Origin of the sequence: Nonomuraea sp. C10 (genome assembly GCF_008017515.1) — a bacterium.
Taxonomy (GTDB): domain Bacteria; phylum Actinomycetota; class Actinomycetes; order Streptosporangiales; family Streptosporangiaceae; genus Nonomuraea; species Nonomuraea ferruginea.
This window is the reverse complement of sequence record NZ_VPFF01000003.1, coordinates 1,916,295-1,970,508: the sequence shown is the minus strand read 5'-3', so window position 1 is coordinate 1,970,508 and position 54,214 is coordinate 1,916,295. Positions and strand designations below refer to the sequence as shown.

The 54,214-nt window shown below is 70.7% G+C and carries 61 protein-coding genes, 1 tRNA gene and 1 pseudogene (2 of these 63 only partly in view); 31 read left to right on the top strand and 32 right to left on the bottom strand.

Features of this window, described 5'->3' with window-relative positions:
• On the top strand, positions 1-436 hold the 3' portion of the coding sequence (locus tag FR742_RS41235) for a helix-turn-helix domain-containing protein (RefSeq protein WP_148036605.1). Its footprint begins 242 nt before the window's first position; 436 of the gene's 678 nt are visible here — the last part of the coding sequence; its start codon lies beyond the left edge, outside the window; it ends in the stop codon at positions 434-436.
• A gap of 19 nt (positions 437-455) precedes the next feature.
• Here FR742_RS41235 and FR742_RS41230 read toward each other — a convergent pair whose 3' ends face one another.
• The gene (locus tag FR742_RS41230; protein ID WP_148036604.1) at positions 456-704 is read right to left on the bottom strand and encodes an SHOCT domain-containing protein; all 249 of its coding nucleotides are present in this window, start codon (positions 702-704) and stop codon (positions 456-458) included.
• A 178-nt stretch (positions 705-882) separates the two neighbouring features.
• On the opposite strand from FR742_RS41230, the gene FR742_RS41225 reads away from it, so the two are divergent.
• Positions 883-1,068: a hypothetical protein gene (locus tag FR742_RS41225; RefSeq protein ID WP_187281603.1), complete on the top strand. Its 186-nt coding sequence runs from the start codon at positions 883-885 to the stop codon at positions 1,066-1,068.
• The gene (locus tag FR742_RS41220; RefSeq protein ID WP_187281602.1) at positions 1,056-1,349 is read left to right on the top strand and encodes a DUF6204 family protein; all 294 of its coding nucleotides are present in this window, start codon (positions 1,056-1,058) and stop codon (positions 1,347-1,349) included. The genes FR742_RS41225 and FR742_RS41220 overlap by 13 nt, the downstream gene beginning before the upstream one ends.
• 194 nt (positions 1,350-1,543) lie before the next feature.
• Here the strand turns inward: FR742_RS41220 and FR742_RS41215 are convergent, their stop codons facing one another.
• Entirely contained in the window at positions 1,544-1,936 is a 393-nt protein-coding gene (locus FR742_RS41215) for a type II toxin-antitoxin system VapC family toxin (protein WP_148036603.1), read from the bottom strand.
• Entirely contained in the window at positions 1,933-2,169 is a 237-nt protein-coding gene (locus FR742_RS41210) for a hypothetical protein (protein WP_148036602.1), read from the bottom strand. Before FR742_RS41210 ends, FR742_RS41215 begins: the two co-directional genes overlap by 4 nt.
• A 270-nt stretch (positions 2,170-2,439) precedes the next feature.
• On the opposite strand from FR742_RS41210, the gene FR742_RS41205 reads away from it, so the two are divergent.
• The gene (locus FR742_RS41205; RefSeq protein ID WP_148036601.1) at positions 2,440-2,913 is read left to right on the top strand and encodes a hypothetical protein; all 474 of its coding nucleotides are present in this window, start codon (positions 2,440-2,442) and stop codon (positions 2,911-2,913) included.
• On the opposite strand, the gene FR742_RS41200 is transcribed toward FR742_RS41205, so the two are convergent.
• The 3 genes from FR742_RS41200 to FR742_RS41190 all read right to left on the bottom strand — a co-directional run bounded on the left by FR742_RS41200 (position 2,894) and on the right by FR742_RS41190 (position 4,305).
• Entirely contained in the window at positions 2,894-3,427 is a 534-nt protein-coding gene (locus FR742_RS41200; protein ID WP_148036600.1) for a hypothetical protein, read from the bottom strand. The two genes, FR742_RS41205 and FR742_RS41200, sit on opposite strands and share 20 nt — an antisense overlap.
• Before the next feature lie 175 nt (positions 3,428-3,602).
• Positions 3,603-3,905 (bottom strand): DUF6980 family protein, encoded by a 303-nt coding sequence (locus tag FR742_RS41195; RefSeq protein ID WP_148036599.1) that lies wholly within the window; start codon positions 3,903-3,905, stop codon positions 3,603-3,605.
• A gap of 196 nt (positions 3,906-4,101) precedes the next feature.
• Positions 4,102-4,305 carry a hypothetical protein gene (locus tag FR742_RS41190; protein ID WP_148036598.1) on the bottom strand — a complete coding sequence of 68 codons (204 nt, stop codon included), beginning with the start codon at positions 4,303-4,305 and terminating at the stop codon, positions 4,102-4,104.
• Between the two features lie 327 nt (positions 4,306-4,632).
• On the opposite strand from FR742_RS41190, the gene FR742_RS41185 reads away from it, so the two are divergent.
• On the top strand, positions 4,633-5,238 hold the full coding sequence (locus FR742_RS41185; protein ID WP_222709282.1) for a hypothetical protein: 606 nt from the start codon (positions 4,633-4,635) through the stop codon (positions 5,236-5,238).
• A 1,180-nt stretch (positions 5,239-6,418) separates the two neighbouring features.
• Here FR742_RS41185 and FR742_RS41175 read toward each other — a convergent pair.
• Positions 6,419-6,814 carry an SCO4402 family protein gene (locus FR742_RS41175; RefSeq protein WP_148036596.1) on the bottom strand — a complete coding sequence of 132 codons (396 nt, stop codon included), beginning with the start codon at positions 6,812-6,814 and terminating at the stop codon, positions 6,419-6,421.
• Between the two features lie 202 nt (positions 6,815-7,016).
• On the opposite strand from FR742_RS41175, the gene FR742_RS41170 reads away from it, so the two are divergent.
• Positions 7,017-7,430 (top strand): GNAT family N-acetyltransferase, encoded by a 414-nt coding sequence (locus FR742_RS41170; RefSeq protein ID WP_148036595.1) that lies wholly within the window; start codon positions 7,017-7,019, stop codon positions 7,428-7,430.
• 188 nt (positions 7,431-7,618) lie between these two features.
• Here FR742_RS41170 and FR742_RS41165 read toward each other — a convergent pair.
• Positions 7,619-7,689 (bottom strand) — tRNA-Gly (locus tag FR742_RS41165).
• 103 nt (positions 7,690-7,792) lie between these two features.
• Between FR742_RS41165 and dcd the strand changes: the two genes are divergently transcribed.
• The 3 genes from dcd to FR742_RS41150 all read left to right on the top strand — a co-directional run bounded on the left by dcd (position 7,793) and on the right by FR742_RS41150 (position 10,154).
• Complete coding sequence (dcd, locus tag FR742_RS41160; protein WP_148037269.1) at positions 7,793-8,368, top strand: dCTP deaminase; 576 nt, start codon at positions 7,793-7,795, stop codon at positions 8,366-8,368.
• Positions 8,369-8,526: 158 nt separating this feature from the next.
• The gene (locus FR742_RS41155) at positions 8,527-9,144 is read left to right on the top strand and encodes a DUF47 domain-containing protein (RefSeq protein ID WP_148036594.1); all 618 of its coding nucleotides are present in this window, start codon (positions 8,527-8,529) and stop codon (positions 9,142-9,144) included.
• 5 nt (positions 9,145-9,149) lie between these two features.
• Positions 9,150-10,154 carry an inorganic phosphate transporter gene (locus FR742_RS41150; RefSeq protein ID WP_148036593.1) on the top strand — a complete coding sequence of 335 codons (1,005 nt, stop codon included), beginning with the start codon at positions 9,150-9,152 and terminating at the stop codon, positions 10,152-10,154.
• Here the strand turns inward: FR742_RS41150 and mshD are convergent.
• Positions 10,087-11,049: a mycothiol synthase gene (gene mshD, locus FR742_RS41145; protein ID WP_261809058.1), complete on the bottom strand. Its 963-nt coding sequence runs from the start codon at positions 11,047-11,049 to the stop codon at positions 10,087-10,089. The two genes, FR742_RS41150 and mshD, sit on opposite strands and share 68 nt — an antisense overlap.
• A gap of 108 nt (positions 11,050-11,157) precedes the next feature.
• On the opposite strand from mshD, the gene FR742_RS41140 reads away from it, so the two are divergent.
• Positions 11,158-12,945: a bifunctional UDP-sugar hydrolase/5'-nucleotidase gene (locus FR742_RS41140; protein WP_148036592.1), complete on the top strand. Its 1,788-nt coding sequence runs from the start codon at positions 11,158-11,160 to the stop codon at positions 12,943-12,945.
• Between the two features lie 202 nt (positions 12,946-13,147).
• Positions 13,148-14,125 (top strand): NAD-dependent epimerase/dehydratase family protein, encoded by a 978-nt coding sequence (locus FR742_RS41135; RefSeq protein ID WP_148036591.1) that lies wholly within the window; start codon positions 13,148-13,150, stop codon positions 14,123-14,125.
• On the opposite strand, the gene FR742_RS41130 is transcribed toward FR742_RS41135, so the two are convergent.
• Both FR742_RS41130 and FR742_RS41125 read right to left on the bottom strand, forming a co-directional pair.
• Positions 14,120-15,553 carry an MFS transporter gene (locus FR742_RS41130; protein WP_261809057.1) on the bottom strand — a complete coding sequence of 478 codons (1,434 nt, stop codon included), beginning with the start codon at positions 15,551-15,553 and terminating at the stop codon, positions 14,120-14,122. The two genes, FR742_RS41135 and FR742_RS41130, sit on opposite strands and share 6 nt — an antisense overlap.
• Entirely contained in the window at positions 15,508-16,137 is a 630-nt protein-coding gene (locus FR742_RS41125) for a TetR/AcrR family transcriptional regulator (protein WP_148036590.1), read from the bottom strand. The genes FR742_RS41130 and FR742_RS41125 overlap by 46 nt, the downstream gene beginning before the upstream one ends.
• A 118-nt stretch (positions 16,138-16,255) precedes the next feature.
• On the opposite strand from FR742_RS41125, the gene FR742_RS41120 reads away from it, so the two are divergent.
• Complete coding sequence (locus FR742_RS41120) at positions 16,256-16,594, top strand: hypothetical protein (protein ID WP_148036589.1); 339 nt, start codon at positions 16,256-16,258, stop codon at positions 16,592-16,594.
• On the opposite strand, the gene FR742_RS41115 is transcribed toward FR742_RS41120, so the two are convergent.
• On the bottom strand, positions 16,533-18,251 hold the full coding sequence (locus tag FR742_RS41115) for an alkyl/aryl-sulfatase (protein WP_148036588.1): 1,719 nt from the start codon (positions 18,249-18,251) through the stop codon (positions 16,533-16,535). The genes FR742_RS41120 and FR742_RS41115 overlap by 62 nt on opposite strands.
• Before the next feature lie 124 nt (positions 18,252-18,375).
• Here FR742_RS41115 and FR742_RS41110 point away from each other — a divergent pair, with 124 nt between their 5' ends.
• The 3 genes and pseudogenes from FR742_RS41110 to FR742_RS41100 form a co-directional block, all read left to right on the top strand.
• Positions 18,376-19,017: an HAD family phosphatase gene (locus FR742_RS41110; protein ID WP_261809056.1), complete on the top strand. Its 642-nt coding sequence runs from the start codon at positions 18,376-18,378 to the stop codon at positions 19,015-19,017.
• Positions 19,018-19,037: 20 nt separating this feature from the next.
• On the top strand, positions 19,038-19,976 hold the full coding sequence (locus FR742_RS41105; protein WP_148036586.1) for a ribose-phosphate pyrophosphokinase: 939 nt from the start codon (positions 19,038-19,040) through the stop codon (positions 19,974-19,976).
• Positions 19,977-20,024: 48 nt separating this feature from the next.
• A pseudogene (locus tag FR742_RS41100) lies at positions 20,025-20,603 on the top strand (SDR family NAD(P)-dependent oxidoreductase); the annotation flags it as partial.
• 6 nt (positions 20,604-20,609) lie between these two features.
• Here the strand turns inward: FR742_RS41100 and FR742_RS41095 are convergent.
• Positions 20,610-21,380, bottom strand: coding sequence for an SDR family oxidoreductase (locus tag FR742_RS41095; protein WP_148036584.1), 771 nt, complete (start codon positions 21,378-21,380; stop codon positions 20,610-20,612).
• An 84-nt stretch (positions 21,381-21,464) separates the two neighbouring features.
• Here FR742_RS41095 and FR742_RS41090 point away from each other — a divergent pair, with 84 nt between their 5' ends.
• The gene (locus FR742_RS41090; protein ID WP_148036583.1) at positions 21,465-22,193 is read left to right on the top strand and encodes a nucleotidyltransferase domain-containing protein; all 729 of its coding nucleotides are present in this window, start codon (positions 21,465-21,467) and stop codon (positions 22,191-22,193) included.
• Here FR742_RS41090 and FR742_RS41085 read toward each other — a convergent pair.
• Positions 22,177-22,740: a TetR/AcrR family transcriptional regulator gene (locus FR742_RS41085; RefSeq protein WP_261809055.1), complete on the bottom strand. Its 564-nt coding sequence runs from the start codon at positions 22,738-22,740 to the stop codon at positions 22,177-22,179. The two genes, FR742_RS41090 and FR742_RS41085, sit on opposite strands and share 17 nt — an antisense overlap.
• 78 nt (positions 22,741-22,818) lie before the next feature.
• On the opposite strand from FR742_RS41085, the gene FR742_RS41080 reads away from it, so the two are divergent.
• Entirely contained in the window at positions 22,819-23,226 is a 408-nt protein-coding gene (locus FR742_RS41080; protein WP_148036582.1) for a hypothetical protein, read from the top strand.
• Between the two features lie 53 nt (positions 23,227-23,279).
• Here the strand turns inward: FR742_RS41080 and FR742_RS41075 are convergent, their stop codons facing one another.
• From FR742_RS41075 to FR742_RS41050, 6 genes are all read right to left on the bottom strand, one after another.
• Complete coding sequence (locus FR742_RS41075; protein WP_148036581.1) at positions 23,280-24,284, bottom strand: ABC transporter ATP-binding protein; 1,005 nt, start codon at positions 24,282-24,284, stop codon at positions 23,280-23,282.
• The gene (locus FR742_RS41070; protein ID WP_148036580.1) at positions 24,281-25,258 is read right to left on the bottom strand and encodes an ABC transporter ATP-binding protein; all 978 of its coding nucleotides are present in this window, start codon (positions 25,256-25,258) and stop codon (positions 24,281-24,283) included. Before FR742_RS41070 ends, FR742_RS41075 begins: the two co-directional genes overlap by 4 nt.
• Positions 25,255-26,139: an ABC transporter permease gene (locus FR742_RS41065; protein ID WP_148036579.1), complete on the bottom strand. Its 885-nt coding sequence runs from the start codon at positions 26,137-26,139 to the stop codon at positions 25,255-25,257. The genes FR742_RS41070 and FR742_RS41065 overlap by 4 nt, the downstream gene beginning before the upstream one ends.
• The gene (locus tag FR742_RS41060) at positions 26,136-27,182 is read right to left on the bottom strand and encodes an ABC transporter permease (protein WP_148036578.1); all 1,047 of its coding nucleotides are present in this window, start codon (positions 27,180-27,182) and stop codon (positions 26,136-26,138) included. Before FR742_RS41060 ends, FR742_RS41065 begins: the two co-directional genes overlap by 4 nt.
• Positions 27,179-28,984 carry an ABC transporter substrate-binding protein gene (locus tag FR742_RS41055; RefSeq protein WP_148036577.1) on the bottom strand — a complete coding sequence of 602 codons (1,806 nt, stop codon included), beginning with the start codon at positions 28,982-28,984 and terminating at the stop codon, positions 27,179-27,181. The genes FR742_RS41060 and FR742_RS41055 overlap by 4 nt, the downstream gene beginning before the upstream one ends.
• A gap of 120 nt (positions 28,985-29,104) precedes the next feature.
• Entirely contained in the window at positions 29,105-30,730 is a 1,626-nt protein-coding gene (locus tag FR742_RS41050; protein WP_148036576.1) for an ABC-F family ATP-binding cassette domain-containing protein, read from the bottom strand.
• Positions 30,731-31,060: 330 nt separating this feature from the next.
• Between FR742_RS41050 and FR742_RS41040 the strand changes: the two genes are divergently transcribed.
• Positions 31,061-31,606: a type 1 glutamine amidotransferase domain-containing protein gene (locus FR742_RS41040; RefSeq protein ID WP_148036575.1), complete on the top strand. Its 546-nt coding sequence runs from the start codon at positions 31,061-31,063 to the stop codon at positions 31,604-31,606.
• Positions 31,607-31,747: 141 nt separating this feature from the next.
• A complete protein-coding gene (locus FR742_RS41035) occupies positions 31,748-33,280 on the top strand; it encodes an amino acid permease (RefSeq protein WP_222709281.1) in 1,533 nt (510 codons plus the stop codon).
• A gap of 25 nt (positions 33,281-33,305) precedes the next feature.
• Here the strand turns inward: FR742_RS41035 and FR742_RS41030 are convergent, their stop codons facing one another.
• The gene (locus tag FR742_RS41030) at positions 33,306-33,758 is read right to left on the bottom strand and encodes a VOC family protein (RefSeq protein WP_148036573.1); all 453 of its coding nucleotides are present in this window, start codon (positions 33,756-33,758) and stop codon (positions 33,306-33,308) included.
• A 174-nt stretch (positions 33,759-33,932) separates the two neighbouring features.
• Between FR742_RS41030 and FR742_RS41025 the strand changes: the two genes are divergently transcribed.
• Both FR742_RS41025 and FR742_RS41020 read left to right on the top strand, forming a co-directional pair.
• Positions 33,933-34,160, top strand: coding sequence for a FitA-like ribbon-helix-helix domain-containing protein (locus FR742_RS41025; protein WP_148036572.1), 228 nt, complete (start codon positions 33,933-33,935; stop codon positions 34,158-34,160).
• Positions 34,157-34,546, top strand: a complete 390-nt coding sequence (locus FR742_RS41020; protein WP_148036571.1) for a type II toxin-antitoxin system VapC family toxin — start codon at positions 34,157-34,159, stop codon at positions 34,544-34,546. Before FR742_RS41025 ends, FR742_RS41020 begins: the two co-directional genes overlap by 4 nt.
• A 1-nt stretch (position 34,547) precedes the next feature.
• Here FR742_RS41020 and lipB read toward each other — a convergent pair whose 3' ends face one another.
• The 4 genes from lipB to FR742_RS41000 all read right to left on the bottom strand — a co-directional run bounded on the left by lipB (position 34,548) and on the right by FR742_RS41000 (position 36,867).
• Positions 34,548-35,183 carry a lipoyl(octanoyl) transferase LipB gene (gene lipB, locus FR742_RS41015; protein ID WP_148036570.1) on the bottom strand — a complete coding sequence of 212 codons (636 nt, stop codon included), beginning with the start codon at positions 35,181-35,183 and terminating at the stop codon, positions 34,548-34,550.
• Positions 35,184-35,200: 17 nt separating this feature from the next.
• Positions 35,201-35,383, bottom strand: a complete 183-nt coding sequence (locus tag FR742_RS41010; protein WP_148036569.1) for a PspC domain-containing protein — start codon at positions 35,381-35,383, stop codon at positions 35,201-35,203.
• A gap of 63 nt (positions 35,384-35,446) precedes the next feature.
• Positions 35,447-35,956, bottom strand: a complete 510-nt coding sequence (locus FR742_RS41005) for an HAD domain-containing protein (RefSeq protein ID WP_148036568.1) — start codon at positions 35,954-35,956, stop codon at positions 35,447-35,449.
• Positions 35,953-36,867, bottom strand: a complete 915-nt coding sequence (locus FR742_RS41000; RefSeq protein WP_148036567.1) for an AraC family transcriptional regulator — start codon at positions 36,865-36,867, stop codon at positions 35,953-35,955. Before FR742_RS41000 ends, FR742_RS41005 begins: the two co-directional genes overlap by 4 nt.
• Positions 36,868-36,941: 74 nt before the next feature.
• Between FR742_RS41000 and FR742_RS40995 the strand changes: the two genes are divergently transcribed.
• Positions 36,942-37,757: an NmrA family NAD(P)-binding protein gene (locus FR742_RS40995; protein WP_148036566.1), complete on the top strand. Its 816-nt coding sequence runs from the start codon at positions 36,942-36,944 to the stop codon at positions 37,755-37,757.
• A 100-nt stretch (positions 37,758-37,857) separates the two neighbouring features.
• Entirely contained in the window at positions 37,858-38,688 is an 831-nt protein-coding gene (locus FR742_RS40990; protein ID WP_261809054.1) for an undecaprenyl-diphosphate phosphatase, read from the top strand.
• On the opposite strand, the gene FR742_RS40985 is transcribed toward FR742_RS40990, so the two are convergent.
• Complete coding sequence (locus tag FR742_RS40985) at positions 38,619-39,809, bottom strand: MFS transporter (RefSeq protein ID WP_148036565.1); 1,191 nt, start codon at positions 39,807-39,809, stop codon at positions 38,619-38,621. The two genes, FR742_RS40990 and FR742_RS40985, sit on opposite strands and share 70 nt — an antisense overlap.
• An 88-nt stretch (positions 39,810-39,897) precedes the next feature.
• Between FR742_RS40985 and FR742_RS40980 the strand changes: the two genes are divergently transcribed.
• Genes FR742_RS40980 through FR742_RS40970 form a run of 3 tightly spaced genes read left to right on the top strand, consistent with a single transcriptional unit; the run spans position 39,898 to position 43,661 of the window.
• The gene (locus FR742_RS40980) at positions 39,898-40,215 is read left to right on the top strand and encodes a helix-turn-helix transcriptional regulator (protein WP_148036564.1); all 318 of its coding nucleotides are present in this window, start codon (positions 39,898-39,900) and stop codon (positions 40,213-40,215) included.
• A complete protein-coding gene (locus FR742_RS40975; protein WP_148036563.1) occupies positions 40,202-42,991 on the top strand; it encodes an ATP-dependent RNA helicase in 2,790 nt (929 codons plus the stop codon). Before FR742_RS40980 ends, FR742_RS40975 begins: the two co-directional genes overlap by 14 nt.
• A 19-nt stretch (positions 42,992-43,010) precedes the next feature.
• Positions 43,011-43,661: a hypothetical protein gene (locus FR742_RS40970; protein ID WP_148036562.1), complete on the top strand. Its 651-nt coding sequence runs from the start codon at positions 43,011-43,013 to the stop codon at positions 43,659-43,661.
• 46 nt (positions 43,662-43,707) lie between these two features.
• Here FR742_RS40970 and FR742_RS40965 read toward each other — a convergent pair whose 3' ends face one another.
• Positions 43,708-44,904, bottom strand: coding sequence for a pyridoxal-phosphate dependent enzyme (locus tag FR742_RS40965; RefSeq protein ID WP_261809053.1), 1,197 nt, complete (start codon positions 44,902-44,904; stop codon positions 43,708-43,710).
• Between the two features lie 56 nt (positions 44,905-44,960).
• Between FR742_RS40965 and FR742_RS40960 the strand changes: the two genes are divergently transcribed.
• The 3 genes from FR742_RS40960 to FR742_RS40950 are packed head-to-tail and all read left to right on the top strand — an operon-like array spanning position 44,961 to position 47,440.
• Positions 44,961-45,806, top strand: a complete 846-nt coding sequence (locus FR742_RS40960) for an SPFH domain-containing protein (RefSeq protein WP_148036560.1) — start codon at positions 44,961-44,963, stop codon at positions 45,804-45,806.
• Positions 45,799-45,978 (top strand): hypothetical protein, encoded by a 180-nt coding sequence (locus tag FR742_RS40955; protein WP_148036559.1) that lies wholly within the window; start codon positions 45,799-45,801, stop codon positions 45,976-45,978. The genes FR742_RS40960 and FR742_RS40955 overlap by 8 nt, the downstream gene beginning before the upstream one ends.
• A gap of 19 nt (positions 45,979-45,997) precedes the next feature.
• Positions 45,998-47,440: an amidase gene (locus tag FR742_RS40950; protein ID WP_148036558.1), complete on the top strand. Its 1,443-nt coding sequence runs from the start codon at positions 45,998-46,000 to the stop codon at positions 47,438-47,440.
• On the opposite strand, the gene FR742_RS40945 is transcribed toward FR742_RS40950, so the two are convergent.
• From FR742_RS40945 to deoC, 5 genes are read right to left on the bottom strand one after another with little or no spacing between them, the layout of a single operon-like run.
• A complete protein-coding gene (locus tag FR742_RS40945; RefSeq protein WP_148036557.1) occupies positions 47,393-48,751 on the bottom strand; it encodes a VCBS repeat-containing protein in 1,359 nt (452 codons plus the stop codon). The genes FR742_RS40950 and FR742_RS40945 overlap by 48 nt on opposite strands.
• Positions 48,752-48,770: 19 nt before the next feature.
• A complete protein-coding gene (locus FR742_RS40940) occupies positions 48,771-49,616 on the bottom strand; it encodes an aldehyde dehydrogenase (protein WP_148036556.1) in 846 nt (281 codons plus the stop codon).
• Complete coding sequence (locus tag FR742_RS40935; RefSeq protein ID WP_148036555.1) at positions 49,609-49,806, bottom strand: hypothetical protein; 198 nt, start codon at positions 49,804-49,806, stop codon at positions 49,609-49,611. Before FR742_RS40935 ends, FR742_RS40940 begins: the two co-directional genes overlap by 8 nt.
• Positions 49,796-51,226, bottom strand: a complete 1,431-nt coding sequence (locus tag FR742_RS40930) for an aldehyde dehydrogenase family protein (protein WP_372452479.1) — start codon at positions 51,224-51,226, stop codon at positions 49,796-49,798. Before FR742_RS40930 ends, FR742_RS40935 begins: the two co-directional genes overlap by 11 nt.
• A gap of 5 nt (positions 51,227-51,231) precedes the next feature.
• Positions 51,232-52,161 (bottom strand): deoxyribose-phosphate aldolase, encoded by a 930-nt coding sequence (deoC, locus tag FR742_RS40925; protein WP_148036554.1) that lies wholly within the window; start codon positions 52,159-52,161, stop codon positions 51,232-51,234.
• Between the two features lie 174 nt (positions 52,162-52,335).
• Between deoC and FR742_RS44940 the strand changes: the two genes are divergently transcribed.
• Entirely contained in the window at positions 52,336-52,482 is a 147-nt protein-coding gene (locus tag FR742_RS44940) for a hypothetical protein (protein ID WP_187281601.1), read from the top strand.
• Positions 52,483-52,583: 101 nt separating this feature from the next.
• Positions 52,584-54,214: the 5' portion of an AAA family ATPase gene (locus FR742_RS46465; RefSeq protein ID WP_315970665.1), read on the top strand. It continues 1,225 nt past the right edge of the window; 1,631 of the gene's 2,856 nt are visible here — the first part of the coding sequence; its start codon is at positions 52,584-52,586; its stop codon lies off the right edge, out of view.

Here is a 54,214-nt window from a genome sequence, read left to right as displayed (position 1 = left end):
CGGCCACGAGCTGCGCCCCGTGGTCGAGGCACTCGCCGCCTGGGGCATCCGCTGGATCGGAGAGCTGGGCGACGAGGACCTGGACCCGAAGCTGCTGCTGTGGGACATGCACCGCAACGTCGACCGAACCGCCGTTCCGGACGGGCGGACGGTCATCGAGTTCCGGTTCCCGGACGTGCCGTCCAACAGTCGCCGCTGGTGGCTCGTGATCACCAGTGACGAGGTCGACGTCTGCGACACGGACCCCGGCCACGCCGTGACGGTGACGGTGACCGCCGGTGTGCGCAGCATGGTCGAGGTCTGGCGCGGCAACCTGAGCTGGCCGGACGCCCTGCGCCTCCAGGCGGTCGAGGTGCAGGGTCCCGAGGCGCTACGCCGCGCCGTGCCCCGGTGGTTCACCCTCCCCGAGTGGGCCTCCGTGCCCCGTCCTGCCTAGCGCCGGTGTCGCGTGGAACTCATCTTCGCCCCTGCAGCAGTTCCAGACGACGCTTGTACTCGTCGACGTCGACCTCTCCTCGGGCGAGCCGCTCGGCGAGCACGTCCTCGGGCCGCAGCGATCCCTGCCGGTTCCACGGCATCCCCGTGTTCCGGGAGCCGCCGATGTAGCGGACCAGCGCCACAATCGCAGTGATGATCAGCGCCCAGATCAAGATCATGGTGATGCCCCCGACCAACCAGGAGCCGGCCCCGTAATCCCACATCATGTCCCCCGACCCTCCTCCCAGGAGGTTCTTCCCTTTCAACATGCCACGACGGCGAGGCTGATCGGTAGGGCCGTCGGCAGCACCCCTGCAGAAAAATCCAGTGGACTCCAAATATAGAGTCAGCTTAAAATTTCCCCACTCGCCGAGGAGATCGGCGCGTCCCCTACCGCCCCGCGTGGTGGCCTGGCAGATCGGCGCCCTGCACTCACTCGTGTACACGGAGATCGGCAGGCGGACGGCCATCGGGGAGGAGCCCGACACCATCGCCGCGGCCGTCCTCGGCATTCTCGAAGCCGCCGAGGAACTGCTCGGCGGCCACATCCTTACCTACGCCGTCAGAAAGGACCCACAGTGTTCAGAGTGATCATCTCCGGCAAGTTCGGCGATCTCGACGAGAACGGCCGCGCGGCCGTACTCGCCGCGTCCGAGGTGGGCTTCACCGAGCGGGGCGCCTTCACCCACGACGGCACCCTGTCCACTTTCACATTCCGCTGCCAGGTGCCGGCCGGGCCGGACGACGGCGAGCAGGACGCCACGCGGCGCGCCCTCGCGGCGCTCGACGCCTACGGTCAGGCGTACGACGTCCTGCGTGTCGCGGTGACCGACATGCGCGACATCAAGCTGCGCCGACGTCCGGGACGATGACCACTCGGCTTCCTGCTCACCAGCTGGTCGTACATGCACGCTGGTGGCAGAGTGCGTGGACCACGCGGCGGCGCGCCGGTGGTCGGTGCGGCGGACTGGTACGGCGCGGCAGGTGTGCGGCGATGCCCCGCGCGACGTCTCAGGTAACCACGGCCAGGAGCCTTGTCAGGAGATCCCGGTGGTGGAGAGATGCCTCAGGCAGGCATGTCGATGGTCAGTCCGGCTGCCTGGGCAGCATCGGCCAGTCGTTTGTCGTACGTGACGAATGAAGTGAGCTGGGAGCGGATGCGGAGAGCGGTCGCCAGGTGGATAGCGTCCAGGCTCCGTACGGTCACCGGTCTCACAGTTTGGGCCAGGATGCGAATGCCGGCGTCCAGTTCCACCAACTCGATCAGGTCGAGGACCAGGTGAAGTCGGGCGATGGCTTCTGGAGCGTAGCGTGCTAGCACCCGTGATGACTCGATCTCCAGCAGAACCGAACTCGTCCATCCAGTCTCCGCCCGTTCGTCGAGCCAGTCGCGCAATGCCTGCGACTCGGCCTCGGCGTGGACGAGTTTCACGACGGCGGCCGAGTCGAGATAGATCATCCGCGTTCATCCGCGCGGCTGTGGGCGATCTCCGCGGCGATGTCGATGCCGTCCGGTTCGCCGAGCGGCATACGCAGGACAGCGCGACGCATGGCGGCAGCGCGCTCCTTACGGAGGGCGGCTTCCAGCACAGCTTGACGGATAGCCGCCGAGCGCGAGCTGCCGTCATGGGTGAGGACATCCAGTGCGTGCTCGGTCTCCGAGTCGCTGCGGATGGTGATGGTCTCAGCCATGTCACCACAGTAAGACATCTTGTCTTACGGCGGCAAGCCCCGGCCTGTCTTCCCTCCACAGCGCACGCACGTCGCCTGGTACCCATGGCCCTGGCCTGCTCGGCTTGTCCCAGGTCGATGGCACGCGAGATGATCAGGCTTCCACCTCCAGCCCCCTGCCGTAGCTCATGTCCGGCGCGGCGATCGCCCCGGAGCCGGAGCGCCCCCGCCGGAGGCAAGAGTGACCGACGGCACTTCGCACTCGAAAGCGCTTCATGGTCCACTCGGGGGATGTCGGCGATCGTCACATCTATCATCGCGGTCACAGGGACCCTCTTAGGTTCACTGATGACTTACCTACTCCAGCGGCGTTCCATCGAAAGATCGGAACGGTTCGCTCGAACCGAGCGGCTTCGGGGTGAGCAGATCAAGATCTACAGCGACTTCGCGCGTATGGTTCTGGACTTCCGGAGAGCTCAACGGAGGGCCTGGGCTGAGCGAGCCAAGGACAAGAACAGCGAAGCCTTCCGTACGGCGGAGGATGAGGTCCTGCGCGCACGCGCGGCGGGGTGGACGGCTCTGTATCAGGTAGAGCTGATCACAGAGGATGTCGAGATCAGACGACTCGCGAACCGTGCCATGGAGTTGGCCGGGAGCATGAACAAGGCCGAATCCACGGATGCGGTGAAGGCCTTGACTCCGGAGGTCCGTGCGGCGGTGGAGAACTTCGTCCGTACAGCGGGCGTCATAGTGCGGAAGGTGTGAATACGTGGCTCGTGCGCGGGCGCTCACGAGAGTCTGACAGAGAGGGAACCGAGGCCCAGACCGGTATTCGCCACGGTCCGTAGGAAATGTCGACGTACTCCTTCATGACCGCATTCGTCGCCTGGTCCAGCCCGATGACCTCGGTGAGCTGAAAGGCGGTCTGGTCGGCGCCCCCGAAGTACAGGCGGGAGAAAAGCCCGGCGACCACCAGGGCGGCACCCCAGAAGGCGAGGCCGCCACCGACCCGCTGAGCCAGAGCGACGAAAGCGGGGAAGAGCAGCACCGCCCCCAGCGCGAAGAGCGCATAAGCGAGGGTGAGGAGGGCGGGTTCGGAGGTGTATGCAAGAAGTTGGCCGTAGGCGGCGAACGGCTGTGCCTCAGCCCATGTCTGCTGCTGAGGGGTGAGGGCGGTGACTGTGCTCAGGTAGCGGAGCAGATATCCGGCGCACATGATCACCGGACCCAGGATGAGTGTCACACCGCCGATCCACCGTCCGGGAAAGAGCGTTTTCACGGGAGCGAGCCTGTCAAAGGTGGGCGGGGCGATCACTCTGTCGATCGTGAATCAACATCCCTGACGAAAGTCAGGTCGTACATGCACGCTGCTGGCCGAGTGCGTGGGCTCGCTGTTCGAATTTCTATAGAAGAAGGCGGGCAGGCGAACCGTCGGCCTTCCCGAGAGCCGAGCGTCATGAGCGCAACCAGCGCCCGTCCCTGTACTCGGCGGGGATCTCGTCCGACCACGGGTCGATCCCGCGTTGCTCCAACTCCTCCAACCAGCGATCCCGCTGGGAAGCGGGTAGGCGGCTTCCACACCAGGGGCAGAAGGTGATGCCAATGGCCGAGGTTCCGCCGTCGTGGATGATCAGGCCGTACTCATCGAACCTGGCGTCTAACGTCACCAGGGCGTCCGGACACTCGAACGGATCTTCATGACGGTCACAGCGCCACGCCACCTGGTGGGCCATCGCATCACAGCAGTACTCGCTCATGCGGATAAGGCTCTCGCAGACGGAGACCAGCACGGAACTCGACCAGACCCGTGAGACGGACTGCCACCAGCAGGCATAACCGTCCACGGTCCCAACACGCGGATCGGCGATCATCCTGGAGCCGGCGTGCCGCCGCCGGACGCGGGATTTCTGGCCAATTACCTACATGAGCTAGAGGACTCTTGTTCGGTCTAGTTCAAAGCCCGTTTCTGCGGCGCTCCTGCTCCCTGTACTCAGCCCGAACAAGGGCCAGCCTGTGCCTTAACGCCTTTTCTTCCTGTTTCGTCAACCTACGCCTGGCCAGTTGTCGGGCTCGGGTCTTGACCTTGGCGATGTCGATTCCACGACCGCCCGCCGGCGGCACCATGGGCTCGTCGTCGGGCTCGCTCCTGATCGACATGTTGCGAGCATGGTCGAGGTCGTACCGTAATTTCGAGATCTCGCACTCCTTGCACGGTCCCATATCGGCGCGACTGCCACATGGTCCCCGCATGAGCCGTGGAGATCACGTGGAGTTAGTGGTCATTTAAACCGATCCAACCGCAATGCCGCAATGGCTTATGGACGGATCCGTCGACCTATGCCCAAGTATCTGACGAAGAGCCTCGCGCGACCCTGGACGGTCAGGCTCAGCGGGAGCACGCGACCCGCTTCGTCGATGCCCTTCGTTACGAGCCGTGTTCGCTCCGAATCCCTCGGTCGACCTGGGCTTTCACGTTGAGAGCGGGTGACGGGAATCGAACCCGGCACGGGTGCCGGCGCCCACAGTCGGCGCAACAGCTTGCGCGAAAGGGCTTGGCTTCCCGACATCGACTCCTGGCATGATCGCCAAATGTTCGACTTCGGGATCAGTGGATACAGGCCCGCATGGTTGAGCGGGAGTTCGGCGGTCGCCACCACTCATGGTGGGAGACTCGCCATGCTGGAAGGGCGGAGGCTGACCCGAGCCCTGCTCGTGTGGGACCTCGACGAAGATGTCTGGTTCCCCGATGGCTTGGTCCTGCTGGACTTCGAGGGCGAGCAGGCCGAGATCGTCCACCAGAAGTTCGATGAGATCTCGATCACGTGGAACACGGTCGATCCGGCTCAGCCGCTGGATTGGGCGGGGACAGAATTCCGGCTGGCATGGCGAGCTGGCGTGCCTGACGAGCTGGCGAGCCTGCAGGGACAGAGACTGAAAGCCGTGGAGCTTCTCGAGTGGAAGGGTGACGACATGGCGCAAGGGATGGTCGCTGTCGGATTCCTCTTCCCTCACGACCGTCTGACGATCTACAACGCTCTCGATGAGAACGGCATGGAGTTCGGAGATCCTGATCAGCGGTACACCCGCTAGAGGCTCAGCGATCACCAGCCACAATCCCGGAGATCGACAGAGAGCCTGTCGGATGTCATTCGGCGGTGAGCTCGGTCGCGTCCTGCGCGGTCGTGACGCTGACCTCCTGGTGGTCATCCCGGAGCCGGAGCGCCCCTGCCGGAGGCCTAACGCGTCTGGTGGCAGGTCAACGGGTGATTGTCTTGCAGAGAACAATGTTCCGTACTCTGGCCGCTCCAGGCCAGGGCGGCACTACGGGCGTGGAGGTGTCGCCGGTGTGAAGCCGGTTCCCTTCCATGCTGCGTTCAGCTCCGTAAGGGTGGCAGGCGGCCTCGTATTCCGTATTAGAGACCCAGGAGTCGATGGGGGCGGATGCACCGGTGACCATCAAGGTCAATAGAGCTGCGGGAGCAGCGAGAGTGCGTATAGCCCATCTGGTCATGCGGGTTCAGCCTTCCGGAAGTTCAGCTATCTGATCACGACGGAGCGGCTGCGCGGCAAATCGGGCGGCGGCGTGCTGGTGGTCGGCGCGATGGTTTGGTGCGGCGGGCGCGCGCTGCGGCGACGGCCCGGGCCGCTGCCGACCTGGGCTCTCACATCGAGAGCGGGGGACGGAGATCGAACCCGCGCTGTCAGCTTGGGAACTGCACGGATCAGCGCACGTGAGGGCTCTGAGCTGGGCGGAAACCCGGTCGCGAGTGACCGTGATTGACCCCTCGTCACCCTGGCTAATTGCCCGACGATCAGCCTGCGACCTGGGGTTTCACGCCTCGTACGGATCATACAGAGCGATGGCGTCCCGTGCAGGAATCCCCCGACGGCCCGCTACCTGGAGGCGTTCCCTGACCTGTCGGGGCGTCCGCGGCCGAAAGCCCGGACCCTTGCAACCGCACGAGTGGAAGTCCAAGCCGGCGTACAGGACGGCGCCCAACGCTCGCCAAGCCGGACTGTCACGCCGACGTGGCGCAGCGAAGTCTCGCCCCGCGTCAATCATGTGCTCCTGGCAGCGATTACAGAGCTGGGGTCGCTGCTCCGGGCGTCGCTTGGTAGTCACACGGCAAGGCAAACACACGTAGTGGACCTTGTAGGTGTCCGCGCTATACCGGCACATGCCGCCAGGCTACGTGAGTATCGGCGCACTGCGCGCACGTCGGCTGCCTGCCTGACACTCCTATGTACAAGGGCGTTGCGCGAAGTTCCATCACGACCTTGGTGTGCCGGAGGACAAGGCGAGGTAGGCGACGCCGGCCGAGTTCAGGACGTTGATCCACTCAGGATGGTCGAGGTAGGCGTTGTCTGGAGCGGTAGGGCCGAGGTCATCGAGGACGCGCAAGAGGGCGTCCACCACCATCTGGACGAGGTCGGCTTCTCGCTGATCAACGAAAAGGTGGGGGATCAGTGCTCGTGCGCCGTTTTGGTCGATGAAGGTGTCGTCGATGAGCCAGTGCACGGCAGCAGTGAGATCCGGCAATCCCTTCCCGGATCGCCAGTGTTGGTCCTGATAGTCGCGGTCACCTAAGGCTCGTAGTGCATGGAGCACGTCTTCGCGTCGCTCTGGCCGCCGAACCCGCTGTTCGCCCAGATGTCCTTCCTCCACGGGAGCCAAGCTACTTGGGACTTGTCGATGTCCCGTCGTTGTGGGCGTGGTGGTCGGCGGTGAGGGCCCCGTAGATCACATCTGACAGGTGCCGTTTCGGGACGCGGAAGCTGCCTTCGCACTGAGATCATCCCGTCGGCCCGCGAGAGCATCCCGGAGCCGGAGAGCCTGCGCCAGAGGCATCCATGGCACCCTGCACAGCATGGTGACGAGCAACCAAGCCTCAGAGAACCAAGTCAGGTTGGAGGTGCGGCCCGCGCTCGGGGACGTGGAGCTGAACGAGTTGTTCGGGGCGTCGTGGCCTGATCATCGTCCTGCCTCGTTCTCGGGGATGCTGGCCCACAGTCTCTGCTGGGTGGCCGCATACCGTGAGTGGGCGCTGGTGGGCTTCGTCAACGTGGCCACCGATGGTGGTATCCATGCCTTCATCCTCGACACCACCGTGCACCCCCGAGTTCGTCGACAGGGAGTGGGCGTGCGATTGGTGCAGCGTGCTGCTCAGGAAGCACGCTCACGTGGTGCCAGGTGGTTGCACGTCGACTATGAGCCACACCTCGAAGAGTTCTATGCGCGATGCGGGTTCCGCCCAACTGCTGCCGGGCTCATGCAACTTTGATCATTAGCGCCGTGAGGGAGGCGCGGGCGTACGCGAGAACGATCTGCCAGGCAACAGCAACCGCGCCCTGAGACGAGAAGCCGAGAGACGAGGGTGGCACGCGGGGGGCTCGGGGGGTCGTCCCCCCGACCAACACAAGAGCCCCGCGAAGCCGACCCGAAGGGACGGCGAGCAGGGCTCTCCGAGAGAGCGGGTGACGGGAATCGAACCCGCGCTGTCAGCTTGGGAAGCTGATGTTCTGCCATTGAACTACACCCGCGTCGCGGCCCGAAGCCGCGACCAACACTCTAGCGGAAAGCCGACCCACTTGACCAAGCAGAGCCGTCTGACTTCGCCAGGACACACCGGGTAGGTTGCTCATCGTGCTGCTATCTGATCGCGACATCCTTGCCGAGATCGACGCCGGCCGCCTGGCGCTGAGCCCGTTCCACCGGGACATGGTCCAGCCGTCCAGCATCGACGTCCGGCTTGACCGCTTTTTCCGGGTGTTTGAGAACCACAGGTATCCGCACATCGATCCCTCGATGGAGCAGCCGGATCTGACGCGGCTGGTCGAGCCTGACGGGGACGAGCCGTTCATCCTGCATCCGGGCGAGTTCGTGCTCGCCTCGACATACGAAGTGATCACGTTGCCCGACGATCTGGCTTCCAGGCTGGAGGGCAAGAGTTCGCTGGGGCGGCTCGGGTTGCTGACGCACTCGACGGCCGGGTTCATCGATCCGGGGTTCACCGGTCACGTCACGCTTGAGCTGTCCAATGTGGCCACGTTGCCGATCAAGTTGTGGCCGGGGATGAAGATCGGGCAGTTGTGTGTGTTCCGGTTGAGTTCGCCGGCGGAGTTCCCGTACGGGTCGGAGAGGTACGGGTCGCGCTACCAAGGGCAGCGCGGGCCGACGCCGTCGCGGTCGTTCCAGAGCTTTCACCGCACAGAGGTGTAGTACCCGGCTGCGCGGCTATGGGGCGTTGGAAGTACTCTTGCCCCGGTGTCGTACAGCATACGGAGGGTAGCGCCTAGGAGAAGGGGACATGAAGTTCGCATTTCACCTGGTAAGCCTTACCCTTTCCACGGACCATCCCCGCACATCTGGAGAACGACGTGCGCCTGCGGCTCACGCCACGTGAGGACAGCTACTATGACCTGTTCGCCGACTCGGCGAACAACCTGGTCACCGCATCACGCTTGCTCGTAGAGATCATCAGCGACGGATCGGATCGGGAGTCCCTGGCCGAGAAGATGCGGGCCTGCGAGCACGCCGGCGACGAACGCACCCATGCGATCATGAACCGGCTCAACGAGAGTTTCATCACTCCGTTCGACCGCGAGGACATCTACCGTCTCGCTTCCAACCTCGACGATGTGATGGACGCCATGGAAGCGGCGTCCGACCTCATCGTGCTCTACCAGATCGACCATCTCCCCAAAGACGTGGTCCGTCAGGTCGAGGTGCTGGAGCGGGCGGCGGAGCTCACGGCGGAGGCGATGCCCCGACTGCGGTCGATGAAGAACCTCAACGAGTACTGGATCGAGGTCAACCGCCTGGAGAACCAGGGCGACCAGATCTACCGCCGGCTGCTGGCCAAGCTGTTCGGCGGTGAGTACGACGCGCTCACGGTCATGAAGATGAAGGAGGTCATCGACGCCCTCGAAGAGGCGGCCGATGCCTTCGAGCACGTCGCCAACACCGTCGAATCCATCGCGGTCAAGGAAAGCTAGGGCCGGTGGACCTCACGCTCGCCCTAGTCATCGGCGTGGTCGTGATCGCGCTGATCTTCGACTACACCAATGGCTTCCACGACGCGGCGAACGCCATCGCCACGTCCGTCTCCACCCGCGCGCTGACCCCCAGGGCGGCGCTGTTCATGGCCGCGGCGATGAACTTCATCGGCGCCCACCTGGGAACGCAGGTCGCCCAGACGGTCGGCAAAGGGATCATTGACGCACCTCAGGGCTCTCACGGCCTGGTGATCGTGGCGGCGGGCCTGATCGGCGCCATCACCTGGAACATGATCACCTGGTATTTCGGTCTTCCTTCCTCCTCCAGTCACGCGCTCATCGGCGGCCTGATCGGCTCGGCGCTCGCGTCCGCCAGCGTGGTCCACTGGGACGGCGTGGTGGAGAAGGTCGTCATCCCCATGATCCTGTCGCCGCTCGTGGGTTTCACGCTCGCGGCGTCGATCATGATCGCAATCTACTGGATCTTCCGCAACGCGCAACCCGGCAAGGCGAACCGCGGGTTCCGCTACGCGCAGACGGTCTCGGCCGCGGCGATGGCGCTCGGCCACGGATTGCAGGACGCTCAGAAGACCATGGGCGTCATCTTCCTGTCGCTGGTGGTCGGCGGCTACGTGGCGCCGACCGACGACATCCCCCAGTGGGTCATCCTGGCCGCCGCCGCGGCGATCTCGCTGGGCACGTACGCGGGCGGCTGGCGCATCATGCGCACGCTGGGCCGTCGCATCATCGCGCTCGACCCGCCGCAGGGTTTCGCCGCCGAGGCGGCGGCGTCCACGGTCCTGTACGGTGCCGCGATCGGGTTCGGGGCGCCGATCTCGACCACGCACACGATCACCTCGGCGATCATGGGCGTGGGCTCGACCAAGCGGCTGTCGGCCGTGCGGTGGGGGGTGGCGGGCAACATCGTGACCGCCTGGGTCCTTACGATCCCGGCTGCGGCTCTGGTCGCGGCGCTGTCGTACTTCGCGCTTCACTGGGCGGTGGAGTAGCGGCGTACATGACGTCGACGTCCCAGCGGGCGAACCCGAGCGACTCGTACAGGCGGATGGCCGCCGTGTTGGTCTCGTCCACGTAGAGCATGGCCTGGGCGAGGCCGCGCGAGCGCAGGTGGGCCAGGCCGGTCAGGGTGAGTGACCGGCCCAGGCCGGTGCCCTGCTGGGACGGGTCCACGCCGACCACGTAGACCTCGCCGAGCGGCTCGTGGCCGTGCTCGTCGGAGCCGTGGATCTTCGTCCAGTGGAAGCCGACGAGCCGGTCGCCGCGGAAGGCGAGGAAGAACCCCTCGGGGTCGAACCACGGCTCGCGCTCGCGTCGCAGCAGGTCGTCGAGCTCCCAGGCGCCCTGCTCGGGGTGCTGGGCGAAGGAGGCGGCGTTCACCTTGAGCCACGCCTCCTCGTCCCTGCCGGGCACGAACGTGCGGACCGTGACGCCTTCGGGCACGGTGGCGTCGGCGATCGGGGCGTACAGGGAGCGGCGCATCTGCCACAGCGACCGGGCGCGCACGAAGCCCAGCGACGCGGCCAGCGCCTCCGCGCCGGGGTGGCCGCCGTGCGCCCACAGCCGCAGCCTGCCGCCGGTCAGGTCGAGCACGGCGCGCAGCAGCTCCTTGCCGTGGCCGCGGCCCCGGTGCGCGGGGTGGACGACCAGCTCGCCGCTGGGGCCCTCCACCTCGTCGGTGGGGTCGACGTGGGCGTATCCGACGAGCTCGTCCGCGTAGAGCAGCAGCGAGCGGGCGCGGGGGTCGCCGCCGTAGCGCAGATGCAGCATCACGTGCTCGTTGAGCGGGCGGACGCGGTCGGCTTCCGTGGCCGCTTCCACGACACTCAAGACATCGGCGATTTCTTGGTCGTCCAGCCGTTCTCTGATCCTCACGTGCGTACTCACAGCTCGAACTCTAGGCGTACAACTGGCAAATACCGCCAGCCGGGGCCCCGATGAATCGTTACCTTTGCGACATTGGCTGCACGGATTGTCGCCGTAACGTCATGGGCCATGACGTCCCGTTCCTTCCTCCGGCTGGCGCTGGCCGGAGCGGTCGCCTCAGGCGGACTCCTGCTCGCCGGTCTCCCGGCAGACGCGAGTAAAACCCACAAGCCGCGTACGGTCCCCGTCCGGCTGCTCGCACTGAACGACTTCCACGGCCACCTGGAACCTCCGACCGGGTCCTCCGGCCGGATGGTCGACGAGCACGGCAACACCGTCGACGCGGGCGGCGCCGCGTACGTCGCCACGCACATGAAGGCGCTGGCCGACAGGAACACGATCGCCGTGGCGCAGGGCGACCTCATCGGCGCCACCCCGCTCATCTCGGCCGCCTACCACGACGAGCCGACGGTCGAGCTGATGGGCAAGCTCGGGCTCAAGGTGGCCGCGGTCGGCAACCACGAGTTCGACGAGGGCTACGACGAGCTGCGGCGGATCATGAAGGGCGGCTGCCACCCGGTGGACGGCTGCTCCCCCGCCGGCAAATGGAAGGGCGCCGCCTTCGACTACGTGGGCGCGAACGTGCTCTTCAAGAACCGGCACGAGCGCACCGACGCGCTGTCGGCGCTCGGCAACAGCCCGCAGATCAAGAAGCTGATGGCCGACTGGGGCGTGCCCGCGCTGCCCCCGGTCAGCGTCAAGTGGATGAACGGGGTGCCGATCGGCTTCATCGGCCTGGTCACGCAGACCACGCCGACGATCGTCACCTCCGAGGGCATCAAGAACATCAAGTTCGTGGACGAGGTCAAGGCCGCGAACGTGGCGTCCAAGCTGCTCACGCTGGTGGGCGTGAAGGCCCAGGTCGTGCTCGTGCACGAGGGCGACCAGGTGACGCCGAGCCAGTCGCCGGACGCGTGCAGCGCGGTCCCCGGCGCGGGCAACCGGATCGCCACCCAGGTCGACGCCGAGATCGACCTCGTGCTCAGCGGCCACTCGCACCAGGCGTACCTGTGCACGGTCAAGGACCCGCGGGGCCGTGACCGGCTGTTCTCGCAGGGCGGCTCGTTCGGCCGCGTCATCACCCAGGTGGACCTCCAGGTCGACACCCGCACCCGCGACATCGACCGGGCCTCCACCGTGGCAGACAACCACGTCGTGACCCGCACGGTCGCCCCGGACCCGGAGATCACCGCGTTCGTGCAGACGTGGAAGGACCGCGTGTCCGGGGTGGCCAACCGGCCCGTCGGCACGATCACCGCGGACATCCCGAACGTCGCGGTCGCGTCCGGAGAGTCGCCGCTCGGCAACCTGATCGCCGACGCCCAGCTGGCGGCCACCAGGACCGGCGGCAACGCGCAGATCGCGTTCATGAACCCGGGCGGCGTGCGCGCGTCGCTCAGCTACGCGGGCTCGCCGGCCGGTGAGGGCGACGGGGTCGTCACGTACGGCGAGGCGTTCACGGTCCAGCCGTTCAACAACCTGATGCAGGTGGTGACGCTGACCGGGGCGCAGCTGAAGACGCTGCTGGAGCAGCAGTTCACCGGCGGCCCGAACAACCAGCCGTTCAACCGCATCCTGCAGCCGTCGGCGAACCTGACCTACACCTACAGCCAGAGCGCGCCGTGGGGCGGCAAGGTCTCGAACATCATGATCGACGGCCAGCCGGTGACCGACGCCCAGACCATCCGGGTGGCGGCGAACAACTTCCTGGTGGGCGGCGGTGACGCCTTCCCGGTGTTCACCGAGGGCACCGACCTGTGGAGCGGCCCGCTCGACATCGACGCCTTCGTCGACTACCTGGGCCAGAACAACCCGATCGCGCCTCCGGCCACGAACCGGATCACCGTGACCGGCTGACACCCGGACATGAAAGAGCCCGCTTCCCGTCACTGACGCCCCTGAAACCCACGGGAAGCGGGCCCTCGTCCCTTGATGCGACAACCTCCGAGCCGCCTCTGCCCGGCGGCGACGGGTCTAATCATCGAGTTCCGCTCTGAGCGATTCCGCTGTCGGCTTGGCGGGGTTACGTGCGGCCCGACTCCGGCGGCACAGTGAGCGGATGAGACTTCTGGTACTGGGCGGGACCGACTTCGTCGGCCGGGCCTTCGCGACGGAGGCGCTGGCCCTCGGCCACGACGTGACCGTGCTCAACCGGGGCACGCACGAACCACCCGCCGGGGTGACCTCGCTGCGCGGCGACCGCACGCGGCCCGACGGGCTCGACGCGCTGGCCGACGGCGAGTGGGACGTGGTCGCCGACACCTGGTCGTGGGCACCGTCGGTGGTGCGCGACGCCGCCTCGCTGCTCGCCGGCCGGGCCGGTCACTACGTGTACGTGTCCAGCCGGTCCGTCTACGCCCCGCCCGTCCCGTACGGAGCCGACGAGAGCGCGCCGGTCGTCGAGGGGTCGCCCGACGGCGGCGAGGGCGGATACGCGGAGATGAAGGCGGGCGGCGAGCTCGCCGCGACCGCGGCGTTCGGCGACCGGGCGCTGCTCGCCCGCGCCGGGCTGATCATCGGCCCGCACGAGAACATCGGGCGGCTGCCGTGGTGGTTGTCCAGGATCGCGCGGGGCGGACCGGTGCTCGCGCCCGAGCCCGCCGGCCTCGGCCTGCAGTGCGTGGACGCCCGCGACCTGGCCAGGTGGTGCCTCGAAGCCGCGCTCGACGGGGTCGGCGGCGCCTTCAACGTGGTGAGCCCGCCGGGGTTCGTCACCATGCGGGAGCTGCTGGAGACCTGTGTGCGGGTCACCGGGTCGGACGCGGAGCTGCGCTGGACGAGCGAGGAGGCGATCCTGGCGGCCGGGGTGCAGCCGTGGACCGACCTGCCCATCTGGCTGACCGGCGAGGGCCACGCGTTCGTGCACGGCGGCGACGTGTCCAGGGCGGTGGCGGCGGGCCTGCGGTGCCGGCCGGTCGAGGAGACCGTGGCCGACACCTGGGCCTGGCTCAGGAGCATCGGCGGGCAGGCGCCCGTGCGGCCCGACATGCCCGCCGTCGGCCTCGACCCGGACGTGGAGGCCGCGCTGCTCTCATGACCGGCGCAGCAGGTCGTAGAGCGCCGCGGCGAGCCCCGCGCAGACGAACAGCACGACGACCATGAGGCCGTGCCTGAAGGCGACCGGCCAGCCCTGGCCGAGCAGGCCGAAGAAGACCGAGCCGGCGGCCGCGATGCCGATGGCCGAGCCGAGCCGCTGACCGGTCTGCAGCACGCCCGCCGCGCTGCCGCCGCCCGCCGGCGGCACCTGCGACAGCGTGACCGCCTGGTTGGGCGCGATGGTCAGGCCGCTGCCGACGCCCGCGACGAGCAGCGGCAGCGCGGTCGCGAGGGCCACGTCCCGGCCGGGCACGACCAGGGTGGCGGCCATGGTCGCCAGCAGTCCGGCGACCACCGTGACCAGCCCGGCGACGACCACGCGGCGGCCCGCGCGGTTCACCAGCCGGCCGCCGACCACCGCCGCCCCGGCCGAGCCGACCGCGAACGGGGTGATCGCCAGACCGGCGAGCAGCGGGCTGTAGTGCAGGCCCGCCTGCAGGTAGAGGGTGAAGATGAAGAAGATGCCGGTGAACCCGGCGAAGTACAGCAGCGCGATCGCCGTACCGAGACCGTAGGAGCGCAGCCTGAACAGCGACAGGTCCACCAGCGGCTCCCCGCGGTAGCGCCGCTCCCAGGCGACGAAGCCCGCCAGCAGGGCCAGCGACGCCGGGACCAGCAGCCACTTGCCCGCGCCCGGCCACTGGTGCTGCTGGATGAACGGCAGCAGCAGCACCGTCACGGCCACCCCGAGCAGCAGCACCCCGACGGGATCCATGCTCTCCCGGCGGCCGGTCCGCTCCGGCGGCGGCAGCAGCCGGCGCGCCAGCGGCACCAGGACCAGCCCGATAGGCACGTTCACCAGGAACACCAGCCGCCAGCCCTGGTCGGCGCCGAAGGCGGAGACCAGGGCACCGCCGATGAGCGGCCCCGCCGCGGTCGAGACGCCGATGGTGGCGCCGAGCGCGCCGAACGCCCGGCCCCGCTCCGCGCCCCGGAACATCTGCTGGATGAGCCCCGACACCTGCGGGTTGATCATCCCGGCGGCCAGGCCCTGCAGCAGCCGGGACACGATCAGCACCGGCATGGTGGGGGCGAACCCGCACGCGGCGCTGGCGAGCGTGAACAGCGCCACCCCCCACATGAAGACCGTCCGCCGGCTGCGCGCGTCACCCAGCCGGCCCGCCGGCACCAGGAGCAGGCCGAAAGTTAGGGCGTAACCGGACAGGATCCACTGCAGGCCCGCCTCCGACGCGTGCAGGCCCTCCCGGATCGAGGGCAGGGCGACGTTGACGATGCTCACGTCGAGCCCGGCCATGAACGCGGCCGTCAGGCAGACGGCCAGCGCGTGCTTGCGGGTGTCCGCCACGTGCTCCCCCGGTTCGGTCAGCAGCCCCGGAGCAGCGAGCGGGAGAGCGTCTCGTACACCCACGACTCCCACTCGGCCGGCGACCAGCGCCGCTGTTCGGTCAGCAGCTGGTACGTCTCCGGGCTCACCAGCGCGTAGACCAGATCTCCTGCCCTTTCCGACGACATGCCATCCCTCAGGCCGCCGATCTCCGCCAGGTGGCGGGCGAGCGCCAGGTGGTCGGCGTGGCGCTGGCGCTGGTTGGTCTCCCAGGTGACGGCCATCTCGGGGTCGGCGCCGGCGGCGTCGCGCAGGACGCGCATCAGCGGCGCCACGCGTTCGAAGATCATCCGGGCGTTGCCCACCCAGATCCGCAGCGACCCGGCGGGGTCGGGCTCCCCCGTGGCCTGGAGGGCCCACGGTCGCTCGATCAGCGGCACCGGCTCGTCGTCGCCGGCCGTCAGCACGTCGAGGCCCTCGGCGAGGACGCCGCGCTTGTTGCCGAAGTGGAAGTAGACCGTCTGGACGGCCACCCCGGCGCGGTCGGCGATCTGCTCCAGCGTCGTCGCGGCGTAGCCCTGGCCGACGAAGAGCCGCAACGCCTCCTCGACGATCCGGCGCCGGGTGGTTCTGCGCTGCTCCGCCCGCCGGCTCTTGACGCGGTCCACGAGCCTGAGCGTACTCTGGTGCCTCGATTCGCTAGAGCGGACTCTAGTCACGGTGTCGGACGCCCTGCTCGAGGGGGGCGGGGCGCTCGGCCGGGACCCGGCGGGTTACCGTGAGTAGGTGACTCGTGACGCTCGGGGGCAGCTCTGGCTGGTGGCGGCCACGCTGGCGTGGGCGGTGCTCGCGATGCTGTCGCCGCCGCTGGTCTGGCTGGTGTTCCCGCTGTTCTTCGGCTTCCTGCACGTGCTGCCGCTGTGGGCGGCGACGCTGGGCGTGACCGTGCTGACCTGCGTGAGCGCCGCGGCGGCGAGCTGGCACGCCGGTGGCCCTTCGGCGCCGCTGGTGCTCGGGCCGGTGCTGCTGGCGGCCGCGGCCACGCTGCTGTGGACGCGCCGGTTCAGGGGGTCACGATCGCGAAGCCGGGCACAGGGGCGTCCAGCGCGGCGAACAGGCGCTTGAGCGCCCGCATGTCGCCCTCCCTCGACACCTCGCCGACGCCCCGCCCCGCGAGCAGGGCGACGAGCTGGGCCTGGGTGAGCCGCAGCGTCAGGTCGACCGGCCCTTCCGGCGGGTCCGCCTGCCGGATGAGCACGCCGTTGGACAGCACCGTGCGGTAGCGGCGGCCCAGGTCGGTCAGGTGCCAGTCGATGGCCAGGTTCTCGCTCCAGGCCTTCGGGCCGTCCACCCGGACGGCGAGCGCGTCCAGGACCTGCTCGGCGCCGAGCGCGGCGAGCGTGCCCGGCGCGACGGTCCCGCCGTCCGCGGCCGCGATCCCGTCCGTGAGCTCCAGCGCCCCCATCAGGTACGCGTTGCGCCAGGCGGGGTCGCGGGCCCCGTGGCCGAGCCGGGTGTAGACCTCGGCCAGCAGGTCGCGGGCCCGCTTGTTGCCCTCGTCCGCGAAGACCGCGTGGTTGAGGAGCTGGGCGGCGAAGCGCAGGTCGCCGCCGGCGGCGTACCTCTCGGCCAGGGCCACCACGGCCGCGCCGCCGCCGAGGCACTCCACGTAGCGGATCGCGCTCTGCCGGGGCGGGTGCTCCCACAGGTGGGCCGGGTTGCCGTCGAACCAGCCCAGGTAGTGCTGGTAGACGGCCCTGATGACGCCGGCCGAGCCGGGCAGGGCGGCCAGGGCGGGCGGCAGTTGCAGGCACTCGGCGATCTCCTGGGGGGTCAGGCCCTTGTTCATCAGGCGCACGGTCTGGTCGTGCAGGTAGGAGTGCAGGTCTCGGTGCCGCTCCAGCAGGTGCGTGACCTCCTCGCCGCCCCGTACGGGCTCGTGGTGCGCGGCGAAGGCCACGTCGGCGCGGCCGGCGAAGAGCGTGACCGCCTCCGACAGGGTGCGCGTCCACAGCCGGGGATCGCACCCGCCCGGCGGGTCGCCGGCGTTCACCGCCAGGCCGAGCGCGCGCCGCTCGGGCAGCAGGAACGCCAGCGCCGCGCCGGGCACGAGCTGGAACAGGAACCGCACCCCGTCGAGCGTCTCCTCCTGGCCGGTCCGCTCGATCAGCGCCGTGGGCGGGACCAGGGAGACCGTGCCCGCCGACCGCGTCGGGCCGAGCCGCCCCTCGGGCCCTCCCGGCAGCGCCGGCCCGTAGGTGTAGGCGGCCCGGCGGTTCGCGGCGGGGGCCGCGTACAGGAACTCCTCGGCGGCGCGGTTCAGGAAGCCGGCGGGGGCGAGCACGGGCACGCCGCCGAGGGTGACGCCGCGGGAGCCGCCGAAGCGGTCGGCGCGGGAGTGCGAGTAGATCACCGCCGAGACCGGCCGGTCCCCGCGGTGCCCGCGGTACAGCCGCAGCGCGGCGACGGCGCACTCGGCGGAGCGGAGCGGGTCCACGACGACCACGCCGGTGTCGCCCTCCACGAGGGTCATCGCCGCCCGGTCGAGCCCGCGTACCTGATAGACGCCCTCGGCCACCTCGTACAGGCCGCGCCGGGCGAGCAGCCCCGCCTGCGCCCACAGGCTCGGGTGCGCCGTGGCCGGGCAGCCGCCGTCCACGCGTCCGTACGCGTCCGCGTCCCACACCACCTTGCCGTCGGCGTCCCTGACGACGGCGGAGGCGAGCGGGGCGACGAAACCCGCGCCCCTATCGTCGTCAGCCTCGTACGGAAGCTCGGCCATGCCTGAGAAATGCCCGGAAAGCAGGATGGGCACGGTCAACGTACGTACGAAACACCGTGAACCTCCCTTGGCTTGACTTATCGGGAAATAGTGGACGACCGAGAGCATGGGTAGGGTCTTCTCCGTGGAAGCCTGCGTATTCGATCTCGACGGCGTGCTGGTCGACTCCGAGCCGGTGTGGGAGGAGGTGCGCCGCGCCTTCGTCGCCGAGCACGGCGGCACCTGGCAGGACGACACCCAGTCGCGGCTCATGGGCATGAGCACCGCCGAGTGGGCGTCGTACCTGCACGAGCTCGGCGTGCGGCTGCCGCCGGACGAGATCGCCCGGCAGGTCGTCGACCGGATGGCCGAGCGCTACCGCGCCCACCTGCCGCTGATGAAGGGCGCGCCCGAGGCGGTGCGGCGGCTCGGCGACCACTTCACGCTCGGGCTGGCCAGTTCCTCGCCCCGGCGGCTCATCGACGTGGTGCTCGAGTCGAGCGACCTGCACGACTGCTTCGACGCCACCGTCTCCACCGAGGAGGTGGACCGCGGCAAGCCCGCCCCCGACGGCTACCTGAAGGTGGCCCGGCTCCTCGGCGTCGATCCCGACGAGTGCGTGGCGGTCGAGGATTCCAGCAACGGGCTGCGCTCGGCGGACGCGGCCGGCATGCGGGTCGTCGCCGTCCTGCACCCGCGCTACCCGCCCGCGCCGGACGCGCTGGTCCTGGCCTGGCGCATCGTCGAGCGTCTGGACGCGCTCACCCCCGAGCTGCTCGACGGGTGATCCGCTACTCTTTGGAAATCGTGCGAGACATCACGGTTTTCAGTGGCAGCGCCCATCCCGAGCTGGCCGAGGAGATCTGCTCCCACCTCGGCGTCCCCCTCCATCCTGTGCGCGTCTCGCGCTTCGCCAACGACGTCATCGCGGTCCAGCTCCAGGCCAACTGCCGCGAGCGCGACGTCTTCCTGATCCAGCCGCTGGTGCCGCCCACCCAGGAACACCTGGTGGAGCTGCTGCTCATGCTCGACGCCGCCCGGGGCGCCTCGGCGGCGCGCATCACCGTCGTGCTGCCCCACTACGCCTACGCCCGCTCCGACAAGAAGGACGCGCCGCGCATCTCGCTCGGCGCCCGCCTGGTGGCCGACCTGATGGTGGCGGCCGGGGCCGGCCGGGTGCTGACGATGACCCTCCACTCGCCGCAGGTCCACGGCTTCTTCAGCGTCCCCGTCGACCACCTGCACGCGCTGCGCGAGCTGGCGGCCCACTTCTCCCGCCACGACCTGTCCGACACCGTCGTGGTCTCCCCCGACCTGGGCAACGCCAAAGAGGCCGCCCACTTCGCCCGCCTGATCGGGGCCGATGTGGCGATGGGCGCCAAGCAGCGCTTCAGCGACGACCGCGTGGTGATCAGCTCGGTGATCGGCGACGTCGAGGGCAAGGACGTGATCATCCTGGACGACGAGATCGCCAAGGGCAGCACCGTCATCGAGCTCCTCGACCGCCTCCGCGAGCGCGGCGTCCGCTCCGTCCGCGTCGCCTGCACCCACGGCCTGTTCTCCGACGGCGCGATCGAGCGGCTCAGCGCGCTGCCGGAGGTCAAGGAGATCGTCTGCACCAACACCGTCCCCCCGCCCAAGCCCGGCGACAAACTCACGGTCCTGTCCATCGCCCCGGCCCTCGCCGAGGCCATGCGCCGCATCCACTTCGGCGAGTCCGTCAGCGCCCTGTTCGGCACCCCGTGATCGACACCGGACTGGCCGCACACGACCCCCTCCGGCTCCGCCGCGGAGGAACTGGCCGCCGAGCTCGGTGACGCGATCGCCGTCGAGGCCGACCTGGCCGCGCCGGACGCGGCGGCGCGGCTGCTCGGCGCGGTCGAGCGGCGGCTCGGGCCGGTGGACGTGCTGGTGAACAACGCCGCGCACTGCGAGTCGCCCGACGCGTTCGGCTCGCTCACCGCCGGCGGGCTGGCCCGCCACTACGCGGTGAACGCCGTCGCCCCCGCCCTGCTCCTCGACGAGCTGGCCAGGAGGGAGCGGGCCGCGGCCGTGGTGAACATCAGCACCGACGCCGCCCGCGCCTTTCCCGGCCAGATCGGCTACGGCACGTCCAAGGCCGCGCTCGAAGCGCTCACCCGCGCGGCCGCGCTCGACCTCGCCCCGCTGGTGCGGGTCAACGCGGTCGCGCCGGGGCCGGTGCAGACCGGGTGGATGGACGAGGAGACGTACGCGCGAGCCCGCGAGATCGTGCCGCTGGGGCGGGTGGGCGAGCCGGAGGACATCGCCGGCGCCGTCGTGTTCCTGGCCTCACGGCAGGCGCGGTGGATCACCGGGCAGGTCATCCAGGTCGCCGGAGGGCACGCGCTCTGACGGCGGTCAGGCGGAGATGCCGCCGTCGCTCTTCAGCAGCTGGCCGTTGATCCAGCCGCCCTGGGGCGAGCAGAGGAACTGCACCAAGTCGGCGGTGTCGCGCGGGGTGCCGAGGCGACCCAGCGGGGTGTGCTCGGCGCAGGTGGCCTTCAGGTCGTCGGGCATCCACCCGGTGTCGATCGGGCCGGGGTTGATCACGTTCGCGGTCACGCCGAGGTGGGCCAGCTCGCGGGCGGCGGCGAGCGTGATGCGGTCCAGCGCGCCCTTGCTCGCCCCGTACGGGAGGTTGCCGACGACGTGGTCGCTGGTGAGCGCGACGATCCGGCCGGTGCCGTGGGCGCCGCGGAACCGGCGGCCGTACTCGCGGATCAGCAGCCAGGAGGCGCGGGCGTTGACGGCGAAGTGGCGGTCGAAGCTGGCCACGGTCGTGTCGAGCAGCCCGGAGTCGACGGACTCGCAGTGGCACATCACCAGCGCGGTGACGTTGCCCAGCCGGCTCTCCACCTCGTCGAACACCCGCGCCGGCGTCTCCGTCTCGACCAGGTCGGCCTCCACGGCCGCGACGGCCGCGCCCTCGCCCGCCAGCGCCTTGCGGATCGTCTCGGGGGCCCCGGCCTCGGCGCCCCACGCCATCCGCTCGTCGTACGGAGTCCAGTAGGTGAAGCCGACGTCCCACCCGGAGGCGGCCAGCCGGGTCGCGATCCCGGCCCCGATCCCCACAGTCCTGCCCACCCCGGTGATCAGCGCCACGGGCCGCGCACTCTGCTCGAAGCTCATCCGGAGATGGTCCCCGAGCGGGCGTGTCCGGGGCAATGCCTTTAACCGCTTGTCATCGAACCATGGAGAGGGAGAGTAGAGATCATGCACACCTCTACCGAGATCCTGCTCACCCGGTTCCTGTCGGAGGCCGGGGCCGCCGTGCCGCTGATGGCGGTGTGGGCGCACGGGTCACTGGCCAAGGGCGACTACCAGCCGGGGCGGAGCGATCTGGACCTGATCGCCGTGGTCCGGGAGCCGCTGGACGAGCGGCGGCGCGACGCTGTGGAGCGGCTGCACCGAGGGCTGGACGGGGCCCTGGCCGAACGGCTGCACTGCTCGTACATGACCGACGGGCAGCTGTCCGAACACGGACGGGAGCACGTGACGTGGGCGATGGGCGAGCTGTTCGAGCGGCCCGTCACCGCCGTGACCCGGCGGGAGCTGCTCACGGGGGCGCTGGAGCTGTACGGACCGGGGCCGGACGCGCTGATCCCGCCGGTGTCCGACGCGGAGCTGGCCGCGTTCGTCCAGGCCGATCTGCGGGACTTCTGGCTGGTGAAGACGCGGGGCCGGCGGCGGTGGCTGCTGGACGAGTGGGTGGACCTGGGCATGGTCACGGTGGCGCGGGCGGCCGTGACGCTGCGGGACGGGCGGTTGATCAGCAAGCGGGAGGCGCTCGATGTGCTCGGCGAGATGGGCGCGCCGCCGGTCGTGGTGGACGGGATCAGGGCCCGCAGGTACGGGACGGACGGGCCGGTGCTGAGCCGGTTCCGCAGGGCGAAGCTGGCCCGCCGGTTCATCAGGCAGGCGATCGTCAGAGTGCTCGCGTGAGGCGGCGCAGCGCGCCGGTGATCTGCTCCGGGCCGAGCGTCCGGCGCTGCTGGACGTAGACGTCGGGGGCCAGCGGGGCGAGCAGGACGTCGGCCAGCGCGTCGGGCCCGGGGGTGCCGGCGGCGGCGAGCAGGGAGCGCACGTGCGCGCGCCAGAAGCCGTACGCGCCGGTCTCGAACCGCGAGCGGCCCACCTCGCTGCCCAGCACCAGGTGGGCGTGGTCCTCCAGCAGGCCGACCATGGCGGCGTAGAAGGCGGCCAGCCGCTCGGCCGGCGGCGCGCCGGGACCCAGCGGCGGGTCGCCGCGCAGCAGTTTCTCCTGCAGGGCGCGCTCGTGCTCGTCGAGCAGGGCGACGGCGATGGCGGCGCGGTCGGGATAGCGGCGGTAGAGGGTGCCGCGGCCCACGCCGGCCGCCTTGGCGATGTCCTCCATCGTCACCTCGTGCGGCGGCCTGCTCGCGAACAGCTTCGCGGCCGCGTCGAGGACGCGGGCCCGGTTGCGCGCGGCGTCGGCTCTCTCCATCAGCAGTCGGGGGCGATGCTCCACCCCATCCTCCTTCCAACCGTACGGGCAGTCTCGCAGAGCCGCCTTTGTAAGGCACCGGCCGCCTGCCACCAAGTACAGGTGTGGATCGACGAAAAGAGCATGGCCGGTGCGTCGCGAACAGGCGGAGTTCGCCACTTCGAGGAGGCCGACCGGCTGGAGAGGGATCTGCGGGCGGCGGGCGTCAAGGCCGACGTCACCTACCTCGGCCCCGGCAAGCGGTGCGAGCGCGACCGGGGAGTGAGCAAGCTCCTGCCGGATGGTGCCGTCCACATGCGGAAGGGCGGGCTGGACATCGACCCGCGGCTCATCGACGAGAACCACACGCTGGTGCTGGAGTTCGCCGAGAGGGGCGGGGAGGACCCCGGAGTGGTGTGGACGCTCGCGACCATGATGATCCCCGGCGAGCCCGGCCCCTGCGTCGTCGTCGACGACCCGGACTGGGACGACCTGGGCGGCCCGGAGGGACAGCCTCCCGCGGGCAGCTGACCCCGGAACGACGCGGTCCCGGCCGCCGATACCGGGCCGGGACCGCGCGCCTTTCAGCCGGTGGCGTCCGCGTAGTAGCAGGCCGCCTGCGCCCCGGCCGAGGCGGGCAGGATCTCCAGCAGCTCACCCCTGCACCGGGCGTCCACGCCCGCCTCCGCGGCCCTGCCGGAGGCGAGCACCTGGCAGCGGGCGTGGAAGCGGCAGCCGCCCGGGATCCTGGTCGGGTCCGGCGGCTCGCCGGTCAGCACCACCCGTTCGGGAGACTCGGGCAGCACCGACAGCAGGGCCTGCGTGTACGGGTGACGCGGCGCGGTCAGCACCTGCTCGACCGGCCCCGACTCGACGATCCGGCCGAGATACATGACCGCCACCCGGTCGGCGATGTTCCACGCCAGCCCCAGGTCGTGCGTGACGACCAGCGCCGACAGGCCCAGCTCGTCGCGGAGCCTGAGCATGAGCGCGAGGATCTCGCCGCGCACCGACGCGTCGAGCGAGGCCACCGGCTCGTCGGCGATCAGCACCTTCGGGTCCAGCGCCAGCGCCCCGGCGATGACCACGCGCTGCCGCTGCCCGCCGGACAGCTCGTGCGGGTAACGCAGCAAGAACCGCTCAGGCGGCCGCAGCCCGGCCCTGGCCAGCGCATTGTTCACCACGTCAGCCTCGTCCGGCAGGCCGTGGATGCGCGGACCCTCCGCCACCGCCTCGTAGACGGTCTGCCGGGGGTTCAGCGAGCCCATCGGGTCCTGAAGGACGAGCTGCACCTGCCTGCGGTAGTCCTTGAGCGCCCGGCTGGCGTACCGCAGCGGCTCTCCCCCGTACCGGACCGTGCCGGACGTGGGCTTCTCCAGGCCGAGCAGCGTGCGCGCGAGCGTGGTCTTGCCGCAGCCGGACTCGCCGACCAGCGCCACGATCTCGCCCTCGCCGACCGCGAGGTTCACGCCGTCGACCGCGCGGGCGCGGCGCCCGCGCGAGGCGAACTCCACGTGCAGGTCGCGGGCCTCCAGGAGGGTACGGCGGGCCGTGGTGACCTCCTCGGCCGGGGCTTGCGTCTCTGTCATGCCTTCTCCTGTACGCGGTCCCGTACGTGGACGCAGGCGGCGGCGCGGCGGTCGCCGGCGGGCCACAGCTCGACGTCCAGCGTCGGGCACTCCTCCAGCGCGACCGGGCAGCGCGGGTGGAACGAGCATCCCGTCGGCAGGTCCATCGGGTCCGGCGGGTCGCCGCCGAGTCCCTTGGGCGCCAGCCGCGACGCCGGGTCGCCGACCGTCGGGAACGCCGCCGCCAGCGCCTGGCTGTAGGGATGCCGGGGGTCGTGGAACACCTCGCGCGACGGGCCCTGCTCGACCACGCGGCCCGCGTACATGACCGCGAGCCGGTCGCACACGTCGGCGAGCACCGACAGGTCGTGCGAGATCATGACCAGGGAGATGTCGTGCTCGGCGACCAGTTCCTTGATCAGCGTCAGCACCTGCGCCTGCACCATCACGTCGAGAGCCGTCGTGGGCTCGTCGGCGATGATGAGCCGGGGCGAGCAGGCGAGCGCCATCGCGATCATGACGCGCTGGCGCTGGCCGCCGGACAGCTCGTGCGGGTAGCTGCGGGCCCGCCAGGCGGGCAGGCCGACCTGTTCCAGCAGCTCGGCCACCCGCTTGCCGGCCTCGCCGGGCTTGGCCAGGTTGTGCACGAGCAGCGGCTCGGCGATCTGTTCGCCGATCCTGTGCACCGGGTTGAGTCCGTGCTGGGCGCCCTGGAACACGATCGACGCCTGGGCCCAGCGGACCGCGCGCAGGCGGCCCCACTTCATGGTGAGCACGTCCTCGCCGTCGAGCAGGATCCGGCCGGTGACGCGGGCGTCGCGCGGCAGCAGCCGCAGCAGCGCCATGGCCAGCGTCGACTTGCCGGACCCCGACTCGCCGGCGACCCCGAGGGCCGCCCCGCTGCCGAGCGTGAGCGACACGCCTCTCACCGCGGGCACCTCGCCCTCGGCGATGCGGTACGTGACCGAGACGTCGTCCAGTTCCAGCAGACTCATGCCCCTGCCTTCCGGAGTCGCGGGTTGAGCACGGTCTCCAGCGCCCGGCCGCAGAGCGTGAACGCCATGACGACCGCGAGGATGCACAGGCCGGGGATGAGGATGTACCACCAGGCTCCGTAGCTGGCCGCGTTCCAGTCGTAGGAGCCGCGGAGCATGGTGCCCCAGGAGGTCTTGTTCGCGGTCACGCCGAGGAAGGCCAGCGTCGACTCGGTGACGATGGCGCTGGCGACCTGGAGCGTGGTGCTGGCCAGCAGCAGCGGGGCGACGTTCGGCAGCACGTGGCGGGTGGTGATGTGCCAGTGGCCGCCGCCGAGCGCCTTGGAGCGCTCGATGTACGGCCGCGCCTCCACCGCCAGCGTCTGCGCCCTGATGAGGCGGGCGGTCGACGGCCAGGAGGTCACGCCGATCGCCATGATGATGGTGAACGTGCTGCCGCCCAGGATGGCCGCCAGGACGAGAGCGGTGACCAGCGAGGGCAGCACCAGGAACCAGTCGGTCACGCGCATGATGACGGCGCCGATCCAGCCGCGGAAGTGGCCGGCGGCGATGCCGAGCACGGTGCCGATGCCCACGGTGAGCAGCGCGGCCAGGAAGCCGATGAGCAGCGACGTGCGCGAGCCCCACCAGACCATGAGCAGGATCGAGCGCCCGGACTCGTCGGTGCCGAACGGGTAGTCCAGGCTCGGCGGGGACCATCGGGGCCCGGTGTTCTCGACCACGCTGGTGACGCCCTGGTCGATGAAGAGCGGCGCCACGACGGCCAGCGTCACGGCCACGACCAGGATGACCAGGCCGGCCAGGCCGCCGCGCTGTTTGCGGAAGTCCTCCCAGAACCGGCCGAGCGCCCGCTTCCTGCGGGTCCACGTGAAGGTGCTCATGCGGACCTCACCCTCGGGTCGAGGAGGTGGTAGACGATGTCGGCCAGCGTGTTCATCAGGATCACGGCGACCGTGATGAGCATGAACGTGCCCTGCATGAGCGTGAAGTCGGGCACCGAGATCGCGTCGTAGAACAGCTTGCCGAGCCCCGGCCAGCTGAAGACCGTCTCCGTGGTGACCGCGCCGCCGACGACGAAGCCGATGTTCATGAACACCAGCGTCACCGTGGGCAGCAGCGCGTTCGGCACGGCGTGCCTGCGCCGCAGGTCGTCGTCGCGCAGGCCCTTGGCCCGCGCGGTGTTGATGTAGTCCTGGCCCAGCTCGTCGAGCAGGGACGAGCGCATGACCAGCAGATACTGCGCGTACACCACCCCGACCATGGTCAGACAGGGCAGCACCATGTGCCAGGCCACGTCCAGGACGTAACCGAAGCCGTCGGGCGCGTCGACGCTCTCGATGCCCCGGGTCGGGAAGATCTGGAGCCAGGCGGCGAACACCATCATCAGCAGCAGGCCGAGCCAGAACGTCGGCACCGACCACAGCACCAGCGAGGTGGCCGTGGAGAACCGGTCGAACCGGCCGCCCGGCCGCCACCCGGCCCTGGTGCCCTGCCACAGGCCGAGGCTGACGGCGATGACCAGACCGACCCCGGTGAGCAGCAGCGTCGGCCCGAGGCGCTCGCCGATGAGGTCGAGGACCGGCCGCTTGTACTCGTAGGAGGTGCCGAGGTCCAGGCGGAGCGTCTTGCCGACGAAGTCGAGGAACTGCTCGGGCACCGGCTTGTCCAGGCCGAGCCGGCTCCGTTCCAGGTCGAGCTGCGCCGGGGTCATGTTGCGGCCCTGCGCGAGGTTCCGTACCGGATCTCCGGGGAGGAGCCGGAAGAGGAAGAACGTCGCGACGATCACCATGGCGATGCTCAGCAACGCCCCGCCGGCCTTGGTGAGCGCGTAGCGCAGCACGCCGCGGCGGGCGGGGCGGTCGTCCCCAGCGGGGCCCGCCGCCTGGGCGGCGGCGGGCTCTGCTGCTTCGAGCGGTGCTGTCATTCGCGGTCGTCCGCGGCGGACTTGCGCCGCCTGGTGAGGAAGAACGCGCCGACGCCGATCACGACCACGGCGCCGACCACGCCGGCGATCAGAGCGGTGTTGGAGCCGCCCTCCTCGGCCGTGGCCGAGGACTCGACGGCCTCCAGCGAGTAGAACGGCCAGAAGCTGCTCGCGCCGTACAGGATGCCGTCCTGCTCGGGCACGGACGTGATGCTCTTGATCCGGTCCTTGCGGTAGCCCTCGAGGTCGTTGGTGTAGTAGATCGCGATGACCGGGGCGTCGGTGTAGAGGCGCTCCTGCATCTGCTTGATGAGGTCGGCCCGCTTGGGCCGGTCGAGCTCCTTGAGCTGCTCCTGGTAGAGCTTCTCGAAGGTGTCGTCGCAGTAGAACGACTCGGTGCCGCCGCCCTCACCGGACGGGGTCGGCCGCCGGCTGCACAGGTGCGTCGCCAGGACCTCCTCCGGGTCGGGGTTGACCGACCAGCCGGAGATCGCGATGTCGAACAGGCCGGTGACGCCGGTCTCCTCGGTGAACTTGCTGGAGTCGAGCTTCTTGGTGGTCAGCGTGACGCCGATCTCCTTGAAGAAGCCGGTGAGGTACTCGGCGAGCTTGTCCTCGATCGGGGTGTCGGTGTGGATGCTGAAGCGGAACTCCAGCTTGCGGTCACCGTCGGGCATGGTGCGGACGCCGTCGGCGCCCTTCTTGTAGCCGGCGTCGTCGAGGATCTGGTTGGCCTTGGCCGGGTCGTAGGAGACCTTGGTGTCGCCGGCGGCCTCCCAGAAGAAGTCGGTGTACATGGGCGGCACGATGGAGCCGTGCGCCGGCTTGGCCAGGCCGTTCTGCACCTCGGCGACGAGCTTGTCCTTGTCGATGGCGTGGTGCAGCGCCTGGCGGACCTTCTGGTCCTTCAGCGCCGGGTGGCCGTCGCCCACTTCCTTGTCGTCGGTGGTCGTGGCGCCGTGGTTGATCTGCAGGTAGACGCCTCGGCGGCCCTGCTGGTTCCACTGCACGATGTTCGGGTCGCCCTTGAGCGACTCGAACTCCGGCGGGTTGAGCCGGCCGATCAGGTCGATCTCGCCGTTCTTCAGGCCGATGATGGACGCGGCCGGGTTCTCGTAGAAGACGACCTGGAGCTCGTCGATCTTCGGGGCGCCGCGCCAGTAGTTCGGGTTGGCCTGCAGCTTGACGTACTGGTCCTTCTTGTGCTCGACGGCGATGTACGGGCCGCTGGTCACGGCCGGATACTGGTCGCCGGAGAAGTCCGCGAGGTTGCCGACCTTCTCCCAGACATGCTTGGGCATGATCGGGATCGGGTTCTCCAGGATCGAGGCCTGGGGGTTCTTCAGCTTGATGACCAGGTCCTGGCCGTTGGCCGTGACGCTCTCGAAGTTCTCCGCGGCCGGACCGTTGGCGGTCTTGGCCGCGTCATCCGTCATGATCTTGTTGAACGTCCAGGCGGCGTCCTCGGCGGTGACCGGCTGGCCGTCGGACCACTTGGTCTCGCGGATCTTGAAGGTCCAGGTCAGACCGTCCTCGGAGCTGCTCCACGACTCGGCCAGGTCCGGGCTCGGCTGCAGCGTCTTGCTGTCCGGAACCGTCAGGAAGCCGTACATCCAGCGGTGGATCGAGGTCGACACCAAGCGGACGGCGAGGAACGGGTTCATGGAGTCAACGGCCTGGGTAGCGCCCACGCGGATGATCTTCTTTCCCGCCGCGGGGTCCTGGGCCAGAGCCACCTGACCCTGACCGGCCACCAATAGCGCGAAGCCCAGCACTGCCAGGCGTGCGAGCCATTTCCTCATGTGTGCCTCACCTTCAGGCGGGGGGTTATCTGTGTAGAGCACGGCACACCATAGGAACTACGCATGTCAACGAGATACGGAGAATTGTTTCATCTTCGTATCTTTGTGCGGTGTAAATTTTCAGTGGGACTCGGACACGCGTCCCTGGTCCACCACGAGCCTCCTGTCGACGCTGACCGCCTCCAGCATGCGGCGGTCATGGGTGACGAGCAGGAGCGTGCCGGGATAGCCGGCCAGCGCCGACTCCAGCTGCTCGATCGCGGGCAGGTCGAGGTGGTTCGTCGGCTCGTCGAGCACCAGCAGGTTGACGCCCCTGGCCTGCAGCAGGGCCAGCGCGGCGCGGGTGCGCTCGCCCGGTGAGAGCGTCGAGGCGGGCCGCAGCACGTGGTGCGCCTTCAGCCCGAACTTGGCCAGCAGCGTGCGCGCCTCACCCGGCACCAGGTCGGCGTGCGCGGTGAACGCGTCGAGCAGCGCCTCCTCCCCCTCGAACAGCCCGCGCGCCTGGTCGACCTCGCCCACCACCACGCCGGAGCCGAGCGAGGCGTGCCCCTCGTCCGGCGGGACGCGCCCGAGCAGGGCGCCGAGCAGCGTGGTCTTGCCCGAGCCGTTGGCCCCGGTGATCGCCACCCGCTCCGCCCAGCCGATCTCCAGGTCGACCGGCCCCAGCGTGAAGCCGCCCCGCCTGACGACCGCGCCGCGCAGCGTGGCCACCACCGCGCCGGAGCGGGGCGCGACGGCGATCTCCATGCGCAGCTCCCACTCCTTGCGCGGCTCCTCGACCTCCTCCAGCCGCTCCAGCAGCTTCTCCGTCTGCCGGGCCTTGGCGGCCTGCTTCTCGGTGGTCTCGACGCGGGCGTTGCGCCCGATCTTGTCGTTGTCGGACATCTTGCGGCGGGCGTTCTTGACGCCCTTCTCCATCCACGCCCGCTGCCTGCGGGCGCGGCCCTCCAGGTCGGCGCGGGTCTCGGCGTACTCCTCGTAACGCTCCCTGGCGTGCCGCCTGGCGACCTCGCGCTCGTCCAGGTAGGCCTGGTAGCCGCCGCCGAACAGGTGGATCCGCTGCTGGGCCAGGTCGAGCTCCAGCACGTCGGTGACGGTCCTGGCCAGGAACTCGCGGTCGTGGCTGACCACGACCGTGCCGGCCCGCAGGCCCTTGACGAAGCTTTCCAGCCGGTCGAGCCCGTCGAGGTCCAGGTCGTTGGTGGGCTCGTCGAGCAGGAACAGGTCGTAGCGGCTGAGCAGCAGCGAGGCCAGCCCGGCGCGGGCCGCCTGACCGCCCGACAGCGAGGTCATCGGCTGCTCCAGCGCCACCGGCAGGCCGATCGCCTCGGCGCGCTCGTCCAGGTCGGCGCCGCCCAGCGCCAGCCAGCGCTCCAGCGCCACACTGTAGGCGTCGTCGGCGCCGGGCGCCTGATCGGCCAGGGCCTGCGCGGTGGTGTCCAGGTCGCGCTGCGCCCGCGCCACGCCGGTGCGGCGGGCCAGGAACTCCATCACGGTCTCACCCGGCCTGCGGTCGGGCTCCTGCGGCAGGTAGCCGACGGTGGCGGCGGCCGGGCTGAGCCGGATCTCGCCCTCCTCGGGCCGGTCGAGGCCGACCATCATGCGCAGCAGGGTCGACTTGCCCGCGCCGTTGGCCCCCACCAGGCCGATCACGTCGCCGGGGCTCACGACCAGGTCCAGCCCCGTGAACAGCACCCGCTCCCCGTGACCGGCAGCCAGCCCTCGCACCACCATGGTCGCGCTCATGTACGGCGATGCTACTAGGCTCCGCTGAATGTCCCGTTTGCCGGTTATGGTGGCCGCCCTCGTCACGGTCGTCCTCGGACTCGGCGTCCGGCTGCTCTGGGACGCCCCTGGGCCGCCGCGCTCACCGCGGCCGGGCTGAGCTGGGCGATCGAGTTCACCCAGCTCCTCGGCATCCCCGTGGTGCTGCGCCCGCTGCTCGGCAGCACGTTCAACCCGCCCGACCTCTTCTGGTACGCGGCCGGCGCCGCGACGGCGTGGGCCGCGCACATCGCGTATAGATCGGGAACTCACGGATAGGGGGTGAGAAACCACGAAATAGGGGGTTTCATCATGCTCCAGGACAAGACCATCGCTTTCCTGGTCGCGCCCGAAGGGGTCGAGCAGGTCGAGCTCACCGAGCCGTGGAAGGCCGTCAAGCAGGCCGGTGGCACGCCGAAGCTGATCTCCACCGAGCCGGGGCAGATCAAGGCGTTCAACCACCTGGACAAGGCCGACACGTTCGCCGTGGACGGCACGGTCGAGGAGGTGTCGGCGGCCGACTTCGACGGGCTCGTGCTGCCCGGCGGCGTCGCCAACCCCGACTTCCTGCGCACCGACCCGAAGGCCGTGCGGTTCGTCCAGGACTTCTTCCAGGGCGGCAAGCCGGTCGCGGCGATCTGCCACGCGCCGTGGACCCTGATCGAGGCCGACGCCGTCCGGGACCGGCAGATGACGTCCTGGCCGAGCCTCCAGACCGACCTGCGCAACGCCGGCGCGAACTGGGTCGACGAGGAGGTCGTGGTCTGCGACGCCGGGCCGAACAAGCTGGTCACCAGCCGCAAGCCGGACGACCTCAAGGCGTTCTGCCAGGCCACGGTCGAGGTGTTCGGGGACTGACGTGACGGGGGCGGGCCGCGGCCCGCCCCCGCTCGCCCGAAACTCCTTGCGCGGGCCGCGGAAATGGTCTGGACGTATACCAAAGAATGGTCTAAACCTAGACCAAAGAGAGCGTCCTCCGCGCCCCCCAGGGAGACCTCAGTGAGCACAGAAGAGGATTCCAAGCGACTCGCCGAGCTCGGCTACAAGCAGGAGCTGGCCCGGACCTGGAGCGGATTCTCCAACTTCGCCATCTCGTTCTCCATCATCTCGATCCTCGCCGGCTGCTTCACCACCTTCGGCCAGGCCTGGAACAACGGCGGCCCCATCGCCATCTCCTGGGGCTGGCCGCTGATCTCCCTCTTCATCCTGATCATCGGCTTCTGCATGTCGGAGCTGGTCTCCGCGTTCCCGACCGCGGGCGGCATCTACTGGTGGGCCGCCAAGATGGGCAAGCCGATCCACGGCTGGTTCACCGGCTGGCTCAACCTGATCGGCCTCATCGCGGTCACCGCGTCCGTCGACTACGGCTGCGCGACCTTCCTCAACATCACCCTCACCCGGCTCACCGGCGGCGCCTGGGAAGGCACGCTCTCGCAGGCGTTCCTGCTGTTCGTGATCGTGCTCGGGTTGCACGCGCTGATCAACATCTTCAGCCACCGGCTCATCTCACTGCTGCAGAACGTCTCCGTCTGGTGGCACGTCTTCGGTGCCGCCATCGTGGTCGGGATCCTGGTCTTCGGCCCGTCCGAGCACCAGTCGGTGGGCTTCGTGTTCACCGAGACGATCAACAACTCCGGCTTCGGCGACGGCTCCAACGGGCTGACGTTCTGGCTGTACGTGCTGCCGCTCGGCTTCCTGCTCACCCAGTACACGATCACCGGCTTCGACGCGTGCGCGCACGTCTCGGAGGAGACCCAGGGCGCCTCCACGGCCGCCGCCCGCGGCCTGTGGCAGTCGATCTTCTACTCGGCGATCGGCGGCTGGATCGTCCTGCTGGCGTTCCTGTTCGCGGCCACGAACGTGGACGCGATCAACGAGCAGGGCGGCTTCGTCGGCGCGATCTTCGAGACCGCGCTCAGCTCGCCGCTGGCCACCGCCATCTTCGCGATCTCCACCATCGGCCAGTTCTTCTGCGGCATGAGCTGCGTGACGTCCATGTCGCGGATGACGTACGCGTTCGCCCGCGACGGCGCGGTGCCCGGCTGGCGGCTCTGGTCGCGGGTCGACCGCAACCGCACGCCGGTCAACGCCATTCTGGCCGGTTGCGGCGCCGCCGCCTTCATCACCCTGCCCGCCCTCTACGCCCCTCCCGGCCTGACCACCCCGGTGGCCTTCTTCGCCGTGGTGTCGATCGCGGTCATCGGGCTCTATCTGGCGTTCCTCATCCCGATCTGGCTCCGGCTGCGGATGGGCGACCACTTCGAGCCCGGGCCGTGGACGCTCGGGCGCAGGTACAAGGTGCTCGGCTGGATCGCGGTGATCGAGATCGCGGTCGTCTGCGTGTACTTCATCATGCCGTTCTCGCCGGCCGGGGTGCCCGGCGACGAGGACTTCACCTGGACGTCGGTCAACTACGCCCCGATCGCGGTGGGCGTGGTGCTGATCGGCATCGGCCTGTGGTGGTGGCTGTCGGCCCGCCACTGGTTCACCGGCCCCCGCCGCACCATCGACGAGGTCCCCATGGACGCCTGACATCTCCGGCGCGGCCCTCGCTACGTCAGAGCGGTTCGGAGGCGCCGCGCCTGGAGACGAAGACGCAGAACGGATGCCCGGCCAGGTCGGCGTACACGCGCAACGGCTCCTCCTCGTCGTCCATGCGGTCCAGCAGGAGCCGCCCGCCGAGGCTCAGGACACGGTCGTGCTGTGTCCGCAGGTCCTCGACCGACGGCACGGTCAGGTCCAGGTGCAGCTGCTGGGGCACGCCGTCCTGCGGCCAGGTCGCTTCCGGCAGCTCGTCGACCTGCTGGAAGGCCAGTTGCGAAGCTCCACCCGGGGTCCTCAGGACCAGCCAGTCGCGGCCCCGCTCGTCGTCGGCTCCCGCTTCCGGCGGCTCGTCACCGGGCCGGTAGACCAGCCCCAGCAGAGCCCGGTAGAACTCCGCGAGGGCCCGGGCGTCCGGGCAGTCGAGCACCACCTGGCACAGCCGAGGCCTGCTGTCCTGATCAGTCATCCGCGCCCCCGTGATCGTCGCCGACAGGGCTTCTGCACACGACGCCGGAGGCTAAACGCGGACGGCTCGTTCCTTCAGCTCAGGACGCCTCGAAGGCCGCCGCGACCACCGGGCGGAAGCTCCCGCTCCAGTAATGCTCCGAAATGCTGCTAGCAGTTTGCTAGCATCATCGTCATGGCGACTCTCTACATCCGCGACGTACCCGAACCGATCGCCGAGCAGCTCAAGGCACGTGCCGCCGAAGCCGGCCTGTCGCTTTCCGCTTACGTCGCCAGAGAACTGGCCGACATCGCCGCTCGGCCGACCAACGCCGAAATCGTGAAACGTTTGAAAGCTCGCGATCGCTCCCGAGGCCCGTCGAGTGAGGAAATCCTGCAAGCAGTAGCCGAGGGCAGGCGATGATAGTCATCGATTCCTCCGCCATGGTGGAGGCCCTCGTGGGCCGCGACGCCGACATGGAACTTCTCAGCGCGCTGCAAGCCAGCGTCCACGCTCCACACCTCCTTGACGTGGAGGTCCTATCGACGTTGCGCGGACTGGTGCTCGGCGGCAAGCTGCCCGCCGCGGTCGCCGAGCAGGCCCGGGCCGACTACCTGGCTCTCAACATCACGCGCTACGAGATGAAGGGGATAGCAGAGCGGATCTGGGAGCTGCGGCACAACTCCACCGCTTACGACTCCTGTTACCTGGCCCTCGCCGAAGCGCTGGAAGCGCCCCTTTACACCTGTGACGGCAAGCTCAACGGCTCCGGCCATGATGCCGAGGTGCAGGTTTTCCCGCGCGTGTGATTCAGGACGCCTCGAAGGCCGCCGCGACCACCGGGCGGACCCGGTCCATCGAGGCGTCGCCGAGCTCTCGCTGGAGCGAGGTCATGTCGACGTCCGGCATCCCGCAAGCCACCGCCCAGTCCCACGGCATCAGGTCGCCGTCGACGTTGAGGGCGAAGCCGTGGCTGGTGACGCCGCGGCTCTGCCGCATCCCGATGGAGACGATCTTGCGGCCGCTCTCGGCGGTCCACACGCCGGTGAGCAGCTCCGAGCCCGGCGGGGTGTCGCGCCGCTCGGCGGGCAGGCCGAGCTCGCCGAGGGCGGCGACAAGGCGCAGCTCCACCTCGCGCACGTAGTCGACGATGCCCTCCTCCTCGCCCAGCTTGACGATCAGGTAGCCGACGAGCTGGCCGGGGCCGTGGTAGGTGAGCTGCCCGCCCCGGCCCGTCTCCACGACCGGGATGCCGCGCGACGGGTCGGGCAGGTGGGCCGACGGGGTGCGCCGGCCGACCGTGTAGACCTGCGGGTGGCTGAGCAGCCAGAGCGTGTCCGGCCGTGCGTCGCGCTGGCGCTCGTCGACCAGCTCGGCCATGCGCTCCATCGCCTTGTCGTAGTCGACGAGCTCGTCCTGGATCAGTGTCAGCGGCCTTGCCCTCATGCCTTAGAGGATAATCCTCAGTACTTCTTCGGCTCTTCGGGGACCAGGATCCACATGACGACGTAGACGACCCACATCGGGCCGGGGAAGAGCGAGAGGATCAACCAGAGGACCCGGACGAGGGTGGGCGACAGGCCGAACCTGTCGGCGAGGCCTCCGCAGACGCCGGCGAGCATCCGGTGCTGTCGTGAGCGGTACATGGTGTCCCTCCGTGTGATGACGTTCTACTGAGAAGAACGCACGAGCCTCGCTCTCTTCTCCCACTACTGACCCTGAGAAAACCCTGTAAGGGTCAGCCACTCCCGCGCGGCGGCCAGATGCCGGCTGGTCAGACCCACTCTGCCGGGCACGTGGACGAGCAGGAATTCGCCGAGACCCTGACGAGCCCTGAGGTAGTCCTCGTCCTCCTGGTAGACCTGGTCGTCGAACCAGACGAACGGCCGGTCGCCGACGTAGTCGGCCACGTGGCGGGTCTTGAACATCTCGCCGTGCCGGCTCCCGTTCTCGCCGGGCGCCATCTCGATGACGGGCAGCGGCGGCAGGCCGAGCCGGGGCGCGATCCACTCGTTGGCGTGCTGCTCCCAGGTCGTCGCCCACACCAGCTCGGAGCCGGTCTCCAGCGCGAGCTCCATCAGCCGGGTGCCGTGGCGCTGGTTGAGGTGCACGGTGTAGACGGTGCTGCCGATCGTGCACCGGTAGCGGCGGAAGTCGGGGGACGGGCGGCCGGTGGGGTTGAGCACCCCGTCCACGTCCAGGAGCAGCAGCGGTTTCACCGGCCGGCCCCCACCCGGTGTTCCTGCGGGCTGACGCCGTGGGCCCGTTTGAAGGCCGCGCTGAGCGCGAACGGGCTGCCGTAGCCGACCTTCCTGGCGACCGAGGTCACGGTCGCCTCGGGCTCGCGGAGCAGGTCGGCGGCCAGGGCCAGCCGCCACCCGGTCAGGAACGCCATCGGCGGCTCGCCCGCCAGGTCGGTGAACCGCCTGGCCAGCGAGGCACGCGAGACCCCCACCTCGGCGGCCAGCGCGGCGACCGTCCACGGGTGCGCGGGGTTGTTCTGCATGATCCGCATGGCCTTGCCCACGACAGGGTCGCTCTGCGCCCGGTACCACGCCGGCGCCTCCCCGGTGGCGAACCACCCGCGCAGCGTGGCGATGAGCAGCAGGTCGAGCATCCTGTCGAGCACCGCCTCCTGCCCGGGCTCGTTCTTGACCACCTCCTCGCCCAGCATCTCGATGAGCGGCCCGCCGGGCTGGACGAGCAGCGGTGGCAGCGCCCGCAGCAGCCGCCCGCTGACCTCCCCGGCCATCAGGTAGGTGCCGACGATCATGGAGCTGGCGCCGTCGGGGTCGTTGCCCCAGGTGCGCACGCCCAGGTGCATCGCCTGGTAGAGCGACTCGCCGTCGAGGGTGGTGCACCGCTCGCCAGGGTGGATGACGATCTGCGGCGGGGTGCCGGGCCGGTCGGCGACCACGTAGGGCTCCGGCCCGCACACCACGGCCACCTCGCCCGGCCCCACCCGCGTCAGGCCGTCGCGGACGATCCACGCCTCGCCGCGCACCATGGCCAGCAGCGTGAGCGGGGCCTCGTCCTGCACGCGCATCGCCCAGGGCGGGTCGAGGAGGACTCTCAGCAGGAACGCGCCACGGGCGCGCGGGCCGTCGAGCAGCGCCGCCAGGTGATCCATGGTTAGACGATCGCATATGCCATTGCGCTTCTCAACCATGGAGAGTCTCACCGGCAGACGGCTTACTAGAGGGCATGACCATCCTGGTAACGGGCGGGACCGGCAAGACCGGCCGCCGGATCGCAGACAGGCTCGAAGCCCTCGGCCGGCCCGTACGCGTGGGCTCCCGTACGGGCACCCCGCCCTTCGACTGGGCGGACCGCGGCACCTGGAAGGCAGCCCTCCACGGGGCGCGCGCCGCGTACATCTCCTACTATCCCGACGTGGCGGTCCCGGGCGCGCTGGACGACGTGCGGGCGTTCACCGAGCACGCGGTGGCGGCCGGCGTCGAGCGGCTGGTCCTGCTGTCGGGCCGGGGCGAGCCGCTCGCCGAGGCCGCCGAGCAGGTGGTGCGCGAGTCGGGCGTCGCCTGGACGATCGTGCGGTGCGCGTGGTTCATGCAGAACTTCTCGGAGGGCTACCTGCTGGAGCCGGTACGCGACGGCGTCATCGCGCTGCCCGCCGGAGACGTGGCCGAGCCGTTCGTGGACGTGGACGACATCGCCGACGTCGCGGTGGCCGCGCTCACCGAGGACGGGCACGCGGGCAGGCTGTACGAGCTGACCGGGCCGCGAGCGCTCACCTTCGCCGACGTGGCGGCCGAGCTGTCCAAGGCGACCGGCCGCGACATCACGTACGTGCCGATCACCACCGAGGAGTACGCGGCGGGCGCGGCCGAGCACGGCGTGCCGGAGGACGAGATCGAGATGCTGACCATGCTGTTCACGGAGACACTCGACGGCCGCAACGCCCACGTCGCCGACGGCGTGCGGGCCGCGCTGGGCCGGCCGGCCGGGGACTTCGCCGGCTTCGCGCGGGACAACGCCGGGGTGTGGGCGAACGGCGGGTGAACCCCGGGGGTCCGCTCGCCGCGACTGGCCCGTCCGGGCCGCCGTTTCCGCTAGCCTCACCTCGTTACATCGTGCGCTCCTATCGGGGGAAGGTGCAGGCGTGATCGGCTGGATGGAAGCCGTGGTGCTGGGACTGCTGCAGGGGCTGACGGAGTTCCTGCCGATCTCCTCCAGCGCCCACATCCGCGTCGCCTCGGCGTTCTTCGGCTGGAAGGACCCCGGTGCCGCGTTCACCGCGGTCATCCAGCTCGGCACGGAAGCGGCGGTCCTGATCTACTTCAGGAAGGACATCTGGGAGATCACCTCCACCTGGACCCGCTCCCTGTGGACCCCCGCCCTGCGCTCCCACATCGCCGCCCGCATGGGCTGGTACGTGATCCTCGGCAGCATCCCCATCGCCCTGCTCGGCCTGCTGCTCAAGGACCAGATCGAGGGCGTCTTCCGCGACCTGCGGCTGGTCGGCACCACGCTCATCCTGTTCGGTCTCATCCTGTGGTTCGCCGACCGCACCGCGCGCAACAAGCTCACGCTCGCCAAGCACCTCAACGTGCCGCATTCCGTGGTGTACGGGTTCGCCCAGGCGGCGGCCCTCATCCCCGGCGTCTCCCGCTCGGGCGGCACCATCACGGCCGGCCTCCTGCTCGACTACCGGCGCGAGGAGGCCGCCCGCTACTCGTTCCTGCTGGCCATCCCGGCCGTCCTGGCCTCGGGCCTGTACGAGCTGTCGGAGATCGGCGGCGCCGAGACCCCGGCCTGGGGGCCCACGATCCTGGCCACGGTGATCTCCTTCATCGTGGGCTACGCCGCCGTGGCCTGGTTCCTGCGCTACATCAGCACCCACAGCTTCACCGGCTTCGTCGTCTACCGGCTCGCCCTGGGCTTCCTCGTCATCCTCGCGGTGACGCTCGGCTGGATCCCCGCCCTGGGCTGACCGCCCACCACCGGGCGGTAGGTCGCGAGGGTGAACAGCACCGTTGCCAGGCCGAGGCCGGTGGCCAGGGCGATCACGCCTGCTCGCCCGTACGCGTCGAGCACCAGCCCGCCGGCGACGCCCGCCAGCACGAGCCCTGTGTACTGGGCCGACGACAGCAGGCCGAGCCCGACCGGCACGTTGCCCGGCAGCGCCGCGACCACGCGATACTGCTGCGCGGGCGCCACCAGCCAGCCCAGGGCGCCCCACAGGAACGCCCAGACCAGGGCGACGGGCAGGGCCAGGTTGGCGACCGGGATCAGGGCCATGAGCAGCGTGGACGCCGCCAGCCCGCCCAGCACCATGCGGCGCGGCCCGTACGCGTCGGTGAGCCGGCCGCCGAGCTGGTTGCCCACGATGGCGCCCACGCCCCACGCCCACAGCACGGCGGGCAGCGGCAGGTCGAAGAGCGAGCCGATGTAGGTGTAGGCGGCGAAGGCCGAGGCGAACATGAGCAGCTGCGTCGCCAGCACCGCGAGCACGCCCCGGTCGGCCAGCGGCGCGAACCGCTCGCCCAGCCTGCCGGAGACCGCGATCCGCACGTCGGGCACCAGCGCCGCGATCCCGGCGAAGCCGAGCACCGCCAGCCCCGCCACCAGCCAGATGGTGGCCCGCCACCCGTACGCCGCGCCCATCCACGTGCCGAGCGGCACGCCGATGGCGGTGGCCACGCTCAGCCCGCCCATCACCAGCGCCAGCGCCCGCCCCCGATGCTCGGGACCGGCCAGCGCGGCCGCCACCCCCGACGCGGTCGGCGTGAACATCGCGGCCCCCGCGGCGGCGAGCACCCGCGTGGCCACCACCAGCGGGTAACCGGGCACGACAGCGGTCAGCACGTTGCCCAGCACGAACACACCCAGCCCGAGCAGCAGCAACGTCCGCCGCGGCATCGCCGCCGTCACGGCGGCCAGCAAGGGCGACAACACGGCGTACGCCAGCGCGAACACGGTCATCAGCTGGCCGGCGGCGGCCACGGACACGTCCAGGTCGGCGGCGATCGGGGTGAGCAGGCCCGCGGTGACGAACATGCCGGTGCCGACGGCGAAGTTCCCGGCGGCGAGGGGGTAGAGCCGGCGATTCACTGGTCCTCCGATGGATCAATTGGATGCCCATCAAACTGACGCACTGTTGGATCGTTGTCAAACAATAAAACCCGGTATCTTGGGGGGCATGCGCGCCCTGCCCCATCCGGCCACCGATGACATCGAGCTCACCGAGGTGCTGCGAGCGCTGTCCGACCCCGTACGCCTGGAGGCCGTCGCCCGCCTGGCCGCGGAGGGCGAGATGACCTGCGGCGACGTGGGCCGCAACCTGGGCGTGCACAAGTCCACCGCCTCCCACCACTTCCGCGCGCTGCGCGAGGCCGGCGTGGTCATGACCAAGCAGGACGGCAGGCAGAAGCTCATGAGCCTGCGCCGCGACGACCTCGACGCCCGCTTCCCCGGCCTGCTCGACTCGGTGCTCTCCGCCGCCCATGCCACCGTCTGAGACGCCGCCTGACACGCTGCCGATTCGGCGTGTGCTGCCGGATCTGCTCGCCGCGCTGGACGCGCACGGCAGTGCCGTGCTGACCGCTCCGCCCGGTACGGGCAAGACGACGGTCGTGCCGCTCGCCCTGGCGGAGGCGGGCATGCGGGTGGTGGTGGCCGAACCCAGGCGGCTGGCGGTGCGCGCGGCGGCCCGGCGGATGGGCGTAAGCTACGCGATCCGGGGCGAGCGCCACACCGGCGCCAACCCGATGGTGGAGGTCGTCACCACCGGCGTGCTGCTGCAACGGCTCCAGCGGGACCAGGAGCTGGCCGGGGTGGACGCCGTCATGCTGGACGAATGCCACGAACGCCACCTGGACGCCGACACGGCGCTGGCGTTCCTGCTGGACGTCCGCGAGACGCTCCGGCCCGGCCTGCGGCTGATCGCCGCCTCCGCCACCGCCGACGCCGCCCCCTGGGCCCGGCTGCTCGGCGGGCCGGTGGTGGCCGCGTCCGCCGTCACGCACCCGGTCGACGTCGTGTGGGCGCCGCCGCCGCGCCCGGTCGCCCCGCCGCACGGACTGCGCGTCGACCCCGCCCTGCTGTCGCACGTCGCCGGGGTCGTCCGGCTGGCGCTCGCCGAACGGGACGGCGACGTGCTCTGTTTCCTGCCCGGCGTCGGCGAGATCGCCCGGGTGGCGGCGATGCTCGACGGCGTCGAGGTGCTCCAGGTGCACGGCCAGGCCCCGGCCCGGGTCCAGGACGCGGTGCTCTCCCCCGGCGCGTCCCGGCGCGTGGTGCTGGCCACCTCGGTCGCCGAGTCCAGCCTGACCGTGCCCGGCGTGCGGGTCGTGGTCGACTCCGGTCTGGCCCGCGAGCCGCGCACCGACCACGCCCGCGGTCTCGGCTCCCTCACCACGGTGCGGGTCTCCAGGTCCTCGGCCGGCCAGCGCGCGGGCCGCGCCGGGCGTGAGGCGCCCGGCGCCGTCTACCGCTGCTGGTCCGCCGCCGACCACGACCGCCTGCCCGACCAGCCGAGCCCGGAGATCGCCCTCGCCGACCTGACGTCGTTCGCCCTCCAGGCGGCCTGCTGGGGCTCCCCCGACGGCTCCGGCCTGGCCCTTCTCGACCCACCCCCGCCCGCCGCCCTCGCCGCCGCACTCACCACCCTGCACACCCTGGGCGCCGTCCAACCCACCCCGGCCCGTACAACCACCCCAACCGGGGGAAACAACGCACCTCAAAGGGACGCGACGCGGGCGACGCCCTCTGTCCCTCAGGGAGACGACGCGCCTCCAACGGACGCGTCGACGCAGAGGACCTCCCCCGCCACCCAGGATGACAACGCGCCTCGAACGGACACGCCAGCACAAGGAACCGCCCAGAGAGACAGCACATCTCGAAGGAACGCGGCGCAGGCGACGTCCCTTGTCCACCAGGGAGACGGCGCGCCTGGAAAGGACGCGGTGCAGAGGACTTCCCCCGGTGGGGCGGTCATGTCCGTGCGGGTGACGGAGCGGGGGCGGCGGATGGCGTTGGCGGGGGTGCATCCCCGGCTGGCACGGGCTCTGCTCGACGTGGGTCCCGAGGCCGCCGAGGTGATCGCGCTGTTGTCGGAGCAGCTTCCGCGCGACGCGGGCGACGACCTGGTGGAGGTCTGGCGTGCGGCCCGTCGTGGGCGTGACGCCTTCACGGCTCGCTGGCGCGCCGAGACGCGGCGCCTCTCCCGTACCGCGGGCCATCGGACCCGGGAAAGGGACGCCACCCCTGACCGGTCCTCTCCGGACGGCAGGGGAAGGGCCCGCACGGAGGGACGGACGGCCACAGAACCCACCAAGAACGACGCACCCGCCCCGAAAACCCAGGACGAGGTGGCCGGGCTGGCCGTGGCGCTGGCGTTTCCCGAGAGGGTGGCACGGCGGCGAGGGGGCGGGTACCTCATGGCGTCCGGCACGGAAGCCCAGCTCGCGGAGGGCTCAAAACTGGCGTCGGCGCAGTGGCTGGCCGTCGCGGTGGCCGACCGCCCGACCGGGTCGGCGTCGGCGAGGATCCGCCAGGCGGTGGTGATCGACGAGCAGATCGCCAGGCAGGCGTACCCGGTGACGGTCGAGGAGGAGGTCGCCTGGAAGGCGCCGCCCGGATCGAAGCGGGGTGACGTGACGGCGCGGCTGGTCGAGCGGCTGGGCGCCGTCGAGCTGTCCGCCACGCCGCTGCCGGACGCCGACGTGCGCGACGCGCTCCTGTACGGGCTCCGTACCGAAGAGGTGCTGACCTGGACGAAGGAGGCACGCGCGGTCAGGGACCGGCTGGCGTTCTGCCATCGCGCGGCGGGCGAGCCGTGGCCTGACGTGAGCGACCTGGTCGCCCTGGCCGACCGGTGGCTGGAGCCTGAGCTGTCCCGCGCCCGTCGCCGCGCCGACCTGGAGCGGATCGACGTGGCCGCGGCGCTGCGCCGCCTGGTGCCGTGGAGCGAGCGGCTGGAGGCGGTGGCGCCGGAGCGGATCGAGGTGCCCACCGGTTCGCGAGTCAGGATCGACTACTCTGGCGAGCAGCCGGTGCTGGCGGTGAAGCTGCAGGAGCTGTTCGGCTGGCAGGAGGCGCCCCGGATCGCGGGCGTGCCGCTGCTGATCCACCTGCTCTCGCCCGCGGGCCGCCCGGTGGCGGTCACGGCGGACCTGGCGTCGTTCTGGCGCGACGCCTACCGGTCCGTACGCGCCGAGATGCGCGGCCGCTACCCGAAGCACCCCTGGCCAGAGGACCCCCTGACGGCCACCCCCACAAGGAGGACCCGATGACCGCCACCCAGGGCGCCAGATGATCGAGGAAGCGGCGCTCAACAACGCCGCCTGGTGCGACGCCCTGTGTCGCGCGCACGGCCTCCCCGGCGCCTTCACCCCACGGGCCTGGACGAATCCGCGCCGCACCCCGCCCTTCTATCCCGACGCCGTCACCCTCTCCGCCGAGGCGACGGACGCCGACATCCTCCCCTTCATCGACGACACCCCCGGCGCCTCCGTCAAGGACAGCTTCGCCGCCCTCACCCTGCCCGGCTTCGAGCTGCTCTTCGAAGCCACCTGGCTCCACGCCGGGCCGGATGCTCATCAGGGAGCCGCACGCGACATCCGATGGCGCGTGGTACGGGACGCGGAGACGCTGCGCGCCTGGGAGGAGGCGTGGGGCGGCCAGGGCGGCCTGTTCACCGTCGCCCTGCTCGGCGACCCGTCCGTCAAGCTCCTGTGGGCGGAGGAAGGGACGGCGTCCGGGTTCGTCCTCAACGAGACGCCGGGCGGCAGGACCGTGGGCGTGTCCAACGTGTTCGGCGACGACACCTGGCCGCACGTCAGGACCCAGGCCGCCGCGCTCTTCCCCGGCCGCGACCTGGTCGGCTACGAGATCGACCCGGCACCGGCCGCCGAGCACGGCTTCACCCCGCTCGGCCCACTGCGGGTGTGGCTGAAAAACTAGAGGAGCACTCTCGGCGTAGGGGAAACCCCCGCCTGCCGAGCCAGGTTCACGAACCCGCGGGAAGGTTCGCCGCCACCTCGTCGAAGGTCGTCGCCTCGGCGATCTCCGCCGACCCCACGCCGACGTCCTTGAACCCGCTGGACGTGCCCACGCACACCACAGGCCCGTCGAACGAGGTCCCCAGCTTCCGGTAGCCCGCCAGCCCGGCCGCGCCGGACAGCTCCTGCCAGAGCCCTTCCCGCCCGAGGTCGCGCTGGGCCGCGCGCAGTTCCTCGTCGGTGACCAGGACCGTGCCGCCGCCGCTGTCGGTGACCGCGCGCACGCCCCGGTGACCGCCCGCGGGGCAGGCGATCCCGTACGCGTCCGTCGGACCGACCTCGACGATCGCGGCCGGGGCGCCCGTGGCGACGGCCCGCGCGTGCGGGCCGCCGGCGGCGGGCTCGCAGGAGAACATCCGGGGCGCGGTCCCCGCGACCCCGAGCCGTCGCAGCTCGGCGAAGCCCTTCCACACCCCGTACAGCAGCTCGGCGTAACCGGTCGGCGCGAACACCGCCGCGGGCGCCCGGCCGAGCTGGACGAAGAGCTCGTACGCGATCGTCTTGTAGCCCTCGGGCCCGTACGGGTGGCCGGTGTGGGTGACCGTCTGGTTGCTGACCGGGTGGTAGCCGAGCCGGTCCACGATCTCCGTCATCAGCGGCCAGCGCCGCTCGACCGGCACGCTGAACACCGCCGCCCCGTACGCGCGGACGAAGGACTGCACGGCGGGCGGCGAGCCGGCGGAGGCGAGCACGATCGCGGGCAGCCCGGCGCGGGCGGCGTAGGCGGCGGCCGAGGCGCCGTGGTTGCCGGAGGAGGCGACGACGACGCCGGGCGCGCCTTCGGCGAGCGCGGCGCTGACGGTGACGCGGTTGAGCCGGTCCTTGTGCGACCAGGTCGGGTTGCGCGACTCGTCCTTGACGAGCACGCCGCACGCCTCCAGCAGCGGGGTGCCGCCCTCGCCGAGGGTGGGCGCGGACAGCGGCGGCAGCAGCGGCGCCCACCGCGCGATGTCGGGGCCGGGCGGCTGGTCGAACAGGCCGGCGGGCACCCGGTCGTAGGCGTAGTCGACCTCGACGGGATAGGCGATCCGGCCGGTGCTGGTGCGGGGGCAGCCGCGGGTGAGCGGCGGCCGGAGCGGATAGGCGATCGCGGGGTCTCCGAGCGAGCGCTGGCCGGTGGCGAGCGAGACGTGATCCTGATGCACGCGCATGAGCTTAGTGAGATAGCATAGTGATATCACTTCGATAGCAAGGAGACGCCATGGAACGACGTGCGTTCAGGATCAACGGATTCGTGGTGCTGCTCGTCCTGCTGGTGCTGGGCGGCGCGGTGCTGTTCGGCCTGGGGTCGCCGGTGCTGCTGATCGTGCTCGGCTCGATCTGGGGCGTGCTGGTGCTGGTGACCGCCAGCGGCTTCACGATCGTCAACCCGAACGAGGCCAAGGTCGTGCAGTTCCTCGGCCGCTACGTCGGCTCGGTGTCCGACGCCGGGTTCCAGTGGGTGCTGCCGCTCACCACCAAGCGCAAGGTCACCCTGCGGGTGCGCAACTTCGAGACGGCCAAGCTGAAGGTGAACGACGCCGACGGCAGCCCGGTCGAGATCGCCGCGGTCGTGGTCTACAAGGTGGTCGACAGCGCCAAGGCCGTGTTCTCGGTCGACGACTACGAGGAGTACGTCGCGATCCAGTCGGAGGCGGCGGTCCGCCACTTGGCGACCACGCACCCCTACGACTCCCACGACCCCGCGCGCACCAGCCTGCGCGACGGCGCCGAGGTGGCCACCGAGCTGACCACCGAGCTGCGCGACCGCACCGACCTGGCGGGGATCGAGATCCTGGAGGCCCGCATCACCCACCTCGCCTACGCCCCCGAGATCGCCCAGGCCATGCTGGTCCGCCAGCAGGCCGGCCAGGTGGTGGCGGCGCGCACGCGGATCGTCGAGGGCGCGGTCGGCATGGTCCAGCTCGCGCTCGACCGGCTCTCCTCGGAGGGCGTGGTCGACCTCGACGAGGAGCGGCGGGCGCAGATGGTGTCCAACCTCCTGGTCGTCCTGTGCGGCGACCGGGCGACCCAGCCGGTGGTGAACGCCGGCAGCTTGTATGCCTGAGCGGAAGAAGCTCCTGCTGCGCCTCGACCCGGCCGTCTACGACGCGATCGCGAAATGGGCGGCCGACGACCTCCGCAGCGTCAACGCGCAGATCGAGTACGCGTTGCGGCTCGCGCTCAAACAGGCGGGCAGGGAGCAGAAGCCGCGAAAAGAGCCTCGCGCAGAAGAGTAGAAACCTGCACACTCTATGCATGTCGTGGGCAGGCAGGTCCGCCACGGAGATCGCGGCGGCCGTACGTCAGGGCAAGGTAGCGGCTGCGGCGGTGGCCGAGGATCATCTGCGCGCCATCGCCGAGCGCGACCCGCGGGTGGGCGCGTTCCGCGCGGTGCGCGAGCGCGCGCTCAAGGAGGCGGAGGACGTCCAGGACCGGCGCGACCTGTCGGAGCTCCCGCTGGCCGGGGTCCCCGTCGCGGTCAAGGACAACCTGGAGGTCGCCGGCGAGCCGATGCGGGCCGGCTCGGCGGCCACGTCCGCCGAGCCGAAGACGGCCGACCACGAGACGGTCGCGCGGCTGCGGGCGGCGGGCGCGGTGGTGATCGGGCTGACGAACGTGCCCGAGCTGACGCTGGTGGGTTTCGGCGACAGCGTGTACGGCACCGTACGCAACCCGTGGGACACCGCGCGCACGGCGGGCGGGTCGTCGTCCGGCAGCGCCGCGGCCGTGGCGGCGGGCATGGTGCCGCTCGCGCTCGGCAACGACGGCATGGGCTCGCTGCGCATCCCGGCGGCGTGCTGCGGCGTGCCGGCGCTCAAGCCGGGCACCGGCCTGGTCCCGGCCCCGACGGACGACTGGCGAGGACTGTCGGAGAACGGGCCGATCGCCGCGAACATCCCCGACCTGGCGCTGATGCTGTCCGTGCTGGCCGCGGACCCGTCGCTGGCCGAGGCGTGGCGGTCCGGCCGCCGCACCGAGCCGAGCCGGCCGCCGCTCCGCTCGGTGTGGGCGGACGACGAGGCGGTGTGGGAGCCGCCGCCGCCGAAGAACGGGCCGGAGCCGTTCGACCTGCGGGTGGCGTACGCGCCGCAGCCGTTACCGGTCGGGGCCCCGATGGACGGCGAGTTCCGGTCGGCGGTGCGCGGGGCCGCGGAGACGCTGCGGCAGGCCGGCCACACGGTGGTCGAGCGGACGAACCGGTTCCCCGCCTGGCTCGCCACCGCCACGATGGCCGCCTGGCTGGCCAGGGCCGCCGAGTCCGCCGCCCCGCACGACCCGCACGCGCTGGAGCGCCGCAGCCGCGCCCTGGCCAGGGCCGGACGGGTGCTCAACCGCCTGGGCGCGAACGGCGACCGGGGCCGCGACCGGTGGCGCGGCTACGGCGCCGACCAGTGGTTCGGCGACGCCGACGTGCTCGTCACGCCCGCGCTGGCCGCGATCCCGCCGAAGGCCGAGCGGTGGGGCGAGCGCGGCTTCGTCCGCAACGCCCTGGTCAACGTCAGGTACGCGTCCGCGACCGGCGCGTGGAACATGTGCGGCTGGCCCGCGATGGCGGTGCCCGTCGCCACCCACTCCAGCGGGCTGCCGATCGCCGTGCAGCTCATCGCCCCGCCGGGCGGCGAACCCCACCTGCTCGGCCTCGCGGCCCAGCTACAGACCGCCCACCCGCCGATCCGGCCGCCGGGTTTCTCCAGCTGAGCGGCCGCCACCGGGCGGCACGCCGAAGCGGGACAGCACGTCGTTCCCGTCCGTCACGATGATCTTCACGCTGTCCTGACCGTGGGAGAGGACGAGCTCGTCGTCCCCGTCGCCGTCGAAGTCGCCCGCGGTCCGCGGACCGGCCGGGCTCACGCCGTCAAGTGCGCCGCCGGGGCGCAGGCCGTCGGGGGCGCCCCGGAAGACCAGGACCGGCTGACGCGGGCCGTACTCGTGGCCGCCGCCGAAGGCGAGGTCGTCGCGGGCGTCGCCGTCGAAGTCGCCGGCGGCCATCGTGCCCGCGGTGCCGGTGAACGTCCAGGTGCGGCCGTTCCCGTAGTAGACGGTCACCGTGTGGTGGACGGAGGGCGGCTCGGTCTCGTAGCCGGGCTCGTTGTTGCGGCTCCCGTTGTCGCCCACGGCGACGTCCCTGGTGCCGTCGCCGTCGAAGTCGCCGAACGCGGCGGACGACCCGTCGTTGAGCTTGTGTCCCGCCTTGTCCAGGCCGCCGGGCCCGGCGCGGAGCAGCCAGGAGGCGGTCTGCTCGCCGTCGTCGGGCTCGTGCACGATCAGCCCTGTCGCGCGCCGGCCCTCGATCCTGTCGACGGTCAGCCGCCGGAACTCGTCGCCGGACGGCGACGCCTGGACGGTCTGGCGGGCCGGTGTCCCGTCACGGCGGAAGGGACCGTACAGGACGACCAGGTCGGAGTGGAAGAAGCTGCCTTCGGGCGTGCTCGGCATCGCCAGGTCGGCGGCTCCGTCGCCGTCGAAGTCACCGGCGACGGCGGCGTCGGCCACGACGTCCGTCTCCGTCCGCAACCGAACCGGCTCCTTCCCCGGCGCGAGGCCGTGCGGCCCCCACAGGACGCACGGGCGGCTCCGGTCCTCGCCCTCCCGCGCGGTGCCGAGGATGTCGCCGAAGCCGTCGCCGTCGAAGTCGGCCGCCCAGTTGGCCTGGTCGAGCCGCATGAAGCAGGACGTCTTCGACGTGGCGCCGGTCTGCCTTCCCGGGTCCAGACCGCGCGGCGAGCCGTGGACGACCGTGCGGAACGGCAGGCCGTCGCGGGTGCGGGCCTCGACGACCAGGTCGGCGCGGCCGTCGTCGTCGGCGTCGTCGGCGTGCCGGCCCCGCTTGCCTGCCCGGGGCTTGACGCTCGGGAGCGCGGTGGGGGTCGAGGCCGCGGAGGTGGAAGCCGCGGGGGTGGAGGGCACGGCGGCCGACGGGACCGGCGTGCGGGACACGGGGCGAGGTTCGCCGCCGCATCCCGCGAGCAGGAGGCCCAGCGCCAGCCAGATCGTCATCCGTCTCGGCACGGCACCGACCCTAGCCCTCTCAGACCCCCATCGGGTGCCAGACCGTCTTGGTCTCCAGGAACGCGGTCATGCGTCCCAGGCCGGGGTCGCCGGACCAGTCGTCGCCGGCCGGGCCGAGCACCCGCTTGAGGTTCTCGGCCGCGTCCTGCTCGCACCGCAGCGCCAGGTCGGCGTCGGTCACCCCGGTCAGGTCGAGGGCGTTGACGTCCATGTGCGCCGCCAGCCAGGGGGCCAGCTCGGCCTGGTGGCCGGTGAGGATGTTGACCACCCCGCCCGGCAGGTCGGACGTGGCCAGGACCTCGGCCAGGGTGATCGCCGGGAGCGGGGTCCGCTCGGCGGCGACCACCACGCACGTGTTGCCGGTGACGATCACCGGAGCCACCACCGAGACCAGCCCGAGCAGCGGGTCGGCGGGCGCCACCACGGCGACCACCCCGGTGGGCTCGGGCGTGGACAGGTTGAAGTACGGACCCGCCACCGGGTTGGCGGTGCCGTGCACGGACGTGATCTTGTCGGACCAGCCCGCGTACCAGACCAGCCGGTCGATCGCCGCGTCCACCGACTCCAGCGCGGCCTTCTTGCCCAGGCCGAGCTCGTCGGCGAACTGGGCGCGGCGGCCCTCCAGCATCTCGGCGATCCGGTAGAGGATCTGGCCGCGGTTGTAGGCGGTCGCGCCGGACCAGCCGGGGAACGCCTTGCGGGCGGCCGACACCGCGTCGCGCGCGTCCTTACGCGAGGCCCTGGACGCGTTGGCGAGGAAGTCACCCTTCGGCGAGGTCACGGGATAGGACCTCCCACTCTCCGAGCGCGGGAACGCCCCGCCGATGAACAGCTTGTAGGTCTTCCTGACGGCCAGCCTACTCATCGCCGCGCCCCCTCCACGTGATCTCCTGGGCTGTCTCGACCGGCACGAACACCTGGCCGCACCGGCTCACGCCGCAGCGGTGGGCGTACCAGCCGGTGCGGACGGGACGGCCGGAACGGGCGAAGGCGTGGCCGCGGGTGGCCTGGGCGCGCGTCCGGCGCCGACGGCCGCGGCGGTGGTCACACGTCAAGGTAGGCCTCCAGACCGCGGAGCCCGCCCTCGCGCCCGTACCCCGACTCCTTGTAGCCGCCGAACGGCGAGGCCGGGTCGAACCGGTTGAAGGTGTTGGCCCACACCACGCCGGCCCTGAGCTTGTCGGCCATCCAGAGGATGCGCGAGCCCTTCTCCGTCCAGATGCCCGCCGACAGGCCGTACGGGGTGTTGTTGGCCTTCTCGACGGCCTCGGCGGGGGTGCGGAAGGTGAGGATCGACAGCACCGGGCCGAAGATCTCCTCCCGGGCGATCCGGTGGGACTGCGCCACCCCGGTGAACAGGGTGGGCGGGAACCAGTAGCCGCGCCCGGGCAGCTCGCAGGCGGGCGACCAGCGCTCGGCGCCCTCCGACTCGCCGGCCTCCGAGAGCTGCCGGATCTTGGCGAGCTGCTCGGCCGAGTTGATCGCGCCGATGTCGGTGTTCTTGTCGAGCGGATCGCCCAGCCGCAGCGTGGCCAGCCTGCGTTTGAGCGCCGCCAGCAGCTCCTCCTGGATCGACTCCTGCACCAGCAGCCGCGAGCCCGCGCAGCACACGTGGCCCTGGTTGAAGAAGATGCCGTTGACGATGCCCTCGACCGCCTGGTCGAGCGCGGCGTCCTCGAACACGATGTTGGCGGCCTTGCCGCCCAGCTCCAGCGTGAGCTTCTTGCCGGAGCCTGCGACCGTGCGGGCGATGAGACGGCCGACGTCGGTGGAGCCGGTGAAGGCCACCTTGTTCACGTCGGGGTGCGCGACCACGGCCGCGCCGGTCTCGCCCGCGCCGGTGACGATGTTGACCACGCCCGGCGGCAGCTCGGCCTGCTGGCAGATCTCCGCGATCAGCAGCGCGGTCAGCGGCGTGGTCTCGGCGGGCTTGAGCACCACCGTGTTGCCGCACGCCAGCGCGGGCGCGATCTTCCAGGCGAGCATGAGCAGCGGGAAGTTCCACGGGATGACCTGGCCGGCCACGCCCAGCGGCCGCGGGTCGGGCCCGAACCCGGCGTGGGAGAGCTTGTCGGCCCACCCCGCGTAGTAGAAGAAGTGGGCGGCGACCAGCGGCACGTCGACGTCGCGCGACTCGCGGATCGGCTTGCCGTTGTCGAGGGACTCCAGCACGGCCAGCTCCCTGGCGCGCTCCTGGATGATGCGGGCGATCCTGAACAGATACTTGGCCCGCTCGCTGCCGGGCAGCCCGCTCCAGGCGTCGAACGCCTTGCGCGCGGCCTGGACGGCGCGGTCGACGTCGTCGGAGGACGCGGTGGCGACCTCGGCGAGCGTCTCCTCGGTGGCGGGGTTGACGGTCTTGAACGACGGTCCGGAGCCGTCGGTGAACTCGCCGCCGATGAACAGGCCGTAGGACGGCTTGATGTCGACGACGTCGCGTGACTCGGGCGCGGGGGCGTACTCGAACATCGACATCGCCATCAGTCCAGAGTGAAGTAGTCGGGGCCCGCGTAGCGGCCGGTGGCGAGCTTCTGACGCTGCATCAGCAGGTCGTTCAGCAGGGATGACGCGCCCAGGCGGAACCAGTCGGGGCTCAGCCAGTCGTCGCCCGCGGTCTCGTTGACCAGGACGAGGTTCTTGATCGCGTCCTTGGTGGTGCGGATGCCGCCGGCGGGCTTGACGCCGACCTGCCGCCCGGTGGCGTCGCGGAAGTCGCGCACCGCCTCCAGCATGATCAGCGTCACGGGGAGCGTCGCCGCAGGGGACACCTTGCCGGTGGACGTCTTGATGAAGTCGCCCCCGGCCAGCATCGCGAGCCAGGAGGCGCGGCGTACGTTGTCGTAGGTCGCCAGCTCGCCCGTCTCCAGGATCACCTTCAGGTGGGCGTCGCCGCAGGCGGCCTTCACCGCGGCGATCTCCTCGTACACCTTCAGGTGGTCGCCGGCGAGGAACGCGCCGCGGTCGATCACCATGTCGATCTCGTCGGCGCCGGCGGCGACGGCGAGCTTCGTCTCGCTCACCTTCACCTCCAGCGAGGAGCGGCCGCTGGGGAACGCGGTGGCCACCGAGGCCACCTTCACCCCCGAGCCGGCCAGCGCCCCGGCGGCGACGTGCACCAGGTCGGGGTAGACGCAGACGGCGGCCACCCGGGGCGCCCCCTCGCCGGGGTGTCGAGCCTTGGCGCAGAGCGCGCGCACCTTGCCCGGGGTGTCGGCGCCTTCGAGGGTGGTGAGGTCCACCATGGAGATCGCCAGGTCGATGGCCTGGGCCTTGGCCGTGGTCTTGATGGAACGGGTGCCGAGCATCGCCGCCCGCTGGTCAGCGCCGACCCGGTCGACGCCGGGCAGGCCGTGCAGGAATGCTCGCAGGGTGGCCCCGGAAGAGGCGACGTCCGCGAGCGAGGTCGTCACAATTGACACCCTCACAGCATCGCCGACCGGTGTCCCTACGTCCAAACCGGAGTTGAGGCGTGCCCTAGGTATACGCGGGCGGCCGGAGATAAGGCATCCACCCGATGTGCGGGGGCGGGCCTTAGGACGAATCTTGAAGGTGTCGAGAAGAAGCGCCTTCAAGGAGTACGAGTGATGAGTCCCGAGATCGAATACCAGCTGATGAAGAGCCACGCGAACGAGCTGCACGCGGCGGCGGCCCGCCACCGCCGGGTGCGCGAGGCGACGAAGGGGAACAAGGCCGAGCGCCGCTCGGTCTTCGGCAAGCGCCGTTCGTCATGACCCTCGCACGAGAGCCCGGCCGCACCCTCCCTCGCGGCCGGGCCTCTCAACCCCCTTAATTGCGTCGATTGCATCGGATATGGCGTGACATGCTGGATGACATGCTTGGACGCTCGGTGAGCCCCGTTTTCGTCGGGCGGCGGGAGCAGCTGACCGCCCTGGCCGACGCCTTCACCGAGGCCAGCGCGGGCAACGCCACGGCGGTGCTGCTCGGCGGCGAGGCCGGGGTCGGCAAGACCAGGCTCGTCCAGTGCTTCGCCGAGCAGGTGGCCCGCGACGGCGCGCGGGTGCTGGGCGGCGGCTGCGTGGAGCTGTCCACCGACGGCCTGGCGTACGCGCCCTTCACCGCCGTGCTCAGGCAGCTCGTCCGGGAGCACGGCACTGGCGGGGTCGCCGGCCTGCTTCCCGACGGCGCCGAACGCGACCTGGCGCGACTGCTCCCCGAGTTCGGCGAGCCGAGCGGCGACGGCGAGACCGAGACCGGCCGGGCCAGGCTGTTCGAGCAGATCCTCACGCTGCTGGAACGGCTCGCCGACGACACCCCCACCGTCCTGATCATCGAGGACATCCACTGGGCCGACCGGTCCAGCCGCGACCTGATCGCCTTCCTCAGCCGCAGCCTGCGGGTCCCGCAGGTGCTGCTGGTCATGACGTACCGCTCCGACGACCTGCACCGCCAGCACCCGCTCCGGCCGGTGCTGGCCGAGCTGGGCCGGGTCAACGGCGTGCTCAGGCTCGACCTGCCCCGGCTGTCGCGCGAGGAGGTCGCCCAGCAGATGGCCGGCATCCTCGGCAGCGCCCCCGACTACACCGACGTGGAGAAGGTCTACGAGCGCAGCGAGGGCATCCCGCTGTTCGTCGAGGCCATGCTGGAGAGCGGCGGGGACCTCGCGTTCCCCGAGTCGATGCAGGACCTGATACTCAACGCGGTCGAGCGGCTGCCCGAGGAGACCCAGCGGGTGCTCCGCGTCGCCGCCGCCGGCGGCACGCGCGTCGGCCACGCCCTGCTGTCGGCCGTGAGCGGCCTGTCCGAGCTGGAACTGGAGGCCGCGCTGCGGCCCGCCATCGCCGGCAACGTGCTGCAGATCTCCGACAACCGCGCCTACGTCTTCCGCCACTCGCTGATCCGCGAGGCCGTGCACGAGGAGCTGCTGCCCGGCGAGCACCAGCGCCTGCACGCCCGCTACGCCGAGGAGATCTCCAAGAACCACCGGCTGGTACCGCCCGGCCGCGCCCACGTCGAGCTGGCCCACCACTGGTACGGGGCGCGCGACGACGTGCACGCGCTGACGGCCGCCTGGAACGCCGCCAGGAAGTCGTTCAAGGCCTTCGCCTACACCGAGGCGGTGCCGCTGCTCGAACGCGTGCTCATGCTCTGGGACCGGGTGCCCGGCGCGGCGGAGCGGATCGGCGCCGACCACACCGCCGTGCTGGAGAAGGCCGCCGCCGCCGCGCAGGCGGGCGGCGAGGTGGACCGGGCCGTCAAGTTCGTCAAGGCCGCGCTGTCGGAGCTGGACGAGGCCCGCGAGCCGCACCGCGTGGCCGGGCTCATCGTCCGCTGGAGCAACCTGAAGATCGCCAAGGGCCAGATGGGCGTGGTGGACGACCTGCGCCACGCGCTCAAGCTGGTGCCGGAGCCGGGCGAGGCCAGGGCCGAGGTGCTGGTGCGGATGAGCCAGCACCTCATGCTGCGCGGCGAGGCCGCCGAAGGCGAGATGTACGTGGAGGAAGG

Excerpts from the sequence above, each read along its gene's own strand:
- FR742_RS40930 (WP_372452479.1), bottom strand. The coding sequence starts at position 51,226 with ATGTCGATGTTCGAGTACGCCCCCGCGCCCGAGTCACGCGACGTCGTC.
- FR742_RS41205 (WP_148036601.1), top strand. The coding sequence starts at position 2,440 with ATGTCGGCGATCGTCACATCTATCATCGCGGTCACAGGGACCCTCTTA.
- FR742_RS41055 (WP_148036577.1), bottom strand. The coding sequence starts at position 28,984 with ATGAGGAAATGGCTCGCACGCCTGGCAGTGCTGGGCTTCGCGCTATTG.
- FR742_RS44940 (WP_187281601.1), top strand. The coding sequence starts at position 52,336 with ATGAGTCCCGAGATCGAATACCAGCTGATGAAGAGCCACGCGAACGAG.
- FR742_RS40960 (WP_148036560.1), top strand. The coding sequence starts at position 44,961 with ATGGAACGACGTGCGTTCAGGATCAACGGATTCGTGGTGCTGCTCGTC.
- FR742_RS41170 (WP_148036595.1), top strand. The coding sequence starts at position 7,017 with ATGGTGACGAGCAACCAAGCCTCAGAGAACCAAGTCAGGTTGGAGGTG.
- FR742_RS41050 (WP_148036576.1), bottom strand. The coding sequence starts at position 30,730 with ATGAGCGCGACCATGGTGGTGCGAGGGCTGGCTGCCGGTCACGGGGAG.
- FR742_RS40975 (WP_148036563.1), top strand. The coding sequence starts at position 40,202 with ATGCCACCGTCTGAGACGCCGCCTGACACGCTGCCGATTCGGCGTGTG.
- FR742_RS41030 (WP_148036573.1), bottom strand. The coding sequence starts at position 33,758 with ATGACTGATCAGGACAGCAGGCCTCGGCTGTGCCAGGTGGTGCTCGAC.
- FR742_RS40970 (WP_148036562.1), top strand. The coding sequence starts at position 43,011 with ATGATCGAGGAAGCGGCGCTCAACAACGCCGCCTGGTGCGACGCCCTG.
- FR742_RS41040 (WP_148036575.1), top strand. The coding sequence starts at position 31,061 with ATGCTCCAGGACAAGACCATCGCTTTCCTGGTCGCGCCCGAAGGGGTC.
- FR742_RS41010 (WP_148036569.1), bottom strand. The coding sequence starts at position 35,383 with ATGTACCGCTCACGACAGCACCGGATGCTCGCCGGCGTCTGCGGAGGC.
- FR742_RS41065 (WP_148036579.1), bottom strand. The coding sequence starts at position 26,139 with ATGAGCACCTTCACGTGGACCCGCAGGAAGCGGGCGCTCGGCCGGTTC.
- FR742_RS41095 (WP_148036584.1), bottom strand. The coding sequence starts at position 21,380 with ATGAGCTTCGAGCAGAGTGCGCGGCCCGTGGCGCTGATCACCGGGGTG.
- FR742_RS41140 (WP_148036592.1), top strand. The coding sequence starts at position 11,158 with ATGACGTCCCGTTCCTTCCTCCGGCTGGCGCTGGCCGGAGCGGTCGCC.
- lipB (WP_148036570.1), bottom strand. The coding sequence starts at position 35,183 with ATGAGGGCAAGGCCGCTGACACTGATCCAGGACGAGCTCGTCGACTAC.
- FR742_RS40995 (WP_148036566.1), top strand. The coding sequence starts at position 36,942 with ATGACCATCCTGGTAACGGGCGGGACCGGCAAGACCGGCCGCCGGATC.
- FR742_RS41000 (WP_148036567.1), bottom strand. The coding sequence starts at position 36,867 with ATGGATCACCTGGCGGCGCTGCTCGACGGCCCGCGCGCCCGTGGCGCG.
- FR742_RS40955 (WP_148036559.1), top strand. The coding sequence starts at position 45,799 with ATGCCTGAGCGGAAGAAGCTCCTGCTGCGCCTCGACCCGGCCGTCTAC.
- FR742_RS41210 (WP_148036602.1), bottom strand. The coding sequence starts at position 2,169 with ATGGCTGAGACCATCACCATCCGCAGCGACTCGGAGACCGAGCACGCA.
- FR742_RS41115 (WP_148036588.1), bottom strand. The coding sequence starts at position 18,251 with ATGGCCGAGCTTCCGTACGAGGCTGACGACGATAGGGGCGCGGGTTTC.
- FR742_RS41020 (WP_148036571.1), top strand. The coding sequence starts at position 34,157 with ATGATAGTCATCGATTCCTCCGCCATGGTGGAGGCCCTCGTGGGCCGC.
- FR742_RS41230 (WP_148036604.1), bottom strand. The coding sequence starts at position 704 with ATGATGTGGGATTACGGGGCCGGCTCCTGGTTGGTCGGGGGCATCACC.
- FR742_RS40980 (WP_148036564.1), top strand. The coding sequence starts at position 39,898 with ATGCGCGCCCTGCCCCATCCGGCCACCGATGACATCGAGCTCACCGAG.
- FR742_RS41070 (WP_148036580.1), bottom strand. The coding sequence starts at position 25,258 with ATGAGTCTGCTGGAACTGGACGACGTCTCGGTCACGTACCGCATCGCC.
- FR742_RS41135 (WP_148036591.1), top strand. The coding sequence starts at position 13,148 with ATGAGACTTCTGGTACTGGGCGGGACCGACTTCGTCGGCCGGGCCTTC.
- FR742_RS41025 (WP_148036572.1), top strand. The coding sequence starts at position 33,933 with ATGGCGACTCTCTACATCCGCGACGTACCCGAACCGATCGCCGAGCAG.
- FR742_RS41195 (WP_148036599.1), bottom strand. The coding sequence starts at position 3,905 with ATGAGCGAGTACTGCTGTGATGCGATGGCCCACCAGGTGGCGTGGCGC.
- FR742_RS41090 (WP_148036583.1), top strand. The coding sequence starts at position 21,465 with ATGCACACCTCTACCGAGATCCTGCTCACCCGGTTCCTGTCGGAGGCC.
- FR742_RS41215 (WP_148036603.1), bottom strand. The coding sequence starts at position 1,936 with ATGATCTATCTCGACTCGGCCGCCGTCGTGAAACTCGTCCACGCCGAG.
- FR742_RS41075 (WP_148036581.1), bottom strand. The coding sequence starts at position 24,284 with ATGACAGAGACGCAAGCCCCGGCCGAGGAGGTCACCACGGCCCGCCGT.
- FR742_RS41060 (WP_148036578.1), bottom strand. The coding sequence starts at position 27,182 with ATGACAGCACCGCTCGAAGCAGCAGAGCCCGCCGCCGCCCAGGCGGCG.
- FR742_RS40940 (WP_148036556.1), bottom strand. The coding sequence starts at position 49,616 with ATGAGTAGGCTGGCCGTCAGGAAGACCTACAAGCTGTTCATCGGCGGG.
- FR742_RS41190 (WP_148036598.1), bottom strand. The coding sequence starts at position 4,305 with ATGTCGATCAGGAGCGAGCCCGACGACGAGCCCATGGTGCCGCCGGCG.
- FR742_RS40950 (WP_148036558.1), top strand. The coding sequence starts at position 45,998 with ATGTCGTGGGCAGGCAGGTCCGCCACGGAGATCGCGGCGGCCGTACGT.